Here is a 55864-nt window from a genome sequence, read left to right on the forward strand (position 1 = left end):
GGTTCTACGCCGGCCGCGGCCCGCGACCCGTGACGCCGAATTCGCGGGCTCAGATTTCCGGTGCCGAGGGGTCGCCGACCTCCACGGGATTGGACGGATCCGCACTCCACTGCGACCAGGAACCGGGGAACAGGCTCGCCTCCCGCCCCGCCGCGGTGAGCGCGGCGACGGCGATCGCGGCCGTCACACCGGAACCGCAGTAGATGGCCGGGGGCCGCGACGGGTCGGCGTCCGGGTACCGGGCGAGGATCTCCTCGTCCGGGAGGAACCGGCCGGACTCGTCGAGCAGGGACGTCGCGGGAACATTGCGTGCGCCCGGAATGTGGCCGGCCACGGGGTCGACCGGTTCGTTCTCCCCCCGGTATCGCTCCGCGGCGCGTACGTCGACGAGTGATCCCTGTGCGGCGATATCGGCCAGTTCCTCCGCCGTCACGACATCGCGCGCACCGGTGTAGAGGTCCGGTCGGGTCACGGTGGCGTCGCCGGGCGCCGCGATCACCTGGCCGCTCTCGAGGCTGCCGCCGTACTCCCGCCATGCCGCCAGGCCGCCGTCGAGAATGCGGACATCGGGCAGCCCCGCGGCGGTGAGCACCCACCAGGCACGCGCCGAACCGGCGCGGTTCCAGTCGTCGTAGACCACGACCGGGACACCGTCGCGGACCCCCCACGCGCGCAGACTCCGTTGCAGTGCGGCACCGTCGGGCAGCGGGTGGCGACCGCGGCCGGTCACCGAGTGGTCGGACAGTTCGCTGTCCAGGTCGACGTAGACGGCGCCGGGCAGATGGCCGGCCCGGTAGTCGGCACGCCCATCGGGACGGTCCAGCCGCCATCGCACATCCAGCAGAGTCACCTCGGTTCCGGACGCGAGCGTCGCCGCCAGTTCGGCGGCGGTGGTGAACACCTCGGCACGAGTAGTCATCGAAAAGTCTCCACCTCTGCGGCCGGCACGGGCTACTTCGTCGCCGTGACCGGTGCGGACCGGCCGACGACGGCACAGCGGATGCTAGCAGCGGTCCGGGAGGGTGTCGGCTGTCCCGTCTCGGCGCCCCGTCGTGAGCATGCTGTCACGATTCGAATCCGGGAGAGGCGAACGCGGCACAGGCCGTGGATCCGCGCCACCAGGGCCCGGTGATCCGCGCCCGGCAGGCCCACGGTCTGCACCGTCACCGCGCGGGCGCCCGCGGTCAGGATGTGGTCGATGCCGACCAGCGGGGGCCACTGTTTGTCGGTCGGATAGGTGACCAGATGCCCGGCTCCCGCCTGCACCGCGGCGTCGGTGTACCGGCCCGATGCCAGCGTGCGAAACTGCGCGTGATCGTAGGTCGCGTTGAAATCACCGCCGACGATCACCGGCCGGTCCGCGGGTGCCCGCTCGAGGATCGAGCCGAGGCGCGTCAGTTCGTCCGCCCACACCGGTGTGCCGTACACCGGCGGCACCGGGTGGAACGCATACACCGTCACCGGCCCGATTTCCGGGAACGTGGCAGTCGCCGAGAGTTGGTTCAGTACGAACCCGTCGTACTCGACGGTGTCTGAAAGCGGGTGGCTGCTCCAGATGCCGGTCCCGGCGGCGGTCCGGCCGGGGGAGAGGTACCGGTGGGGCAGTGCCGCGTCCAGTCCGGCCCGGCCGAGTGCCTCGACCGCCGCGGGGGTGAGTTCGTCGACGGTGAGTATTTCGACGCCGCGGGTGCGCACCTCGTCGACCAGCGCCCGTGGGTCGGCGCCGTCGAAGAGGAGGTTGGCCTGCATGACGGTCACCGTGCGGCCGGCGTCGTCATCGGGACCGGAAGTGTAGAGGGGAGCCTGGGTCCAGACCCCCGCGGCGGCGACCGCTCCCGCCAATCCCGCACCGCCCCAGCGCCGCCCGGCGGCGAACACCGCCGCCCCGACGAGTGCCGAACCCATCAGATAGGGCGCACCCGAGGCGGCGAGCACCAGGAGGCGGGAGCTCGAGCGACTGAAGTGCAGACCCACCCCGGCGGCGCCGGCGAGGGTGGCCGCCCAGGCCACCACCCCGATACCCACTCGAACCGGCTTCCACTCCATATCCGACAGCCAAGCACACCACCCCCGCCGCGAATACGTCCGTGGCGGCCGATGGTTGCGGATGATCGGTCGTTCCCTGGTTCTGCTCGACAACGACGGCAGTGGGGAATATCTGCGCGAAGAGAGTGCGGCAGAGCCGGCCGCGGGCCCGGATCCGCTTACCACGACGGAACTACAGTCGGCACTCGCTACAGGATCACCGACCGGCTCGACGATCTCGGGGGCTGCACGGACAACGGCGAACGACTCCTTATCGCCACCGACCTGTGGCGGCCGCCGCCGACCTGCTTCTCACCGGACACGGCCATTGGGCAGGGGCCGGCAGCGGTACCCCGTGCCGGCTTCGACCACGATGCCGGCACGGGGTACGCGAAAGCATTGGCCCACGGGTGCGCGCTCGGCGGCTCAGAAAACATGGAGCCTATATCGAGACCATCACCCAGGCGCTGATTATCTTCGGTGGCCGATTCTTCGACGGGTTCACCGCCCGGGGACCCGGCTGAGCCGAGCCCCGCCGTGGGACCGCCCTGCCCGCCACAGCCATGACGTGGTACCCGAATACCAGACGTCCACAAAAGGGCGGTTGCTGGACACAGGAGACGGAAAACATGGCCGCCCAGCGATTGATCGAGGATTTACCTGTTCGACAAGGCATCGAATTATGAACATCGGCCCCGGTCGGCGGCGAGGATCTGTTCGACGAGGATGTCGGCATGGCCGGCGTGACGGGCAAGTTCTTCGATCATATGCGCGCAGATCCACGAAAAACTGACCGCTCCGCGCCGGTAGTGAACGAACACATCGCCCTCGAGCGCGGTACGCGCGATCGCTCGTGAGCGCTCGGCAGCCGCTTCATACTCGACGATCGTTTCCTCCAGAGGCTGCTCCGGCGGGACCACCCAACTCTGGTCATCGCCACGGGCATACCCATCGCACTGGGATTCCTCGAGCCCACCGACCGTGCGCTGAAACCAAACACGCTCCGCAGCCGCGCAATGCTTGATCAACGCGATCGGCGTGGTCAGCGACGGCACCAGACGCCGCCGGCTCTGCTCATCGGTAAGGGGCTGCACCGCTCGGACCAAAGCCACGCGGTTGTGGTCGAGGACAGCTTCCCAATCACTGCGTATCACCCAGCCAGCGTATGAGCACCGACCTCTGCCACCGGAAGGTGGCGCCTCTTCCGCCGGCGCCGACCTCACCTGCATCGCATGGACCGGTCATGTGTATCTCGAAACCTGGGTTTCCAGACGGGATTCAGGGCCTGGCCCGGTGGTGACGTGGCCGCCGTGAAGGCTTCGGCCAAGTCCTGCGCATCATCGCCGCCGCCCCCGCATCGCTGGCCGGCCGATACCCCGAAGGGAACACCGGCCGCGCCCACATCAGCCTACGGCTACCGATGCCAGTGCCAGTCGACCTCGCCGAACTTCTGCGCCCATGAGACCGGCATAACCCCGCAGCTGATTTGACTGTCTCAATCGTGGTCTCGTGACCGGGGTTGTTGGGCAACAGACCCTCGCGTCGATACCGTGACGCCGTCATCACCGACCACTACACGCCTCGCGGCGGCTATCAGTCGATCCGCGATGCCGCCCTCGCTCGCATCGAGCAGTACGAATGCGAAGCAGCCAAGACCCCATTCGACCCTGAGCAACTCGCAGGCCACGCCCGCATCCTGAGGAAGAGCCCGACGCTCACATCACCGTAGGCGAACCCGTTGGATCGGACTGCGCCAAGTGCGGGGGTGCGGGCGATCGACCCCGGACTGCTGCTGGTCGCGCGTTCGTTCGGCGCCTCCCTCCGGCGCGCGGGCGTTCGCCACGCCACCAGGCGGCTCGGGCCCGGATTCGGTAACAGACGGACCAAGTGATCAGGAATCGAGAAGCGCTGGTCACAGCGCTGCTATTAACGTCATCCGCATCGAAATACGCACGGCAGAGCGCCGGGCGCGCGAATTCTCTCCGAGGAGGACGCAATGTGCTGGAACGGGCCGATCCGGCGGACGCACCGCGTGCTGGTGCCCATTTTCACGGCGACCCTGGTACTCACCGTGGTCGTCCTGGCGTTGCAGGGTCCGGCGTGGGTGTCCTATCTGCCGCTTCCCCCACTGGCCTTTCTGTTCTTCTCCGGCCTCTATCTGCTCGTGCGACCTCTCCTCGCGGCCCGGCGCGGCGGCGCGGCCGCGGACCTCGCACCGAGAGCGGATACCGGAGCGCCGGATCGGCCGGCCGCGCTCCGCGTACGGCAACTGCACCGCTGGTCCGCTGTCGCTTTCATACTGACCGTGCTCGCGACCGTTGTCGCGCTGACGCTGCCGGAGCCCGTGGTCTGGGTTTCCTACTTGCCGCTGATCCCGCTCGCCCTCCTCTTCTTCTCCGGGCTCTACCAGTTCGCGCTGCCGTACCTCGGCGCGCGCCGAGGCGCCGCCCAGATCACCGACGGGCGCACCCCCGCGGCCTGACATGCTCGCATCGGCGCGCCGGGAACGTGCGGTCGCCGCCGGTTCGTTACGCCGCCGGAATACGTCTGCCCCACCGTTCGTGTGACGCCCGCCGCGGCTCGGGCACCGGGCGAGATCGGCGCGTACCGACTCAGCGGTAGAGACCGACCAGCGCGCGTGCGGCCGCGTCGACGATCTCGTCCGGGGACGCCCCGAGTGTGCCGTCGAGCCAGGCGGTGACGAGTTCGGCCATACCACCCACGAAGAGCAGTCCGGCGGTTTCGTCGGCGTTCTCGCTGCGGTCGCGGGGGCCGAAGAATTCCCGCGCCTCCAGCGCCGACTGATGGGCCAGATGGCGCAGGAGCTCGGTCCGGCGCCGGCGCAACTTCGGTATCGCGACCGATTCCACGATGGCGACCCGGCCCTTGCGTGGGTCGTCGAGCAGCAGTTGGACGAATGCGCGAATCGAGGCCTGGGCGCGGTCGGCCGGGTCCGCGCCCGCGTGCTCGGCGGCCCGCCGGCTGATCTCCTCGATCTCCGCCGCGATTCCATCCATCACCGCCTCGAGCAAGGCGTCGAGCCCGGAGAAGCTCTCGTAGAAGTAGCGCTCGCTCAGCCCCGCGGCGGCGCAGACGGCGGTCATCGTGGTCCGCGCGTCCGGGTCCGCCCAGACGGTCAGCCCCGCTTCGAGCAGCCGGGCGCGGCGTTCCGCGGCGCGATCGGCCGCGCTCACACCCCGGTAGACCCCCGATTGCACGGCCACGTCCTCAGCATGCCACAGGAATCGGCGGCCAAAGGTTGACAGGATGTCCTTCCTGAATCAGTCTTGACGTGACCACCGCCACACCAGCACGAGGTGAGCAGATGAAGGCCGAGGCCCTGGAACCACGCGAGGAAGCCGCTACGACGGGGCCGGCGCTCACGCGACCGATCCCGGTCCAGCACCGTGATGACCGCGGACTGCCCCTGCTGGGGCAGGTCCTGGAGTACGCCAAGGACCCGGTCGCGCTGTGCCGCGGGCGCTGGGAGCGCTATGGTCCGGTCGCACCGTTCCGCGCGCTCGGCAAGAACGCGGTGATGCTGTTGGGGCCCGACGCGTGCGGCGCGGCACTGCAGAACAAGGACAAGGCGTTCGCCAACGAGCCGGCCTGGTCCGAACTCGTCGGCCCGTTCTTCCACCGCGGTCTCATGCTCATCGATTTCGAAGAGCACCTGGCGCACCGGCGGATCATGCAGGAAGCGTTCACCAGAACTCGCTTGGAGGCCTACACCCAACGCCTGCACCCCGCCATCGAACAGGGTGTGGCGGCCTGGGAAGCGGGCACCGAGTTCCCGTCGTACTGGAAACTCAAGCAGCTCACCCTCGATATCGCCGCGGATCTGTTCATGGGCGGTGTGCAGGACACCGGGCAGGCCGAGATGGACCGCATCAACAAAGCGTTCATCGCCTGTGTGCAGGCCGCGGCCGGGATCGTCCGGATCAACGCGCCGTTCACCCGCTGGGGCCGGGCCTATCGCGGCCGCAAGGTGCTCGAGGAGTTTCTCCGCCACTACCTGCCCGCCAAACGCGCCCGGCAGACCGACGACATCTTCTCGGTGCTCTGTCACGTCGAGAACGAGGACGGCGAGCGGTTCGGCGACGATGACGTGGTCAACCATATGATCTTCCTGATGATGGCGGCCCACGACACCTCCACCATCACCACCTCCACCATCCTGCAGTACCTCGGGCAATATCCGGACTGGCAGGAGCGCTGCCGCGCCGAGGCGCTCGCCCTCGGACCGGCGCCGTCGATGGCCGAGCTGGACAAGCTGGTCTCGATCGATCTGGTGATGCGCGAGGCACTGCGCCTGCGGGCTCCGGTTCCGGTGCTGGTCCGGTACGCGGTGAAGGACACCGTGGTCGAGGGCGTCCGTATCCCCGCCGGCACCGACGTCATCGTGGGTATCCAATTCACCCACCTCATGGAGGACTACTGGACCGATCCACTGTCCTTCGACCCCGACCGCTTCGGTCCCGAACGCCGCGAGGACAAATCGCACCGCTTCGCGTGGGAACCGTTCGGCGGCGGTGTACACAAATGCATCGGAATGTATTTCGGGGGTCTGGAGGTGAAGGCGATAATGCACAGATTGCTGCGCGAATACCACTGGACCGTCGACCCCGGCTATGTGCCGCCGATGGACTACCACTCGCTGCCGTTCCCGAAGGACGGTCTGCCGATCACCTTGATCCGTAACTGAACCGCCGGCGGCTCGCCGCCCGGCGTCGCTTTCGGAGGAATTCTCCCCGCGTTCCCGCGGGCAGGACCGCGGCTCCGCGCCCTTCACGAATACGGGTCTCCCGGGTGTCGCACGGTGGCACGGATCGGGGCCGGTCGTGTGTGACCACGCGGGCATGCGCCGGCGAAAGGGTCGCTACGGGGTCTCGCCGATTCGCCGCCGTGTTCGTTTCTTGCCCTGTAAGCCTATCGACCATGTGGGTAACCAGGAATACGCTGGATATCGTCCATTGTAACTTGGTCTGTCCCATTTCTGGGGTCTCTGGTCTCGGCCGCTTTCGTCGTGAGGTGTAGCGGTACCCGAGGCGGCGAGGAGTGAGCATGAAAGGCGGAGCAAGAATTGCGTTGGGGGTGGGAATCGGATATTTCCTGGGTCGTACCCGCAAAATGCGCTGGGCTATGGGACTGGCGGGCGCGGCGATGTCCAAACGGTCCACGGGGCTCGCCGGTGAGCTGCTCGAGCGCGGCACATCGACACTGGGTGGTTCCAAGGAGCTGACCAAGATCACCGACACCGTGCGGGGCGAACTGCTGGGGGCGGTGCGGTCGGCGGCCGTGACCGCGGCGAGCAACCGCCTCGACGCGCTCAACGAGCGGCTGCAATCACCCTTGCCGGCCGCGGATGAGGACGAGGACGAGGACCGCCCCGGGCGGGCCGCCGCGACGGAGGAGGACGCCGGGCCCGAGCCGAGCGATGCGGATGGGACGGCCGACGAAGAGCCCGGCGAATCCCCGGACGAAGAAGAAGCCGAAGAACCCGCACCCCGGCCGCGTGCCCGCCGGACGACCGCGACCAAGTCCTCCCGATCCGGTACCCGCACGTCGACCAGGTCGTCCGGCTCCGGCGAGAGCGGTACGACGACGTCGCGTCGACGGCGCGCCGGAGACGATACCGACAAGGCGCCCGTGCGGCGGACGAGGCGGTGATCAGGGATGGCGAAAGTACTGCGGGATACCGTCTCGGGCGTCGGCAAAGCGGCCACCGGTACTGCCGGCCGCGCGACCGGGGCCGCGAAATCGGCCGGTTCGACGGCCAAGAAGACCGCGGAGCAGGGAAGCGCCGGCGATCTGCTCCGGCAGTCGGTGCAGAATCTCGCCGGAACCCTCGCCCAACGTGCCGTCTCCGGTCTGTCCGGCGGGGTCTCGAATGCGGCCGGCCGGCTGAACGACTATGCCGAAGGAGAGGGTGGCGGCAATCTGCTCGCGGCGCTGACCGGAGTCGAGAAGCTGTCCGAGGGCGCTTCCCCGATGCGAGCGGCCATGAGCGCGGGAATGAGCAAAATCGGGAAGTCGGTCAAGGACACGGTGTCCTCCGCCAAGGACGCAATCACCGGCGGCGGCAAGGGCGGCAAGGGCAAGAAACTCAAACTGGCCAATATCGTCGAGCACATCGATATCGGTGCCGACGTCGAGCTCGTCTACGACCAGTGGACACAGTTCGCGGAATTCCCCAAGTTCACGAAGAAGCTCGAACAGGTCGAACAGGTATCCGATGAGAAACTTTCCTGGACCGGACGCGTGTTCTGGTCACGGCGGACCTGGGAGTCCACGATCCTCGAACAGGTGCCGTTCGAACGGATCATCTGGCGATCCAAAGGGGCCAAAGGCTATATCGACGGGGCGGTCACCTTCCACGAACTCGGTCCACATTTCACCCGGGTCCTGGTGGTTCTGGAATACCACCCGCAGGGTTTCTTCGAGAAGACCGCCAATATCTGGCGCGCGGCCGGACGCCGATGCCGCCTGGAACTCAAACATTTCGAACGTTACGTCATGACCGAGGCGGTCTTGAGCCCCGACGACATCGTGGGCTGGCACGGGGAGATCCGCGACGGCGAGGTCGTCGAGGACGACGAGACCGCGCGCCGCCGGGAGCAGGAGGAGGCCGAGGGCGAGGAGGACGAAGGCGAGGGCGCGGAGGACGAAGGCGCCGCGGATGAGGAACTCACGGACGAGGACGAAGAGGACGAAGGCGAAGAGGAAGACGAAGCAGAAGCAGACGAGGACGAAGAGCGCGGAGACGAGGAGGGTGGCCCCGACGACGAGGAGGCCGAGGACAGCGCGGAAGACGAGGGCCGCGAGGCCCGGCCGTCGCGCCGCCCGCGCACCGGCCGTCGTGCCGCCGCACCGCGCCGCTCCCGCGCACAGCGAGGAGCGAGGACATGACCATAGAACCCGCGGGTGGCGGCGGTAGTGGCGCAGTGGCCCGGCCCAATTCATCCGGCCTGGCCGAGGTCGTCGACACCATTCTCGACAAAGGACTGGTCGTCGACGCGTTCGTCAGGGTCTCCCTGGTCGGCATCGAACTGGTGACCATCGACGCCCGCGTGGTGGTCGCCAGCGTCGATACATATCTGCGTTTCGCCGAGGCCGTCAACCGGCTGGAGATCTCCAGTAACGAGCCGAAAGGACTCACCGACCTCGTCGGCGATGTCACCGAGGGCGCGGCCGAGCACAAGACGAAAGGCGCCATCGAAGCGGCGGGGAAAAAGGTGCAGGACTTCCTCGGGGACGTACAGGACCAGCGCCAGACCTCCCGGGCCACCAAACGAGGGGAGCGATGATGTCCACCGCGAGCAGCACAACCGAAAGCGATCGCGACCAGCGGACCGGGATATACGTCTACGGCATCGTGACCGCCGATGTGGAGCCGGAACCGCACGCCCAGGGTATCGGTGACCCACCCGCCGAGGTCGGCGTCGTACGGCACGGCGATATCGCCGCCCTGGTCAGCGAGGTCACCCTCGACCGCCCGCTGGGCATGCCCGACGATCTCACCGCGCACGCGCGCCTGCTGGACGGGACGGCCGCGGTCGCCCCGGTGCTGCCCCTGCAGTTCGGCGGTGTCGTGACCGATACCGAAGCGGTGGAGAAGGAACTGCTCGCACCCAACCACGACCAGTTCCGCAACGCGCTGAACGATCTGGAGGGCCGCGCCCAGTACGTGATCCGCGGCCGCTACACCGAGAACTCCGTGCTCCAGGAGATCCTGGACGAGAACGCCGACGCGGCACGACTGCGCGCGGAGATCCGCGACAAACCCGAAGACGCCACCCGGAACGAACGGATCCGGCTGGGCGAGATCATCAACCAGGAGATCGAGGCCAAACGGGCGGCGGACACCCGCCGGGTGGCGGCCGCGCTGAGCGATCTCGATCCGACCGTGCGGGAGCGTCAGCCCACGCACGAAGAGGACGCGGTCCACCTCGCCCTGCTGCTCGAGCTGTCCCGGGAGGACGAGTTGCTGCAAGCGCTGACCGAACTCGGCGAGGAGTGGGCCGAACGGGTCCGGCTGAACCTGATCGGCCCGATGGCGCCCTACGATTTCGTCACCGCCGGCGAAGTCCCGGAGTGAGGACATGGGACTGCTGTCGTCGATCGTCCTGTTACCGCTGGCCCCCGTCCGCGGGGTGATCTGGCTGGGCGAAGTGATCCAGGAGCAGGTGGATCAGCAGTGGCGTAGCCCCGCCGCGGTCCGGCGCGATATCGAGGAGATCGAGGAGGCCGCCGCGGCGGGCGACATCTCCGAGGAGGAGCGGGACCGGGCATTGCGGGAGGTTCTCTCCCGGATCAGGCGTCCTTCCGGAGGACTTCCGCCTGCCGGGGAGAGGAGACAGTCACCATGAGCCGCAGATCGACCACCGAGGACGCCGCGGACGTGGATCCGGAGCCGGACCACCCTCTCACCGCCAGGGAGGCCGCGGCGGCGGCGATCGAGCACCTGAGAGAACTGACATCGAAATCGGTGGAGGGGGTGACCTCGATGGAGCCGCTCGAAGACGGCCGGCTGGTGGAGATCGAGGTGCTCGAGGACCACCGCATCCCCTCGTCGGCGGATATGCTCGCGCTCTACGAGGTGGAGATCGACTTCGACGGGAATCTGCTGGCCTACCGCAGAACCGCGCGCTATGCCCGCGGCAGCACCGAGATCGGCGGAAGAGGCCGGCGATGACGGTGGTCGGAGGTGGCGGGTCCTACGAGCCGCAGCCCTACGGCGGTGGCCATCAATCGACCAACCTGGCCGATATCCTCGAGCGGGTCCTCGACAAGGGACTGGTCATCGCGGGCGATATCCAGGTGAACCTGCTCGATATCGAATTGCTCACCATCAAACTGCGACTGGTGGTCGCGTCCCTGGAAACCGCCAAGGCGGTGGGTATCGATTGGTGGGAGACCGACCCGTGGCTCAACAGCAAGGCCCGCACGCTCGAGCGGCAGGATCGTGATCTCGAACTGGAGAACCGCGAATTACGTGACCGGATAGCCCGGCTCGAGGCCGGAGGGGACCGGCGCGAAGCCGTCGAGGAGCGCCGCGAATCGCGGGAGAGCGACCGACCGTGACGGGTGGGACCGGTGTCTGGCTGTATGCGGTGACGGCGGCCGCGGACGCCGCCGCGGGTTTCGACGGGCTCACCGGAGTGGCGGGCGAACCGGTCCGAGTCGTTATCTCCGAGCCGCTCGCCGCGCTCGTGGGCTCGGTACCGCTCGACGTGTTCGGGGAGCAGCCGCTGAGCCGGAACCTGGAGGATCTGGATTGGCTGGCCGCCACCGCCCGGGCCCACGATGTGGTGGTATCCGCGGCGGTGCGCCGGGCCCCGTCGGCACCGTTGCGGCTGGCCACCGTTTTCCTCGACGACGAGCGGGTGCGGGAACTGCTGCGCGACCGGCAGGCGGATCTGGAGGCGGCGCTGGTTCTGGTCAGTGGTCGCACCGAATGGGGCGTGAAGGTCTACGGGGATCGTGCCGCACTCACCGCGGCAGTCGCCGAGGCTCGTGCCGAGGACACCGGGAAAGGCGCGGGCGCGGCCTACCTGGCCCGCCGCCGCGCTCAGCTGTCCGCCCAGGAGACCGTGGAACACGATGCGGCACAGCGGGCGGAGGTCATCCATACCCGGTTGAGCCGTCGCGCCGCGGCCGGTCGCCGGCAGCCGACCACCGATCCTGCGCTGAGTGGCCGCAGTGATTGGATGGTGCTCAACGGGACCTATCTGGTCGACGACGACCGCGCCGCGGATTTCGCCGCGACCGTCGACGCCCTGGCTGCCGTATTCTCCGGTATCCGGCTCGAACTCACCGGCCCGTGGCCGCCGTATTCGTTCGCGGGCGTGGAACGCGAGCCGCGGTGAACAGCGTCGACAGCGAGCGCCGCATCGCACTGGTCGATCTGCTGGACCGGGTGCTGGCGGGTGGGGTCGTCGTCACCGGCGATATCAAGCTCGCCATCGCCGATGTCGATCTGGTCCAGATTTCACTACGGGCGCTGATCTCTTCGGTCAGCACCCTGTACGGCCCCGGGCAGGAGCCACCCGGATGACCGAATTCGACGGTCTCTCACCGCGAATCGACACCGATCCCGAGACGGTGGAACGCGGCCTGGTCACGCTGGTTCTCACCTTGGTGGAACTGCTGCGTCAGCTGATGGAACGGCAGGCCCTGCGGCGGGTCGACGCCGGCGATCTGAGCGAGGACCAGGTCGAGCGCATCGGTACCACGTTGATGCTGCTCGAACAGCGGATGGACGAGCTGCGCGAGCATTTCGGCCTCACCCCCGAAGACCTCAATATCGACCTCGGCCCCCTGGGTCCGCTCCTTCCGGAGAACCCTTCCGGCAGGTGACCGGAACCGCTGCACCGGTGTTGTCGCGCGCCCACTCGCCGGTGTACCCGCCGAAGAACACGTGCCCATCCCCGCACGGGGACCACAGCTCGTTTGAGGGCCCGCCGATTCCGTGGCACCGCATCCGCTGTCCGGGCATAGAATTCGCCAATGGTCCCCGCCGCCAATCTGCTCGCCTTCGTGGCCGCCGCCACGCTCATCGTCGTCGTTCCCGGGCCCGGTGTGCTGTTCACCATCGGGCGCGCGCTCACCCTGGGGCGCCGGGCGGCGTTGATCTCGGTGCTGGGCCACGCGCTGGGCGTGCAGATCGCCCTGCTGTTCGTCGCGATGGGGCTGGGTGCGGTACTGGCGGCCTCGGCCACCGCCATGGCGGTCGTCAAGGTGGCCGGCGCGCTGTACCTGATCCATCTCGGTGTACAGGCCATCCGCGAGCGGAAGGCGTTGCGCGAGGTACTGGGCGCGTCCGTGGCGCCGGTGAGCGGGCATCGGGTGTTCCGGCAGAGCATGATCGTCGGTGTCACCAACCCGAAGGCGATCGTGTTCTTCGCCGCGGTGCTACCCCATTTCGCCGACCGGTCCGCCGGATCGCTGCCCCTGCAGCTGCTGGCGTTGGGCTCGGTGTTCCTGGTGATCGCGCTCATATGCGACAGCACCTGGGCAGTGCTCGCCTCCGCGGCCCGCAACTGGTTCGCGCGGTCGCCGAAGCGGCTGGAGGCGGTCGGGGGAGTCGGCGGGGCGCTGATCGTCGGGCTCGGCGCGTCGGTGGCGGTGGAGCAGGGCGTCTCCGGCCGCTGAACACTCGGCGTGGTCCCGTGCTCATCCCGGACACATTCCCTTCGGCGGCCGGACGCCGGGCTCTCCCGCTCGGCCCGCCACTTCAGCGCTCCGGGAGCACACCGGGACCGCTGCCGGCGCCGGTGACCTGCATCGCCATCGGAGGTGTCCGTCGGCGCGTACCGTCCCCGGGCCCGGCGCCGACAGCGGGTGACCGCACCGGAGAAGCGGCGCCCTGACTGCACCGGCGGCTGTCCCGGCGAACCGAGCGCGCGGCTCAGGAATGGTGGGGGAGCGCGGCATTCATCACCCGGCTCGCGGTGGCCTTGACCGAATCGGGCAGCACATGCGCGACCGTGGCCAGCGCCCGGGTGCCCAGTGATCCGCCGACGACCTTCTGTTCGTCCCGGAGCAGCGCGTCCACACCCTGCCGCGCCACCCGCGCCGGATCCTCCTTGGGGCCACGCCCCATCGGTGTGTCGAGGAGACCGGCGCGGCGGAAGAAGTCGGTATCGGTCGGTCCAGGCATCAGCGAGGTCACCGTCACCCCGGTATCGCGCACTTCCTCCCGCAGCGCCTCGGCGAAGGACTGGATGAACGATTTCGACGCGTGGTACACCGCCTGGCCCGCGCCGGGCATCATCGCCGCGACCGAGGAGGTGAACAGCAGGCCACCCGTATCGCGGCGCACCATATCGCCGAGCGTCAATTTGGCCAGGTGCACGGTCGAACGCACATTGAGCGCGATGAGGTCGAGTTCGTCGTCGAGGTCGGTGTCGGCGAAGTTGCCCCCGCGACCGACCCCGGCATTGAGCGCGACCGCGTCGAGCGGCCGTTCGTCCTGGGTCGCCGCGGAGTACACCTGTTCGACGCCTTCGGGCGTGCGCAGATCGGCCTGGACGGCCCGCACCTCGATCCCGGGTCGGCGGACCGTCTCGGCGGCGGTCTCGATGTCCGCGTCCTCCGCGGCCATGACCACGTCATAGCCGCGCTCGGCGAACACGGTCGCGAGTTCCAGGCCGATACCGCTCGAGGCGCCGGTGACGAGAGCAAGAGGATGTGTCGTGGTCATCTGCGGCGGCTACCCACATCGCCGCGGATCATGCGGTCGTGCCACGCCGGCCTCGGTCAGCCGCCGCGGTTGTATCCGAGTTCCTCGGCGATCGGGTTGGGCGGAACCTCGATCTCCTGCTCCGCCAGGCCGGGATGGCTGTGGGTGCGGTGCTGGGCGGCGCGGTCCGCCGGTGACCGTCGCGGTTCCAGGTTCACCGATTGCAGTACCTCCCGCAGATTGCCGTAGGTCTCCGGTGGAATCGCTTTCAGCGCGCGCACCGTATCGGCGTCGGCGTGCGCCCTGGTCGCGCAGTGCACCAGGTCCTGTTTCTCGGCGGGAAAATCCGCGTCGGACAGTGCGGCCCGGACTCGATCGGCATCGGTTGCGACCATCGTCGTCCTCCTTGTTCGCCTCGGCGGTCGGGTGTGTGCGATGGCGCGGTACCCATCCGGCTCGCGGCTAACCCGAAACGCCGGAGCGCGTCAGCAGGTCACGTGGACATCGGCAGTCCCGTCGAACGACACATGGACGTGGTCGTAGTGATTGGCGGTCGGGTCGCCGCGATCCTCCATATACGACCAGCCGCTGCCGTCGTTGTACCGCTGCTGCCAGATCACGTATGTCACGCCGAAGCGCTCTTTGTTCGCCAGGACGAAGTCGGCGATCGCGTCGCCGCGGGCGGGATCGGAGGTCATGAAGTCCAGTGCCAGCCCGGCGCCGTGGTCGCCGTCGTAGCGGCCGACGGCGCCGCCGATATCGCCGACCCCGAACGTCTGATCGATCAGGTGGCCCACCTGCGCGACCTGCGGACGCGCTCCGGCGAGGTCGGTCGAGCACAGGACGACCGGAGGCGGGGGAGGCGCATGGCGTTTCGCATAGCGGGCAGGCTCGGGCGGGCGTGCGTCCGCGGCCGCGACGGGGACAGGGGCCGCGGGCGCCTCCGGTGCCCGGACGATTCCGGCCACCGGTACCGGTGCATCGGATGCGTTCGTCGTCGGCTCCGCGGCCTTGCCGATGCCGGCGGCGGGTTCGGCGGCCGCATCGACCGCTGCCGCGGCGGGCCGGGTATCGGGACCGGGACGCGCCGTCACGGACAGCGCGATCACCGCCGTTGCCGCGATCGCGCTTCCGGCCAGCGGGGCGATCTTTCTGGCGCGGGCCGGTTTGCGGTGTTGACCAGGCATAATGGTGACTCGTAACGCTCGACGACAAGATCACTGTTAGATTACGAAATGGTCGCGGGAATGTCACGGTTGCTGGCGCACATAGGTCACGCCGCGGCGGCGTTCGTGCACGTCCACGCGATCCACCGGTCGATCGGCCCGCTCCGCGAGCCGATCGGGGTACGACCTACCCGCCCACCGCCCGCCGCTCGGCTGTTATGGTCGGTTTCGTTCTGACACGGGGTGCTCCGCGCATGCGGGGCTGAGAACATACCCGAGAACCTGTCCAGGTAATGCTGACGAAGGAATGTCTTGGCTTCACGCGCGCACACCACCGGATCCGGCAGATTCACCGAATACCTCTGGGATCGGACGAAGGATCTGCGCGGTGCCATCGATGAACTCGAATTCCTGCGTCGGCTCGGCGACGGCACCCTGCCGCTCGAGGTGTTCCGTACCTATGTGGAGCAGGATTCGCTGTACCTCGCCGGTTACTCGAAGGTGCTGGCCCTCCTGTCGGCCAAATCTCCCGACGCGCAGGCCGCGCAGTTCTGGGCGGGTTCGGCGGCCACTGCGGTCGCCGTCGAGGCGGAGCTACACAGCGACCTGCTCAGCGACAGCCGGCTCCCCGCCCGGGAGGGCGAGCCGGAACCGTCGACGGCGTGTCTGGGCTATGTCTCCTACTTGATCGCCACCGCCGCGACCGAGTCCTACGCAGTGGGGGCGGCGGCCGCGCTGCCGTGTTTCTGGATATACGCCGAGGTCGGCCGGGGTCTGGCCGCGAGCGCCGCGGAGGTGCTCGCGGCCGACCCCGGTCACCCGTACGCCCAGTGGGTCTCCACCTACGGCGCCGCGGAGTTCCAGGAATCCGCGACCGCGGCGCGGTCGTACGTCGACGCGGCGGCCGCGGCCGCGAGCGAGCGGGAGCGTGCGGCGATGGCGACCGCGTTCACCGTGGCCACCCGCTACGAGCTGATGTTCTGGGACACCGCCCTGTATCCGCAGCCCTGGCCCGCCGCATGAGCGGCCGCCTGCGCCGCGCCCTCGCGGCCGCGGTCGCGACCGTGGCCGCGCTGTCCGCGCTCACCGCCTGCACCGCGGGTCCGGGCGCCGGCGAGACCATTCGTTTCGCCCTGGACTGGACGCCGAACACCAACCACACCGGGCTCTTCGTCGCGCAGCAGCGCGGTTACTTCGCCGAGGCCGGTCTGGATGTGCAGATCCTGCCGTACAACAACACCGCGGTCGATACGGTCGTCGACGCCGGGAATGCCGAATTCGGTATCAGCACCCACAACTCGTCGACCTTCGCGCGGGCGTCGGGAGCGCATACCGTGTCCGTGCTCGCACCGCTGCAACACTGGGCGACCGGGATCGGCGTGAAGGCCGATCGCGCCGACATCACGCGCCCGAAGGACCTGGACGGCAAGACCTATGCCGGATTCGGCGACCCCGGCGAGGTGGAAGCGCTCCAGCAGGTGATCCGCAACGACGGCGGCCGCGGCGAATTCACGACCGTCACCCTGGGTACGTCGGCCTACGAGGCCGTCTACTCGGGCAGAGCCGACTTCACCGTCTCCTACCTCGGCTGGGAGGGTATCGAAGCCGAGCACCACGGCACGCCGATGCGGTACTTCCGCTATACCGACTTCGGTTTCCCCGACGCGTACGCCATCGTGGTCGACGCCAACCAGGACTGGCTGGCCGCGAACCCCGATCGGGCGCGCAAGTTCGTGCAGGCATTGCAGCGGGGTTACCAGTTCGCCGCGGACGATCCCGACGCCGCCGCCCGGGACCTTCTCGCCGCCAATCCCGGCGCGTTCAACGACGAGGGCCTGGTCTTCGAGAGCCAGCGGATGCTGGCCGAGCAATTCATGAAGGGGCCGGACGGCCGGGTGGGCGGCCAGACCCGTGAGCAGTGGGCGGCGAATTCCGGCTTCCTGTACGAGAAGGGTCTGCTGACCGGTCCCGACGGTGCCCCGCTCACCGAGGAACCGGACTGGTCGAGCTACTTCACCAATGACTACCTCGCCGCCCCCTGACCACACCGCGCCCGAAACCGACCCGGTCGCCCGGACCGCGCCGGGCCGATCGGCCGGGATCCGCTGGGCGCTCCCGTCCGTCGTGACCGTGGCACTACTCGTCGCGCTGTGGCAGATCTATGTCGAGATCAGCGGTATCCGTCCGCAACTGTTGCCGTCCCCGGGCCGAGTCGTGGCACAGGGGTGGGCACACCGCGACGAGATCGGGACGCATGCCGCCGCAACCCTCCAGGTGACACTGGCCGGTTTCGCGGTATCGCTGATCCTGGCCTGGCTGCTGGCCGTCGTGGTCGACTTCTCGCCCTGGCTGCGGCGCGCGTTCGTACCGCTGTTCGTCGCCTCCCAGACGCTGCCGATCATCGCGATAGCACCGTTGATGATCATCTGGTTCGGTTTCGGACTGCTTCCCAAAGTGCTGGTCGTCGCACTCGTCACCTTCTTCCCGATGGCAATCGGGCTGATCGAGGGATTCGCCGCGGCCGACCGCGAGGCGGGTGCGCTACTGCGCAGTATGGGGGCGTCCCGGATCCAGGTGTTCCGGTACGTGCGGTTGCCGTCCGCGGTGCCGCGCTTCTTCACGGCATTGCGGATCGGGATCACCTATGCCGTCGTCGGTGCGGTCTTCGCCGAATACGTGGGTGCCAGCGAAGGTCTCGGCATCTATATGAGCCTGCAGAAGAACTCCTTCCGTACCGATCTGGTGCTCGCGGCGGTTCTCGTCACCGCGCTGCTCAGTATCGCGCTGTACCTGCTGACCTTCGTGGTCGAACGAATCGTCGCACCGTGGTCGCGCGCGGAGAACAGGAGCCGGCGTGACTGACGCGCGAGGGCACCGGATCGTCGTCGACGCCCTCACCAAATCGTTTCCGCGGACCGGCCGGCACCGCCCCGACCGGCAGGTGCTCGGCGGTGTGTCGTTCACCGCGCAGCCGGGCGAGTTCGTCTCCGTCATCGGCCCGAGCGGCTGCGGCAAGAGCACCGTCTTCAATATGCTGGCCGGTCTGCAGACCCCCGACTCGGGCAGTATCCGTTTCGGCACGAGCGACGGCGAGCCGACGGCACCGCACTGCGCCTATATGCCGCAGAAAGATCTGCTGTTCCCGTGGCGCACCGTCCTCGACAACACCGTCCTGGGATTACAGGTGCAGGGCGTCCCGAAGCCGGAGGCCCGGCGCCGGGCCCGCGAACTGTTCCCGGTCTTCGGGCTGTCCGGATTCGAGGACGCCCGGCCGTCCCAGCTCTCCGGCGGTATGCGGCAGCGGGCCGCATTGCTGCGGACCGTGGTCCAGGAACGCGAACTGCTGCTGCTGGACGAGCCGTTCGGCGCGCTGGACTCGCTGACCCGCACCGAGATGCAGGCGTGGCTGCAGGAGGTCTGGCAGCGCTACCGATGGATGGTGCTGATGATCACCCACGACATCCGGGAAGCGGTGTACCTGTCGGACCGGGTGATCGTGCTGTCGGCGCGACCGGCTACCGTGCGCCGCGACGTGCGTGTCGAGCTGCCGCGGCCACGGGAGTTGTCGATGATCGCGACCCCCGAGTTCGTGGCCCTGGAGCAGGACCTGCTCGACGTACTCCACGAGGAAGCACGTCACGCGCTCGCCCGGCGAGACCATTGAGGCACTCGGAAAATCGGTCGGCCGGCGGTCCAGGATGCCGGCTCGCGGTACGGGAACCGGCTGATTGCCGACGTGTGGCTGACCGCCGTAAGAATTCCGGCCCGCCGCGGCCGGTTCGGCGAGACAATCGTCGGACCGCGCCGGAGGTCCGCAGATTCGCCTCCCGGGGCACGCGAGATCCGTAGGAGGGCCATGTTCGTCCCGTTCAGTGTCTCCGATTTCCTCGATCGCGCCGAAGTCGTCTACGGCGACCGGATCGGGATCGTCGACGAGCCTGCCCAGCCCGCGCCCGGCCAGGGTTCGCTGACCTACTCCGGGGTCGCCGACCTGGCCCGTAGACAGGCCGCCCGCCTCGACGAACTGGGTATCGGGGCCGGGGACCGGGTCGCGCTGGTCAGCCATAACTCGAGTCGCCTGCTGACCTCGTTCTTCGGGGTGAGCGGATGGGGCCGGGTGCTGGTCCCGATCAACTTCCGTCTGCGCCCGGACGAGGTGCGCTACATCGTCGAGAACTCCGGGGCCCGGGCCTTGTACGTGGACCCCGAACTCGCGGACTCGCTCGGCGAGGTCGACTGCGAGCACAAGTTCGTGCTGGGCGACGACACCGACCTCTACGCTGCCCCCGGGGCGGTGCCGCGGCCGTGGGAACCCGACGAATCCGCTACCGCCACCCTCAACTACACCTCCGGGACCACCGCTCGCCCCAAGGGCGTGCAGATCACCCATCGCAGTATCTGGGTCAATGCCGTCACCTTCGGCCTGCACACCACGATCAGCGACCGCGACGTCTATCTGCACACCCTGCCGATGTTCCACGCGAACGGCTGGGGCATGCCGTTCGCGATGACCGGCGTCGGTGCCCGCCACATCGTCCTGCGCAAGATCGACGGGGCCGAGATCCTGCGCCGGGTGCGCGATCACGGCGTCACGGTGCTGTGCGCGGCCCCCGCGGTGGCCGCCGCGGTGCTCGACGCCGCGCAGACCTGGGAGGGCGATATCCCCGGCCGCGACCGGGTGCGGATCATCATGGCCGGGGCGCCGCCGCCGACGAAAACCGTCGCCCGTGTCGAGGAGGAACTCGGCTGGGAGTTCATCCAGATCTACGGCCTGACCGAGACCTCACCGCTGCTGACCGTCAACCGCTCCCGGGCGGAATGGGACGACCTCGATCCGGAGACCAGGGCCGGGAAGCTGACCCGTGCCGGGGCCCCGGCCCTGGGCGTCCGGCTGCGGGCCGAAGAACCCGAGGAGGGCGCGGGCGAGGTGCTGGCCCGGTCCAATGTGGTGATGGAGGGCTACTGGGACCGCCCCGAGGAGAGCGCGGCCGCGCTGGCCGGTGGGTGGTTCCACACCGGCGACGGCGGAACCCTCGGCGCCGACGGCTACCTGACCATCGCCGACCGCAAAAAGGATGTGATCATCACCGGCGGCGAGAACGTGTCCTCGATCGAAGTCGAGGACTGCCTGTTCTCCCATCCCGCCGTCGCGGAGGTGGCGGTGATCGCGGTACCGAGCGAGAAATGGGGCGAGACCATCAAAGCGCTGGTCGTGCTGACCCCGGACGCCGAAGCGAGCAACGCGACCGAAGCCGAACTGATCGCCTGGTGCAAACAGCGGCTGGCCGGGTACAAGGCGCCCACCTCGGTTGAGTTCCGCAGCGAGTTGGCCCGGACCGCGACCGGAAAGCTCCAGAAGTTCAAACTGCGCGCACCGTACTGGAGCGGTCGCGGCCGCCAGGTCAACTGATATCCGGCGGGCTCGCGTGAAGCTCACCGCGTGGCGTAGTCGGCGACCCCCTGCCAGTCGATCATGACGCAGGGTTCGTCGCCGACGGTCCAGGCATCGTGTCCGGGCGGGACGATCATGAAATCGCCCGGGCCGAATTCCTGTTTCTCGCCGTCGTCCATGACCACGGCCAGGTGCCCCGAGACGCAGTAGCCCGTATGGGGCGCCTGGCAACTGTCGGTCCCGGCGATCGGCCGGACATGTTCCGACCAGCGCCAGCCGGGTTCGAAGACCGCCCGGCCCACGGGACCGGCGTCGAGGTTGACCAGGTCGATCTTGCCCTTGCCTGCCTCGAACGGACGGGTCTCCTCGGGCGAATCGAAGTTCTTGCGTACCAAACCGGGCATAATCGTTCTCCTCGGTACTGCGAATCCCCGTTCCTGATGGGTCGAATTGCCTCCTCGGGCGCCTGCGCCGCCGATATGGGTACAGCCCAGAATTTCGTGTGATAGGCATCACATTTTACTGGCGGGCCGGTGGCGGCGGCAAGCCGACGGGCCGCCACAGGCGTGCGAGCCCGATGCGCGGTGACGAGGGACGCCCGCTCGCGACCGGTTCGCGGGCCGGACCGGTCGCGCTTCCGGTCCGGGGCGCGACTACGCGGGCCCGGCACCCACCCGGTCCCCCGAGTCGAGCGGTATCGGCTCGAACATCGGTGGCTCGTCTTCGGGGAACAAGGCCGTCGGACCGTAGATCCAGTCGGTGAACGAGTAGTCGTCGATCGAGCGCTCCCGCAGCAGCACATTGCGCTGCGCGCGCCGGACCCCGTCGAGATGCCAGAGCTCACCCCACGCCCGGGCCGTCAGCACGACCCGCCGGCAATGTTCCGGACGGACCGCCTCGTACGCTGCGAGTGCCCCCGCCCAGTCGACGTCGCCGTCGTCACCCCGCAGACGCCGCACGTGTTCGGCGAGCACCCACCCGTCCTCGATCGCCATGATCGCGCCCTGCGCCATGTACTGCAGCGGTGGGTGGGCGGCGTCGCCGAGCAGCGCGATGCGCCCGTCGACCCATCTGTCGATCGGGTGGCGGTCGTACATCCGCCACCATTTGTCCCGCCACATATGCGGCAGCCGATCCTGGACGAAATCGCAGGTCGCGGCGAAGGCGGTATCGAGTTCGTCGGGAGTGCCCCAATCGTCGAGCCCGGCCACGGCCTTCGGGGATTCGAATACCGCCACCTGGTTGAGCAGATCGCCGCCCCGCAGACCGTAGTGGACGAAATGGCAGCGTGGACCGACATAGACGACCACCTCGGAGAGGTCCACCGGCCGGTCCACCTCCGCGATCGGCACGGTACCGCGGTAGGCGACATAGGCCGAGGACACCGGCCGGTCGTCGGTGAACAGTGTGCGCGCGACGGAATGCAACCCGTCGGCCGCGATCACGATATTCGCCTCGTGCACAGCACCGGCCTGCGTCGTCGCACCGGCCTTCCCATCACCCTGCGTGTAGGAGACGACGCGCTGTTCGGTGAGCAGTTCGACACCCGCGTCCCGGCATGCCTGCAGGAACAGTGCGTGCAGATCACTGCGGTGGATGACCAGATACGGGAATCCGTACTCGCGCTCCAGATCACGCAGGTCGAGCGAGGTCAGTTCGCTTCCGTCCACCGCGTCCCGCATCACCATCCGGTCGGGCACGACCCCGCGGGCCTTCACCTCGTCCAGCAGGCCGTAGTCGTTGAGGATGCGTGTGCAATTGGGTGCGAGCTGGATCCCCGCCCCGACCTCACCGAACTGTTTCGCCTGCTCCAGGACCCGCACCCGCAGACCGAGCCGAGACAGTGCGAAAGCGGTACTCAGCCCGCCGATGCCGCCGCCGACGATGACGACGTCAGGGGTGCTCACGATGAGCCTCCTCTACAACCAGGGGCCGAGGTCGGGGACGCCGGCGAGGGAATGGGGACGACCGGCGAGGTACGCGGTGACCTCGGATAGCGGGCCGTCGGGGATTTCGTCGAGTCCGCGCTTGCCCCGGATATCGGTGACGAGCGCGGAGAGGAACGTGTCGGGGAGGTCGGCGAAGGTGGTGCCCGTGCCGAGATCGACGGCATGGACACACACCTCGCGCGCCCGCAGCCACGGGATCTCCGTGGCCGGGACGGTCCGCCCCTGCGCGGTGACGACCTCGTGGTGCCAGTCGTCCTCGCTCAGTGCCTCCATCGCGACGGACAGTTTGCGTACTGCCTCGTTCAACCAGATGGTCAGCTCGTCCGCGGACAGCGCGGCGCCTGATTCGATATCGGCATTGCGCTGGTCGGGCGAGGAATACATCGGCCTACGTTCGCCGGTACGTGCCCAGTGCGCCAGATTCCCGAGGGCGTCCGCATTGGCCGCGACATGCGCCACCAGATGCTTACGCGTCCACCCGGGCAGGAGGCTCGGCGCAGCCATCGACCGGTCGTCGAGCAAGGCGGCCTGCGTGACGAACAGCCCCGTCCCGTGCTCGGCCCACTTCAGCGCGTCGGCGTGGGTCCGTCCGGTCACGATGCCTTCACGACCTTGTTCGTGCACGCCCCCAGCCCGGCGATCCGGGTCACCACGGTTTCCCCGCCGACCAGATAGACCTTCGGGTCCCGGGCGTGACCGACTCCGGCCGGGGTGCCGGTGGCGATCATGTCCCCCGGATTCAACCGGATGACCGTCGACACGTACCGCACCAGGCGCACCGGGTCGAACAGCAGCGTCCCGGTATCGTCGTGCTGCATGACCTGCCCGTCGACCAGCGTCTCCACCTCGAGCGCCGGTCGCACCCCGCCCACCTCGTCCGGGGTCACGACATAGGGTCCGACCGGGGTGGAGGAATCCCAGATCTTGCCCTGCGTCCATTCGATCGTGCGGAACTGCCAGTCCCGCACCGACACATCGTTCATCACGGTGAACCCCGCGATGGCGTCCGCGGCTTCCGTTTCGGTGGCCCGCCGCACCGGTTTGCCCACGACCACCACCAGCTCGACCTCCCAGTCCAGCGCGTCGGTCTCGGCCGGCTTCACGATCGGATCGTCGGGCCCGATGAGGCTATCCGCGAACTTCGGGAAAAGCGTTGGGTAGCTCGGCAGTTCGCGTCCCATTTCCTTGATGTGGTTGGTGTAGTTGTGCCCGACGCAGATCACCTTCGACGGGTTCGGCACCACGGCCGCGAAGTCCGCGCCGGTCACCGGCCAGGTCCGCCCGGTGGCTTCGGCCGCGATCGTGGCCCAGTCGTCCCGGGCGAACAGCGCGCCGAGATCGTCATAGCCCAGGTCGACGAGTGCGTCACCGTCGAGGCGCACCGCGCGGGTGCCGCCGTCGACGCGCAGGGTGGCGAGTTTCATCGGGTGATCTCCTGACGGTCGAGCCGGAGCGCCTCGAAAACGGGCGCGTCCGAGAAACGGAAAAGGTCCAGGGCGCCGGAATCGGAATCGGTGGATCCGGCCTCCGATCTGGCGGAGAAGGGTTCCCACGAGGGGACGACGAACAGGTCACCGCGGGTGACCGACCAGCTCGTGTCTCCCACGGTCACCGTGCCGGATCCGTCGAACACCTGATACACCGACGACCCGGTCTCGCGGACCGGCGCGGTTTCCGAACCGCGGGCGACCCGGTGGAATTCCGCTCGCATGGTCGGCAGCACATCGGTGCCGTCGTGCGGATTGGAGAACCGCACCGCCGCGTGCCCGGGTTCGACGGTCCCGCCGTACCCTTCCTTCTCCAGCAGCAGCTGATCGTTCAACGCGGCATCCGTGTGCTCCCACTTGTAGGCCAGCAGCGGAGACCCCGGCGCCACCGCACCCACCGACAGCGGCCGTAACCCCGGATGCCCCCACAGTCGCTCCGACCGCGACCGCTTCGGCGTGATCCGCTCCGCGGCGCTGATCTCCGCGCGCCCGAACTGGAAGAACTGCGATTCCACGACGTACTGGAACGGAATATCCAGTCCATCGATCCAGGCCATCGGCTCCGTGGTCGCATTGTGGTGCGCATGCCAGTTCCACCCCGCCTGCGGAAGGAAATCACCGCGCCGCATGGGCACCGCGTCCCCGTTCGCCGTATCCCCGGTGCCGCCGACCACCGTCCACACTCCCGAGCCCTCCACCACGAACCGGAAGGCGTGCTGCGTGTGCCGGTGCTCCGGGGCATCCTCCCCGGGCATCAGATACTGGATCGCCGCCCACAACGTCGGTGTCGCGAATGGCCGCCCACCGAGCGCCGGATTCGCCAGCGCGATCGCCCGCCGTTCACCCCCGCGGCCGACCGGCACGATATCGCCCGCCCGCGCCGCGAGCCGCAGCAGATTCTCCCACCGCCACAGATGCGGCACCGCCCGCGACCGCGGATGCGCCGGCATCAGATCACCGATCTCGGTCCACAGCGGAACCAGCAACTCCTGCTCGAAACCGCGGTACAGCTCCTCCAGGGCAGGAGTGACGTCCGGCTGGTCCGGCGCCGCGACCGCCCGCAGGCGGACGGGGGTGTCCGTGGTGCTCATATCGCCTACAGTGGCCTTTGTCGAGCCAGCGGAACAGATAATTCTGGAGAGCAGAACGGTTACATGGGCAAAACAGCACCGAAGACCCCACCGGCATACGTCGTGACCAGTGCCGATCACGCACTGCGCGCGGCGGTCATGCTCCAGTTGGAGGGTGGGCTGACGGTCAGCCGAGTCGCCGAACGGCTCGGGGTGGCGCGGTCGACGGCGCATCGTCTGCTGCAGACGCTGGTGTACCGGGATTTCGCGGTACAGGACGAGCAGCGGATGTACCACCCGGGCCCGGTGCTCGAACTGGCCACCCATTCCCAGTCGCGCACCTCGCGGCTCCGGGCGGCCGCGCTGCCGCATCTGCAACGACTGGTCGATCTGGTGGGGGAGTCGGCGAACCTGACGATCCGGACGGGAGACACTGCCCGGTTCATCGCCAGTGTCGAATGCCGTCAGGCGCTGCGGGTGGGGTCGCGGGAGGGGATGGTGTTCCCGGCCCATCGCACCACCGCCGGCTTGGTGCTGCTCGCGGAACTGGACCCGGCCGAGTTGGACGAGCTCTACGACGAGGCACGATATACGGAGCGTCCCGACGAACGGCCGGACCTGCCGAGTCTGCGCACCCAGCTCGCCAAGGTCCGCCGGGCGGGGTTCGCGCTGAACGACGGGCTCTCGGAGCGCGGAGTGGTCGCGGTCGGGGTTCCGGTGCGGGAGGCGGACGGGACCGCGCTGGCGGGCCTGTCGGTATCGATGCCCTCGGTCCGCTACACCCCGAATCAGTTGCCGGCGCTGGTCGCCACCCTGCACCGGGCCGCGGGCGGGATCGAAGCGAGCCGGGGCGCCGACCGAGGAACGACGCCGCAGCCCGAGCGGCACGAGTAGAAGAGGCCGGCTCCGCGCTCGTCACCGCGGCGGTGGTCAGAGAATCGGTGTCGATCGCTCCAGTCCGGGGATCTCGCCATTACGGAACGCATCGACGAAAAGCTCGTGGTCGGTGCGCGTGCGACGAGCGTATGACCGGCCGAAATCCACCATATCGCGCACGAATTCGTCCTCGTCGGACCCGATGGCCGCCATGATCGCCCCCTCGCTCTGGAAATCGACCAGTGTCTGATCGGAGTCGGCGTCGGAGAAGCAATGCATACCCGCGGTCGCCTGGCCGAGGTATTCGATCACCGGCTGCATTTCCTCCGGCTCGGTGAGATCGGACCAGTCGAGGTCGTGCACGTACGGTGAGAGTTCGGAGACGATATATCCGTCCCCGCCGATCTCGGTGTAGCCGAGCCAGGGGTCGGCATGGGCCTGGAGGGCGCGCTGGGACACGGCGGTGCGGTGCCCGTGGTGCCGGAAATAGTCTCGGATCCGCTCGTCTTGCACGATCCGGCCGGGCGCGGCGATATTCCCCTGCTTCATGGACAGGATCACATCGTTCTCCAGCGCCTCGGTCTGCCCCTCGACGAGGATGTTGTACGCGGGCAGCCCCGCCGACCCGATCCCGAAGCCTTTTCGGCCGACGATATCCTTCACCTGGTAGGTGATGCTCCGGAACCGCTTGTGTGCCGGAATCGTCTCCAGGTATCCGGTGAAGGCGTCCAGCACCAGGGCGTGCTCTTCTTCGTTCAGAGAGCGGACGTCCTTGCCCGGCCGGAATCGGCGTTCGTAGTTCTCGACCATGGTGGTGCTCGCCAGGAGGGCGGTGCGGGTCTTCATCCGGGCGTCCAGCAACACATCGTGCACGGGGCCCTCGGTATTGCGCAGATGCAGTTTGAAGTCCTGTTCGTTCTGGGTGCCCTCGTGAAAGGCGCGCACCATCCGCATATAGGAGCGCGCGTATGTCGTGGTCAGTGCCTCGATATCGGCATCGGAGACGGCCTTGCGGCGGGCCAGCAGCGCCACGCTGGCGCAGAACCGTTTGATATCCCAGGTGAACGCGCCGAGATACGCTTCGTCGAAATCATTGACGTCGAAGACGAATTGGCCGGCGGAATCCATATAGGTGCCGAAATTCTCCGCATGCAGGTCGCCCTGGATCCAGATCCTTCCGGTGCGCTCATCGGCCCACCGGTCCCCGGTGGCGGCCATATCGTTGTAGAAAAGACAGGCGGACCCGCGGTAGAAGGCGAACGGGTTGTCCGCCATTTTGCGGAACTTCTTGCGGAACGCGTCCGGGTCCGCGGCGATCATCTCCCCGAAGGCGTCGGTGAAAACCTCGACGATCTCGGCCTTGCGGTCGTGCGAACCGTCTTCGCTGGTCCCGTTGTCCGTACTCACGATTCCGGGCCGGTCCTCTCGTCGAGATATCGTGGCCGCCGGGCCGTGGCGGCGATGAATCCGATCGTGCCAGAAGCCCTTCGGCCGCGCTCGTCCCCGCTGATCTGCCGATCGGGGAGATCGGCGACGTCGCACCACGTCGGCCGGAGGCGGCCCGGCACCGTCGCGGGCCGGCCTCGCGACCTCACCTGTCGAGGAAACGCAGTTCAGGCGGCACCCGGTAGCACACCGGCGGAGGGTACGAGGGCCGCCGGCCGCAGCCGCGCGAGGATGCCGTCGAGATCGACGGTGAACATCTCGGGCCGGAAGACGTGACCACCGGATACCTCGTGCCATTCGTGCGGGATGCCGGCGTCGCTCAGGCGCGCACGGAACTCCCGCTGGCCGGCGAGCACCTGGGTCTCGTTCACACTGTCGAACCAGTTGACCGGATCCGGACTCGTACCGGCGACGAGGAAGACCCGTTTGTTCCGGTAGCTTTCGACCCGCTCGACCGGGTTGTCGGCGCTGACCCTGGCCTGGTTCCAGAACGGTGCGCCGTAGATCGTGCCGCCACCCAATTCCACGGTCGCCGAGGAGAGGTTCGCCCAGTGGACGACCAGCCCGAAATCGCGCCGTAGACTCGCCGGGCCGGAATGGCTGCTGACCGAGGCGAAATGGCCGTAGTACTTCGCGGTGTACTTCAACGCGCCGAAGCCACCCATCGAGAACCCGGCGACCGCACGGCCGTCGTACTCGGCATAGGTGCGGAAATTCGCCTCGATCCAGGGGATCAGCTGAGCGATGTGGAATGTCTCCCAGTTGCGCGGGCCGACGAACGAGCTGACCGGATTGGAATACCAGCCCGCGCGCCCGCCGTCGGGCATCACGACGATGATCGGCTTCCCGGCGGTCAGGTCGCGGATACCCAGGAAATCGAACTGACGGAAGTCCTCACCGCCACCGTGCAGGAGGTAGAGGACGGGATAGGTGAGTCCACTGGTCGGGTAGTCGTCGGGAAGCAGGACGTTGACTCCCGGGTTCCAGCCGATCGCACTGGTCTGGAACCGGTAGTACCACATACGAGGGTCGCTCTCGTTGCGGTCCACGATCGTGAGACCGAATCCGTCGCTGCGCCCGACGAATATCACCAGGACATCCCCGGCATCGATGACCTCGGGATCTGCCAGGCCGTTGACGGTGGTGATGAGCGGAGCCAACGAGGCGTCGCCGTAGAACCGCGACGCCAACTCCGAGACCGTATCTCCGGCGAGCACTTTGTATCTCATCAGGTCGGGAATGATCAGCTGTTGCCCCGCTTCGATGGCGTCGGGGTCGGTGATCGCGCTGGCGTCGGCGATCAGTCGGTGCAATCCGGCGTCACCGTAGAAGCGTGATGCCAAGGCCGCCAATGTATCCCCGGCGACGACTTCGTATCTGGTGAAATCGGGGATGATCAAGTGTTGTCCGGCGTCGATGGCGTCGGGGTCGGTGATCGCGCCGGCGGTGGCGATCAGCCGGTGTAGCCCGGCGTCACCGTAGAAGCGCAATGCCAAGGCAGGCAACGTTTCCCCTGCGGCGACCGTATGTGTTCTGACCATTTGAATCACCCCTTCAATAGCAGATTGCTCTAGTGTCCAACGGGGGTAATTCGTTGTCCAGTAGTTCGGAAGAACTGGTTGATCGGCGAAAATGTTGTCCGAAGGCGAGATTCGGCAACGAGTCGGGCGATGATCGAAATCGCGTTCGGTGTGACCGATGGCATCAGGAGTCGGCGTCCGGCCATCTGCGGGACACTGCCCCGGGCGGCGACCCAACGCAATGCGGGGCTCGGGTTCACGACCGGTTTCTGCGGCCCTGTCCGGACCCGACCGCTCGCACAGTGACGCCTGCCGCTGTCACGTCCCGGTCCCCGGCTACCGGTCACCTCGGCCCCGGTAGGCAAAGCTGTCGGAATTCCGAAGTCGTGTCCGCGGAGCGCGAGCCACTCGGCGCGGTGACCGGACGCGCCCGCACCTGGACCGGTTTGCATGCCGGTATGCGGGAGATGCATAGGCCGTCCCGGAGTGGGTACCTCAGCAGGCGCAGTACTTCCTACCAGCGCAAACGACGCAATATGCGGTAATCGCGGCTCCGGCTACCGATATATCGAGGAGGATGCATTGATGTACAGGATCGGTCATCACACCGGCGGAGTGCGCCGACTGTGGGCAGGCGCAGCGCTCGCGGTGGTACTCGTCGGGAGTGGTTCCGCCGCTGCGACCGCGCAGCCGGCGCCCGACGACCAGCAGTCGCTGGAGGCGGCGCGGCAGGCGCTGATGGGGGCGACGGTCGAATCCGTCGAAGTCGACCTGTCCAGCGGTGTCCCCGAGCTGGAGGTCGACCTCCGGACCCGTGACGGCGCCGGCTACGAGGTGACGGTCGATATGAACACCGCCACGGTGCTGTCCGTCGAACCGGACGAGGACTGAGCCGGGCCCCGGCGCCGGCCGACGGTTCCGACAGCGCCGTGGAATCGTCGCGCCGGCCGCCGGGGACTCCACCACGATCGGAAATCCGGTCCCGGCCGGGCTCCGGAGGCATCGACGCGCCCCGGCTGTCGCCGAGCCGGTTCGGGGGCCCGGGAAGCCGACCGTCACCGAGGTGAGCCCGGAACTCGGGCGGCCTGTGGTGGAGAGGGCCGCCGGATCTTCGACATGATGCGGGCGACGAGTTCGTCGAGGCGGTCCTGGTGGGTGCCCGCCCAGTAGACCTGTGCGCAGCCGGTGCATCGGCGGAAGGTGTCGTGATAGTGGCGGGTGAGAGGAGGAAGCAGGTCGATCACGTCGGCCTTCGCCACGTCCGCCAGGTACGCGCCGCAGCGGAGGCAGCGGGTGAGCGGGTGCAGGTGGTTGGCCAGGTCGAGGCGGTCGATCACCTCCACCACCTGATCGATCGGAAGGTCGGCGCGCACGAACAGGCCGTGGGTCACGATGCGGCGGGCGAGCAGACCGCGGTCCCTGGTGAGCAGGATGCGGTGGTCGTCCATGGCGATCTCGGCGAGTCGCGCGTCCTGAGCGTCGAATTCGCAGCGGACATCGAGGCCCATCAGCCGTAACAGTCGAGCGGCGCCTCCGAGGTTGACGTCGACGAGCAGGCGCGGTTCACGCAGGGGGTGTGGGCGCACGCGGGTGAGTGCGGCGATATCGAGGCTCTCGAACACCGGGTAGACGGCGAGCCGATCGCCCGGACCGGGGTGGTGTCCGAAGCCGACGGATTCCCCGTTCACCAGCAGGAGGTCGATTTCGGTGTGCGGGATACCGGCCGCTTCGACGACGTCCTTCACGGTTTGATGGGACCGTACGGGACGCCGCAGCGCCGAGAACCGGGAGCGTGGGGGTAGGAAATCGTTCAGCTCGGCGTAGACGCGTAATTCGATGCCGGCCGGTTCGTCCGCGGTCTCGGCGGCGGGAGTCTGCATGATGGAACTCCGTGCTCTACGTACTGCCTCAGGAACCCTGCGTGACCTCGCAGTTTACCCGGGCGGCAGGCGCGGATCAGCGCGGCAACCATCCGGAGACCGCAGCGGAAGTACTCGATATCGCCCAGGGCCGGTGGAATCGGTGGCGGGTCGGGTGGCCGAATGCCGTGAAGTTCGACGTCGGCGCCGCCGAGGACAGTAGCCGGTTCAGTGGCCGAGTGGCTATGGCCTCCCGTTGTGGCCGGGTCCCGGTCCCGCCGGCCGTCTGCAGCGCTGTGCGACCGAGCTCGGGACCCGCGACAAGTACGTCAGTGGGCCCCGAGTACGTCCAGGATCATCGGGCGGGCGGTGGCCAGCGCACGACCCCAATAGGGCCAGGTGTGGGTGCCGTCGACGATGTCGATACGCGCGGGGATGCCCAGCGCCGCGACCCGGTCGCGGAAGATCTGGGTGCCCACCGCGGCGGTCGCCTCCAATCCCATGGCGTTCACCGTGTTGCCGACCCCGAACGGCACATCGGGCGCGCCTGGGCTGCCGTTGCCGGCCGAAACGTACATCGGCAGGCCGCGCAGGAGTTCGGCCTGCACGGTGGGATCGTTGCGGCTCCAGGCCGGGTCACCGACCGGACCCCACATATCGTCCACATTGAACCGGCCCTCGTCCCACATCGCGGCGCGGACCGCTTCGTTCCACATGGGGAAGGTCGGGTTCAGGAATCCGGAGAACGATCCGGCGAACTTGAACTGGTCGCGGTGGTACGCGGCCAAGGTGAGAGCGGCCCCGCCGCCCATGGAGGCGCCGACAACGGCCTTGTTCGTCCGCGACACCCCGTATCCGGCGAGGAAATCGGGCAGTTCACGGGTGAGAAAGGTTTCCCACTTGTACGTTTCCGTCTGGCCGTTCGTCCCGCTGGGCCGGTACCAATCGGTATAGAAACTGGAGCGGCCGCCGACCGGGAACACCAGGGTGACATTGTCGCCCGCGAACTGCCGCAGGGCGTCGGTGTCACTGGTCCACTGACTGTGGTCGGCCGGTGCGCGGAGGCCGTCGAGAACATAGAGCGCCGCACTGCCACCGCGGGCCGCCCACTGCACCTGGACCTTGATCGGTCCCATGCCGGACGGCACGAAGAGTTCTTGGTACCCACCCGACGGGGCCCGCAGCACCGGAGTGCCGATCGGGGCCGCGCTGACCACTGCCCCGCCCACACAGGTGGTCAGGACCATCGACGCAACCACCGCAGCGACTCTCCGCAGCCGCTTGCGCACCATCCACCGACTCCTCGTTCGCACCCGCTACTCCTCATCGGTCTCGGATACCGGTCGGGTGAGGACGCTACCGAAGCGATCCGGATTCGCCCGCGCGCCGCACAGAGCATCGCCGGATTTTTTCACTCTCGTGAGGCGACGACCTTCCGGTCGGCTCGCCTCGCGATACCGCAGGTCACGGCATCCGGGCCGTTCCTCCCAATCCCACGTCCAGCACCGCTCCGGTGACATAGCGCCCGCTCTCGCCGACGAGATGGCCGACCGCGTCGGCGACCGCTTCCGGCGGGCACCACGGGATCCGCATGGGGCTCATCCGCGCGTAGCGCTCTTCGACGTCGTCGCGGGAAGGGTTGTCGAGATCGGGGGCGAACAGGGAGTACAGGGCCGGATTGTGGAGCATCGGAGTGTCCACATTGGTCGGGCATACGACATTGGCGGTGATACCGCGTTCCGCGTACTCGAGGGCGACGGATTTGACGAGTCCGATCACGCCCCATTTCGATGCCGAATAGTGGGCCAGGTTCGGGGTGCCCTGACGGCCGCTCATCGAGGAGATGGCGACGATGCGACCCCAGCCGGTGGTCATATGGGGGAGTACCGCCCGGAGACAGTGGAAGGTGCCGGTCAGGTTGGTGGCGAGCATATCGGCCCACATGGGGTCGGAGAGTTCGGTGACCGGCGCGAAGCCGACGATGCCCGCTGATGTGACCAGAATGTCGATACTGCCGGTCTGTGCGGCCACGGTCCCGGCGAACGCCGTGACGGCGGCGGAGTCGCGGACATCGAGCACACCGGTGTGGCAGGCGCCGCCGTCGGCTGCGATCAGCCGCGCCGTTTCGGTCAGGTCGTCCGCGGTGGCCAGCGGGTAGGGGGCGGTATCGCCGGGCGCGCAGAGGTCGGTGAGCCATACGGTCGCACCGCGTCGCGCCAGGGCCCGGCCGATCGCGCGACCCTGCCCCCGCGCCGCACCGGTGACGATCGCCGTGCGCCCGCCGAGATCACCGCTGGTTGCGTCGTCCGTCATCGTCATCTCCCGCACTTGTCCCGACCAACTGTCCGACCTCCGCTTTGGCGATCTTCCCGCCCGGAGCCAAGGGCATGCTCTCCAGCACGCGCAGCCGTTCCGGCAGGTACTCCCGGGTGATGCCCTGGGCGCGCAGCCAGGTGTTGAGGTCGGCGAGCGACAGCCGATCCGCACCCGGAGCCAGTGTCACCGCCGCGCACAGCCGCTCCCCGAACAGCGGATCGGGTACGCCGACCGCGGCGACCATTTCCACCGCGGGATGTTCGCGGATGAAATCCTCTACTTCCAGTGCGGAGATGTTCTTGCCGCCCCGGATGATCAGATCCGCCAGGCGGCCGACCACGCGCAGCCGATCGGAGTCGTCGACTTCGACGATATCGCCGAGCCGGATCCAGCCGTCGTCGGTGAAGAGTTCGGCGTTCGCGGCGTCGTCGTTCCAGTAGCCGGGGGACATGAGCGGCCCGCGAACCGCCGGTTGCCCGCGCCGGACCCCCGGACCGGCCGTACCGTCGTCGAGGATGCGGACATTCATCGCCTCGATGAGTCGGCCACCGGTGCCGAGCCGGGTTTCGTCGTCGTCGTGGACGGTGGTCGCGCTCGCCGCGCCGGTTTCGTTGGAGCCGTAGAACTGGAGTACCAGCGCGCCGGTGGCTTCTTCGAAACGCCGGGCCTCCGCGTAGGGCACGGCCTCACCGCCGGTGAACATGACCCGCAGCGCATCGGCGCGGGATACGGCCCGATCCGGGGTCTGCAGCATCATCCGGAACTGGGTGCTCACACAGGCGAGGATCGTGGCGCGGTGCTCGGCCATCAGATCGATCGCGACCGCCGGATCGAAGCGGTGCATCACCAACGCGGGCCGGCCGAGGAGCGCGGGCAGGAAATGTGCGGTCCACAGCCCGAATCCGAAGGGCGCGGGCACGAACGCGGCCACGATCTCCCGAGCACCCATCTCCGCGTTCCGGCAGGCGATCGCGGCGAACGCACTCCATCGTCGCTGAGTCTGCATGACGAGTTTCGGCCGGCCTGTGGTGCCGGATGTGCTGTTGAGCAGGCATACGTCGTCCACCGAGAATTCCCGGGCCGGCGCCGGGCGGCTCGCCCGCTGCACGCTGCCGACCCGGAGCCCGTCGACGATCACCAGGTGCGCCGGGGCGGTGTCGCGTGCCCGCAGTTTTTCCGACAGCTCCGATACCGGCACACCCCGGTTCTCGCGGGCGGTCACGAGCACGGTGGCCCCCGAAGCCGACAGCAGATGCGCCACCTCCGCCGGGCCGGACCGGGCCCCGACGGCGACCGCGAGAACCCCCGCGCGGTAGGCGCCGACGAGCGTGGCGTGGAACTCCACGGTGTCGGGCAGATACACCGCGACCGCGGGTATTTCGCCGAGTGCGAGCAGCGCCGCGCAGACCCGGTCGGCGAGGCGGTCGTAGTCGGCCCAGGTGGTGATCCCGGCCGGACTGATGTAAGCGGGTTCGTCCGCGCGGGTGCGGGCCCAATGGCGGACCAGGTCGCTGACGGCGTAGTCGGTGTAGGCCTCCGGGTCCGCCGCGAATCCGGGGAGGTCGGCCAGGGGCGCGTGTTCCATCACAGAGCTTCCTCGAGCATTCCCATGGCGGCTCGGTAGGCGGTATCGAGTGCGTCGGTGTCGTCCTGGGGCGCGGAGAGCGAACCTCGGATCATGACGTACCCGCGGTCGACGATCCGGGACACCCGGTACAGGGCCGGCTCGGCGACGAGCACAGTGATTCCCGAATCGGCCAGGCCGCGCACATGATCGAGTAGTTCCCCGGCGATCCTGGGGGAGAGTCCGGTGGTCATCTCGTCGAGCAGCAGCGCGCGCGGCCGTACCAGCAGGGCCCGGGCGAGCAGCAGCATCTGTTGTTCGCCGCCGGAGAGGACACCCGCGAGCTGTTTCGACCGCGTCCGCAGGATCGGGAAGCGTTCGAATGCCGTATCGAGGACGTCGTTGCGGGTGCCCAGCAGCCGCGCCCCGATCTCCAGGTTCTCCCGGACCGTCAGACGCGGGAACAGTTGCCGCCCCTGCGGGACGAACGCGATCCCGGCGCGCAGCCTTTTCCGGGCGGGCGCACCACTGAGATCGTCGTCGTCGACGAGGACGGTTCCGGTCGCCGGGGTACTGCCGAACAGCGCGGACAGCAGGCTCGATTTACCGGCGCCGTTAGGCCCGACCACCGCCGTGACCTCCCCGGACCGCGCCTCGAGCGCTGTCTCCCGGACCGCTACGGCCTTGCCGTAGCGGACGCCGACTCCGCGCGCGGTGATCATCGGGCCTCCTGAGTGGTACCGAAGTACACGGAACGCATCTCGGCGCTGCGCATACAGTCCTGAGGGCTACCGGTGAATGCCACGGCGCCGTCGGCCAGCAGCACCACCGAGTCGGCGAGTTCGGCGATCAGGTCGACATTGTGATCCACCAGCACCACCGAATGTCCCGCGTCGCGCACCTGCCGGACCGCGTGGGAGATCGCCGCGATCCCGTCGGTGTCGGATCCGGCGAAGGGCTCGTCGAGCAGCAGCACCCGGGGGCGCGCGGCCATGGCGCGGGCGATTTCCACGAGCCGCTGGGAGCCCAGCCCGAGGCTGCCCGTCGGTACGCGCTCGGTGGTGACGCCGTATTCCGTGGCCACGGCGGCCGCGGTGTCGAGTACCGGGCGGGGCGTACCCGCGAGCCCGCGCAGGAACGCGCGCACCGACGCTCCATAGGAACCGATCGACCGGCCGACGATACCCGGCACGATGTTCTCGACCGGGGTCAGTTCCAGGGCCAGCTGCGGGTGCTGGAACGTGCGGGCCAGTCCTGCTCGCGCACGTGCCGCCGGCCCGGCGGGCAGGTCACGGCCGTCCACCTGCACTGTTCCGCTGTCGGCGGATTGCGTGCCCACGATGCAGTCGACCAGGGTGGTCTTTCCGGCGCCGTTGGGTCCGACCAGGCCGAGGACGCGGCCGGCGGGCAGGTCGAAACTCACCTGGTTCACAGCGGTGACGCCGCCGTAGCGCTTGGTCAAACCCCGCACCGACAGCAGGGGCGCGGGATCCGCGGGTGCCATCACTGTCAACTCCTGTCCTGATTGCGCGACGGTATGAGCCGCTCGAAGGCCTGTCGGGCCCAGCCGATGACACCGCCGGGGGCGAGCAACAGGATGACCAGCACGACCACCGCCAGCAGCAGCTCACCCGAGCCCTGGTAACCGGGCATGTTCAGGCTGACACCGACGACGATCAGCGCCCCTAGCGGAGCGCCCCAGGCCGAACCGCGGCCGCCGATGATCGGCATGAAGATGGCGAGGAACACCAGGTCCAGGCCGAAGGTCTCCGGCGTCACCGCCTGCACCGACGCGGTGAACAGTGCGCCGCCGGTGGAGGCGATCGCCGCGCCGGAGGCCAGGGCGACCACGGTCAGATGGGTGGGGGAGATACCGGTGGACCGCACCGCGGGCGCGTTCTCACGCGCCGCGGACAAGGCCAGACCCCAGGCCGATCGGCGCAGGCGGTCGATGAACACCGCGACCACGCACACGAACGCGATCGCGGCCACCACCTGGGCGTAGCGCGGGGGCTCCCAGCCCAACAGCGAAGGCACCGGAATACCGGAGATACCCGACGCCCCGCCGGTGAGCGTGGTGGCGTCGCCCAGCCAATGCTCGAACGCGATGGCGAACAGCAAGGTCACGGCGGCGAGGTAGAAACCCGAGAGCTTCCTGGTCGCGACCGCCAGTACGAGGGCGACGACGGCGGCGATCACCATACCCACGAGCCAGCCCCACCACGGCGACAATCCCTGTTTCACCGAGAGGTAGGCCACCGCGTACGCGCCGATGGCCGCATAGGCGCTGTACGCCATGGACAGCGACCCGGCGAGCACGAAGGGCAGGTACATCCCCAGCGCCACCAGGGAATAAGTGGCGGCCAGGAAGACGAGGTCCTGCCGGTACAGGCTCGGTCCCATCCACAGCAGTACCACGGCGAGGACGGCGAGGCATTCGCCTAGTTCCCCGAGTACGGTCCGCGCGGCGGGCTTGGTGGTCGCGATCGCGGAAACGGCCATCACACACGCACCTTTCGTTGGAACAGGCCTTCGGGCCGGAACGCGAAGAACACGAGGGCGACGAGGAAGATGGCGATCGAACTGCCGGTGGCGCCGAAATAGAAACTGCCGAAGACCTGGACCCAGCCCAGCGCCAGTCCGCCGACCAGCGGCGCCCACGGTCTCCCGGTGCCGCCGACGACCAGTGCCAGGAATCCGGTGAGCGTCCAGGACAATCCGCTGGTGAACTGGGCGCCCGATTTCGCCGCGAAGACCACTCCCGCGATGCCCGCGATCGCGCCGGACAGCCCGAACGCCCACAACCGGACCCGGGTGACGTTCACGCCGATCATCCGGGCCGCGTCGTGGTTGTCGCCCACCGCGCGGAGCAACCGACCGGTGGTCGTAGCACGTAACCAAAGAACTGTGGCCACCAGGACCGCCACCGTGGCCAGGATGATGGTCGCGGTCGTGCCCTGTACCGAGACGGGACCCAGGTGGAAATCCGGCAGCGGCAACAGGTTCGCGACCGAGACCGGGGTCCGGCCGAAGATCGTGCCCGCCAGTTGCTGGATGGCGAACAGCGTCGCGGTCACCGCGACCAGGGCCGGAAGTTCGGCGCCGCCGGACCGGCGTTGCACCGGCCGGACCACCACGACCTCGGTCACCAGTGATATTCCCACGGCCGCCGCGACGCCCAGCGCGGCGCCGGCGATGATCGGTACACCCCACTGAGCGGACGCGTATCCGGCCAGCAGGCCCGCGGCCATCGCGTACGGTCCCGCGGCGAAGTTGAAGAACGACGCGCCCACCACGACCAAATAGATCGACAACGCGACGAGCGCGAAGAAGCAACCGATCTCGGCGCCGGCCAGCCACAACTGCGGATCGCTCATCGATCGGATCCCTTCGGTGTGCATTCCGGCTGGTACTCGGCCCAGGGGCCGGCCGGGGTATTGTCGGTACCGAATTCGATGAGCACCAGCCCGCAGGCCGAATCCGGGGCGATATGGTCGTCCGGCGCGAACGACAGGGTCAGCGGCGCCTGGCCGAAACTCGCCGGAACGCCACGGACCTGTTGCAGGGCCCGGTTGAGGCGCTGCCGATCGGTATGGGTCCCGGCGAGTTCGATCGCCCGCGCGAGCAACATCACCGAGTCGTGGGCTTGGGCGTCGTACGCGGTGAGGGAGTAATTCGGCCCCTTGACCGTGCGCAGCCAGTTCTGTAATTCGATGGTCCGCGGGTTGTCGTCGCTCAGGCTGCCCATATAGACCAGGCCGTCGAGCGATCCGGGCGCGGCGAGCTTCCACGACCGCGGCTGGTTGCCGATCGATGCCAGCGAGAACCGTTGCAGGCCCGGCGCCAGGCGATGCACCGTGTTCTGCGCCAGCAGTTCGAAGTTTCCGCCGACGCTCGCCACGAGCACGACGTCGGGGTCACTGTCGAGCAGCCGGCTCACTCCGGCGGTGAGATCAGCCGTGTCGACGGCCGCCTTCTGGGTGCCGACGATATCGATGCACCCGCGCAGCTTCGGGGAGAGCGTATCGAGGATGCCCGCGATCGCCGGACTCGAATCGGCGAGCACACCGAGCCGCTTCCGGCCTTGCGCGGCGAAGGCACCGCAGTAGACATCGGCGTACTGGGCCAGCGGATTGGGGACCATATAGGCGAACTCGTTACCGGGCGGCCCGGCGACCGCGTCGGTCAGGGCGGTGGGCGCGATGGTGACGACCTCGGTGGATTGTGAGATCTGTTTGGCCTGTAACGCCGATCCGCTGCCGGTGGCCAGGATGACGGCGGAGGCGCCCCGGTCGACCAGCTTACGGATGATGGACGGGGTGCTGGTCGGACTGCTCTCGTCGTTCTCCACCACCAGCCGGACCTCTTTGCCGGCGATGCCGCCCGTGGCATTGAGCCGATCCACTGTCGCGCGCACGGTATCTCCGGCGATCGTCGAATACGACGCGCCCGGTCCGGTCGAATCCTCGTCCATGCCGATGACGATGTAGTCGTCCACCGGTTCCCGGACCTGAGCGCATCCCACCGGCAGCAGAGCCGCGGCCAGTACCCAGGAAAGTATCCGGGTACGTCTCATGAGACCACCACCAATCAAGCATGTGCTTGGCCATAGCCAAGCAATTGCTTGAGAGTGTGTCCTGCGCCACTGATTCTGTCAACGGTTTGGGATGAGCAGGGCCGCGCGAGAGCGGTTTACGACTCGCCGACCAGGTGTTTCGTCAGATCCTCCAGTCGTCGCTCGATGCGATCGAGCCGCTCGGTGATCGCCGCTGCGTCGTCCACCGCGGCGCCGCGCGGGCGGGTGGCCGGTGCGGCGCCGCCATCGACGAACGCGGCCACCACGGTGTCGGTCACCTCGTCGCGCCGCTGGGACAGCTGCTCCCGGTGGTATCGGATCGACCACCACACGCCCTCGCGGAGCATTCGCGCGAACTCGACCGGGTCGAGCCCGGCGCGCAGTTCACCACACGTACTGGCCCTGGTCGCGGCATCGATCCAGAAAGTATGCGCCTCCCGGACCGCGCTCGCGATGGCCTCGGGGGCGCCGGGGCCGTGGTAGGCCTTCTCGTTCTGATAGATCTCGGTCGCGTACGGATGCGCCTCGGCGATTTCGATCGAGGAATGAACCAGGGCGCGCAACTCTTCCCGCATCCCGCTCACGTGCGGCAGCACGGATCGGTAGCGGGCGTTCAGGTCGGTGAGGAAATCGTCGAGGATCGCGAACGCGATCGCGTCCTTGGACGGGAAGTGATGGTAGAGGCTGCCGGACAGCATCCCGACACCCTCGGCGATATCCCGGACGCTGGTCCCCGCCACGCCGCGCTCCACGAAAAGCCCGGCAGCAACGCGTTTGATCTGATCTCGGCGGCTCACCATCCGCCTATGCTTACCGTCGACGACCACACCTGTCGAGCGGCCTCTTGGAGATGGATGCGCGCCATGTCGGCCCCTACCGCTGCATTCGGAGAACTCGGCTGCCCGTCGGGTCGGGTTCCGGTGGGTGTATCGGACCCGCCATACGTCCGAGCGGCATTCCGCTGCCACCGCGGCGCAGGGCGATGACCTCCGCGAGAATGGAGACGGCGGTCTCCTCCGGTGTCGCGGCGCCCAGATCGAGACCTATCGGGGAGGACAGCCGGCTCAGCTCGGCTTCGGTCACCCCGGCGCCGCGGAGGCGTTCCACTCGGTCGTTATGTGTCCGCCGGCTGCCCATCGCGCCCACGTAGCCCGCGTCGGATCGCAGGGCGATTTCGAGGGCCGGAACGTCGAAGCGCGGATCGTGGGTGAGCACGCAGATGGCGGTGGACGGTGTGATCGCCGTCTGCTTCAGGTAGTCCTGCGGCCACATCACAATCACTTCGTCGGCTTCCGGGAAGCGTTCGGGAGTCGCGAAAACCGGCCGGGCGTCACACAGCGTCACCGAGTACCCCAGGAGTTTCGCCGCACGGACGAGCGCGTGGGCGAAGTCCACCGCGCCGAACACCAGCATGCTCGGTGGGCGTGCGATGGACGAGATCATCACCGAGAGTGCGTTTTCGGCGCAGTCCCCGGTCTCGCCCAGCCGAACCGTCGTCGCTGTGCCGGCGTCGAGGTGGCGGGCGGCCCGGGCCAGGACTGCCTGGTCCAGGAGTGGGTCGCCGCAGGTGCCGGTCCAGGAGGCGCCGGTCGTGACGATCGACCTGCCCAGGTGGGGGCCCGCGGAGACGACGGTCGCCGTCGCGACCGGCCGGCCCGCCGCGACGCTGTCCGCGACCAGCGTGAGGCCGGGGATATCCGTCGGGCCCGCATGGTGGATGAGGACATCCATCGAGCCGCCACACATCAACGCGGCGGATCCGGCGCCGGCATCGTCGACCGCGTACCGGCGGACGGTCGCTTTCCCGGTGTCCATCACCTCGGTGGCGAGATGGAAGATATCGCTCTCGATGCAGCCACCCGAGATGCTGCCGACGACGGTCCCGTCTCGCGCGACGGCCATCACGGTGCCGACGGGCCGCGGAATCGAGCCCTCCGATCCGATGATTGTCGCCAGGGCGCAGTCGATTCCGGCCGCGTGCCATCGGGCCACCGTGTTCAGCACCTCGTGCATCCGGACTATCCTCTGCCTTGTCGTGCCGGTCCGCGTACCGTCGACCGGTACGCGGTTCGCGGCCGGTGGCCGCCGTCGGCGTTCGCGTCGCGTCCGCGACCGAGTTGTCCCGGCGAGACGATCGCCGGAGTCCCGCGCTGGTGGGATGATAGAAAAGATCGTACAGTACCTTTGCGCAAAGGTAAGTCGGTGGGCGACGAGAGATGGGTTGTGGCAGGGGCAGTGACGGAAAACTCGGACGGTGTCGGCGAGATCATCCGGCAATGGGCCCAGTCGCGGCCCGAACTCGATGTCTCCGCATTGGAGATCTTCGGGCGTATGCATCGCAGCTTCCTGCTCTATCGCTCCCGGATCAACGGTGTGTTCGAGCAGTTCGGCACCAATGAGGCGGGGTTCGATGTCCTGGCGTGCCTGCGCCGCGCGGAGCCGGAGTTCCGGCGTACGGCGGGTGAGCTGGCGAAGCAGACGCTCGTCACGACGGGTGGGCTGACGCTGCGGGTCAACAGGCTGGAAGAGGCCGGGCTGGTACTGCGCGAACGCGACCCCGAGGATGCCCGGGTGGTCTATGTGACCCTGTCCGATGCGGGGCGTGATCTCGTGGACCGGGTCGCTGACGCGCATTTCGCCGAACTGGCGCACATGCTGGTGGGCCTGGACTCCGACCAGAGGGCTCAGCTGGCGGGGCTGCTCACGGTGCTGGAAGGCTCGCTGCGGATGGCCGCGGTGCCGGCGGGGGAGGGCTCCGCGGTCGATCGCACCGCCTGAGCGTGTGCTCTGCGCGCTCCCGGATCTCACGATCTGGGAGCGTTCGTCGTTTTCGGGGGCTTCTTCGTGAAACCTTTCCGGCAATTTCTGTGGTCGCCGTCACGCTCGAAACCGGGGTGTGACCTGCATCTCTACGCTCGTGTCGATGGGTTCCAGTGGGGTTAACCCCCTGTTAATCATCGAATTCGCCCCCCGGTGGCCGTTGACCTCTTAGCGGTAAGGAAGTACAAATCTCTTGCAGCCAAGATGTTCGGCAACCGCGGTGGAATCCAGCCCGGTCGCCACCATCGTCCCGACAGGAGACGTTCATGACGACAATCCGCCTCGCGGCCGCGGCCCTGCTGGCCGGCTCCGCCTTGGTTCTGAGCTCGTGCAGCGGTTCGGACGAGCGCGCCGCCGCGGCCACCGACGGCACACTCGAGCAGACCGAGGTCTCGGTGGGCGTGCTGCCGCTGGCCGACTATGCGGCGGTGTACTGGGCGGACGAGAAGGGCTACTTCGAGAAGGAGGGGCTCACGGTGACGCTCGAGCCGATCCAGGGTGGCCCCATCGGCATCCAGAAGGTCGCCTCGGGGGAACTCGACTTCAGCATCGCCAACTCGATCTCCGCGGCGATCGCGCAATCCCGCAAGACGCCCATCACGACCGTCGCGCATACGGCCTCGCTCGGTGACGGCAGCGGGATCCTCTATGTGAAGCCGGATTCGCCGATCCGATCGCTGGCCGATATCGACGGCAAGACCGTCGGTGTGAACACCACCAACAACATCGGCGATGTCACCATCGGCAACCTCGCGGCCGACCAGGGCGTCGATATCGAGCCGCGGTATGTCGAGGTGCCGTTCCCCGAGATGCTGCCCGGTGTGCAGGCCGGCTCGATCGACGTCGGGTACGCCCCCGAGCCGTTCTCGTCGGCCGCGCGCGGCGCCGGGATGCGGGAGATCGCGGACCTCACGACGGGCACCAACAACGCACTGCCGGCCTCGATCTTCGTCGCGGGCGACGATTTCGTGGACGCGAACCCGGACACCACCGCGGCGTTCGCGCGCGCGATCTATGCCGCGGGAGCCGATATCTCGGCCCACGAGGCCGATTTCCGCAGCTGGCTGCCCGGTGTCGCGAAGGTCCCCGCGCAGGTGGCCCAGTCGATGTCGCTGCCGATCTTCGCGTCGAGTATGGATCCGGCGAAGATGCAGTCGGTTGCCGAGATGCTCGCCGCCCAGGGGCGGATCCCCGAGGGCTTCGACGTCACCCCACACCTCATCACACTCGAGGACTGAGATGAATCTCCTCAGTGAGCCGCTCGGCCGCAAGCAGCAGATCGCCTACGGGATCGCAGGCGTGCTCGGGACGGCGGCGCTGACCGAAGTGGTCATCCGGACCGGGATGATCTCCACGCCCGGGTTGCCCGTTCCGAGCCGGGTGCTGGCGGAGGCCGGTGCCCTGTTCGGCGACCAGACCTTCTGGCAGGAGGTGGGATTCACCCTCCGCGAATGGATGCTCGGCCTGCTGATCGCGACCGTTGCCGGGATGGTACTCGGCGGTCTGATGGGCGCCTTCGCGAAGGTGTTCCTCGCCTTCGAACTTCCGGTCGAGGTCTTCCGGGTGCTGCCCTCGGTCGCGTTGGGCCCGGTCCTGGTGCTGCTGCTCGGTTCGGGAATGTTGCCGCTCTCGATCACGGTGGCGCTGGCCTGTATGTGGCCGATCCTGCTGAACACCCTGTACGGCGTCCGCGCCACCGACGCCACCGCCGTGCAGACGGCCCGGACCTTCGGGCTCTCGGGTATCGAGATCCTGCGCCGCATCAAGATTCCCAGCGCGCTTCCCTTCGCGTTCACCGGAATCCGGATCGCCGCGTCGATCGGGCTCATCGTCGCCGTCAGCGCGGAACTGCTGATCGGCAACGGGCAGGGGATCGGCGGTTACATCCTGCTCAACAGCGCCAACGCCACCAATCTCGACACGGTCTACGCCGCGACGCTGGTGGCCGGGATCCTCGGCCTGACGGTGAGCACCGTCTTCACCGCCCTCGACAACAAGGTGTTCGCATGGAAGAAAGGGCTGGCCCAGTGATGGTCGCATCGACCGACGACGCGGGACTCGCCGCGCCGGCCGTCCGGACGGGTCCGAAGTCCGCCGCGCTCGCCTCGGCCGCGCGTACCCGTGGATCCTTGCCGGCGCTGCTGGGCAACACGGGCATCCGGCTGCTGGTTCCGCTACTGATCCTCCTCGCGTGGTGGGGGCTGTCGCAGTCGGAGGTCGGCTCGCTGATCGTGGCGCCGCCGTTCGAGGCGTTCGAACGGGTCTTCACCGACTTCTTCAGCGCCGATGCCGGCCGGCTCTTCCTCGGCGACGCGACCTTCGACCATTCCTTCCCCAGTGTCTACCGTGCGATGGCGGGACTGTTGCTGGCCGTCGTGATCGGGGTCGCGCTGGGCGTCGCGCTGGGTATCGTGCCGGTGCTCACGGCCCTGTTCCAGCCGCTCATCCACCTCGGGCGGTCGCTGCCCAGCCCGGCCCTGCTGGGGGTGTTCTTCTTCCTGTTCGGCACGGGAGACAGTCCGAAGGTCTTCCTCATCGCGTTCTCCGTGGTCTGGCCCATCCTGTTCAACACGATCGACGGTGTGCAGAGCGTGGGGACCGGACGGATGCAGGCGGCCGCGGTGTTCAAGATCTCGCGCTGGAAAGTCCTGACGCAGATCATCCTGCCCGGCGCGGGACCGAAGGTATTCGCCGGTGTGCGGACCGCGATGTCGCTGTCGCTCATCATCATGATCATCTCCGAATTGCAGAAGGCCGAGAACGGTCTCGGATATCTCCTGATCCGGTCGCAGCGCGACTTCGACTACACCGGATTCTGGTCGGTCCTGATCGTGCTGGCCGCCCTGGGCGTCGCCCTCAATTTCATCTTCGTGTTCGCCGAACGGCGGGCGTTGGCCTGGCACCGAGGAGTGACTCAGCAAAATGACTAGTACAGATGTGACGACCACGTCCGCGGAGCTGGTCCTCACCGGCATCTCGAAGTCCTACGGAACCAATCTCGCGGTCCGGGATATCACCGCCGACGCCCCGGCCGGAAAGGTCAGCGTGATCGTCGGGCCCTCCGGCTGCGGCAAGTCGACCCTGCTGCGGATCATCAGCGGACTCGATGTACCGACGACGGGTGCGGTCACCTTCGACGGGCGGCAGGTGTCCGGCGTACCCGACGGCCTGGCCATGGTGTTCCAGGACTACGCGCGCTCGCTGTTCCCGTGGATGCGGGTGGACAAGAACATCGCGTTCCCGCTCGACCATCTACCGCGGACCGAGCGTGCCGCCCGGGTCCAGGAAGCCATCGACGCGGTCGGTCTCTCCGGCAAGGAGAAGCTCTACCCCTGGCAGATGTCGGGCGGTATGCAGCAGCGCGTCGCCATCGCCCGCGCGCTGGCCAGCCATCCGAAGCTGCTGCTCATGGACGAGCCCTACGCCTCGGTCGACGCCCAGACCCGCGCCGAACTCGAGGACCTGCTCCTGATGATCCAGGCCAGGCTCGGGATCACCGTCCTGGTCGTCACCCACGATATCGACGAAAGTGTCTACCTCGCCGATCACATCATCGTGCTGTCGAAACCGCCGAGCGTCGTGGCCGAGACGATCGAGGTCGATCTGCCGCGGCCGCGCGATCACATCACCACCAAGACGGACCCGCGATTCGTCGAGATCCGTTCGCACGTGACGAGGCTGCTGCGCGGTGAGGGCGTGGCAGCCGAGGGCGCGCGCGAATCGGTTGTGAGCAGGTCGCGCTGATGCGGGCCACGGTCGACGGATCCGGAATCGTCGCGCAGAGTCAATCGGCTCTCGCGCCGTTCCGGCTCTACCGCCCCGAATCGGTCGCCGAGGTGACGGCGGTGCTCGCCGCCGACCCGGAGGCGGTGATCGGTGCCGGGTGCAGCGATCTCGTCGCCGCCATCCGGGAGGGCTGTGCTCCCGCGGCGCTGGTATCGCTCCGGAAAGTGGCGGGACTGAAAGGGATCACTCATCACGGTGATGTACTGCGCCTCGGTCCGATGGTCACTCATCACGAGGGCGCGACCAGCGCGACCGTGGCCGCGGCGATCCCCGGACTCGCGGCGGCATGGTCGCGGATCGCCACCGTCCGGATCCGCTACACCGGCACGGTCGGCGGGAATCTGATGGCCCGGCGGCATCGCTACGAGATGCCGCTGCTCCTGGGTGCCCTCGATGCCCGGTTGTCGTTCTCCGACGACCGCGCTCTCGCGCCCGGCGAACTGTGGACCGACGAAACCACCGCGCTGCTCACCGGTATCGAGGTGCCCACCGCGGATCTGGTGTGGTTCGGCTACGAGCGCTCGATGCGCCCCACCACGACGGTCGCGCTCGCGATCCGGCGGGGTGCCGGCGCCACCCTGGCGGTCCACGCCACCGCGGGTTCGGAGTACCGCCGCGGTATCTCGCTGCGCCTCGATACCGGGGCCGTCTCGGTGGCCGGTATCGACGCGGTGCCCACCGCCGCGGCCCTCGCCGCGCAACTCCCGGACGATATCGGCGATTACACCGGGTCCGCCGAGTACCGCAGGCACCTCGTCACCGTGCTGACCCGAAGGCTGCTCCACGAGGCAGCCGCTGCCACTCCCCAGCGTGAGGACCGACCGTATGTGTGATTCCGAAGCCGAGACGAAACCGGCCGGCGCACAAGCTCCACCGAGCACACTCGACACCTCGATAGAGTTCAGCCTGAACGGCGAGAAACAGCACTGCAGAATCGATTCCAGCGCGGTCCTGCTCGATATCCTGCGCGACGACTTCGGCTGCCGGGGCGTGCGGCGTTCGTGTGAGCGCGGAGTCTGCGGAGCCTGCACGGTACTCGTCGACGATGTGCCGGTCGCCTCCTGTTCGACATTCGCGTTCGCGGTCGACGGCGCCGCCGTGGAGACGGTCGAAGGACTGACGGACGCGGACGGAACGCTTTCGCCACAGCAGCGGGCGTTCGCGGAATGCGGTGGTTACCAGTGCGGTTTCTGCACCTCCGGGATGCTGATGCTGACCACCGGTCTGCTGCGCCGGGAACCCCGGCCCGACCGCGGCACCATTCGCGAATGGATCAGTTCGAACACCTGCCGCTGCACCGGCTACGAAATGATCATGGAATCCGTCGAACGCGCGGCGGAACTGACGGCCGCGCAGGAGGGGGATCGCGAATGACGGCGGTATCGGATCGGCCGGCGGCCTCCGGCCCGCCGGTGCAGGCGCACACCCACCTGGTCGACGACGGGGAAACGGTCGGCGGGTACCGGATCCACGAGTTGCTCACGGCACCAGCGGGACATCGGGTGGTCGGCCGGGACGGCCCGCGTGCGGACGCGACGGCAAAGGTGACCGGACGGGCCGTGTACGGTGCCGATATCGTGCGCCCGGGCATGCTGCACGCGAAGGTGCTGCGCAGTCCGCACGCGCACGCCCGCATCGTCTCCATCGACACCGCGGCCGCGCGGGCGCTGCCGGGTGTCACCGCGATCGTGACCCAGGACGAGATCGAGGGCCTGCAGTGCTACGGGACGATGGTCAAGGACCAGCCGGTGGTCGCGACCGGTGTCGTCCGATATGTCGGTGACGTGGTGGCCGCGGTCGCCGCCGTCGACGAGCGCACCGCCCTTGCGGCACTGGACCTCATCCGGGTCGAGTACGAGGTGCTGCCGGCGGTGTTCACCGTCGACGCGGCGCTCGCGGAATCGGCGCCGGTCATCCATCCGGACGAACCGTTCGGCGTGATCCCGAAGTACGGGCAGGGCGCGTCGGCGTCGTTGCGCAGCGAACCGAACGTGAGCTACGAGTTCCGGTACCGCACCGGCTCGCCCGACGTCTGGCAGACGTGCGACCACATCTTCGAGGACACCTTCGAGTTCTCGCGGATGAACCATATGCATCTCGAACCGTTCGTGACCGTCGCCGAGGCGAGCGCCGACGAGATCGAGGTGTGGACCTCGACGCAGGCGCCGTTCAACCTGCGCAAGGAACTCGCGCGCGTGTTCGGGCTGCCGGAGAACCGGATCCGCGTCCACGTCCCCTTGATCGGCGGTGGTTTCGGCGCGAAGAACGGGCCCAAGGCCGATCCGGTCGCGATCCGGCTGTCCCAGCTCAGCGGCGGGCGTCCGGTCCGGTTCTGTATGACCACCGAGGAGGTGTTCCTCACGGTCTCGCAGCACGCGGCGACGCTCATCGTGAAATCGGGTGTGCGGGCCGACGGTACGTTCGTGGCACGGCAGTCGACGGTGCTGCTCAACGGCGGTGCCTATGCCGAGCACAGTCCGGCGGTCGCGGAGAAGGCCGGCTACCGGATGCCCGGCGCGTACCGCTGGCAGCATATCGATTCGGTGTGCAAGGTCGTCACCACCAATACCGTGCCGGCCGGGGCCTACCGGGGATTCGGCGGCACCCAGGCCACCTGGGCCAGTGAGCGCCAAGTGGATCTGATCGCGGATCGCCTCGGACTGGATCCCTACGAACTGCGGGTGCGCAACCTCAAGGCGCTCGGTGAGGAGTTCGTGCCGGGCGAGTCCGGGATCGACTCCGACCTCGCGGAAGGGATGCGGCTGGTGGCCGAGGCGATCGGTTACCACGGGCGTGCTCGCACCGGGAACCGAGGGATGGGCGTGTCGGTCGGCGTCAAGGACGGCGGCGGTATCAACAAACCGGCGATGGCCAGGATCAAGGTCACCACGCGGGGCGACGTCCTGCTCAACTGCGCGCTCACCGAGATGGGGCAGGGCGGGCACTCCGCGATGGCGCAACTGGTCGCCGAGGTATTGCGCTGTGACCCCGCCCGGGTGGCCTACGCGCGCATCGACACCGACAACACCCCGTTCGATCAGGGGACCAACGCGTCCTCGGGAGTCGCGGTGATGGGACAGGCGGTGCGTACGGCGGCCGAGAAGCTCCGGGACGAGGTACTCGACTGGGCCGGTGCGCAACTCGCCGTCGATCCCGCGGTGCTCGAGCTCGTCAACTGGCATGTGCACACACCCGATGGGACCGCGCACGATCTTTTCCCGATGATCATGGACGTCTTCGGGAACACCGGCTTCGAGTTCTCCGCCGACGGTTTCCACAAGGCGCGCAACGATCACCGGGCACCGCTCGAGGCACCGTGTGTGTTCTGGGAGATCGGCTGGGCGGCCGCCGAAGTGGAGGTCGACCCCGAAACGGGCCGGATCACCGTGCTGCAACTGGCGGTCAGCGGTGACGCCGGAAAGGTCATCAACAAGATCGCGTGCCGCGGTCAGGACGAAGGAGCAGCGGTGTTCGGGCTGGGACAGGCATTGTTCGAGGAACTCCGGTACGACCCGGAGGGCGAACTGCTCAATGCCGAGGCACTGCTCTACCGGGTGCCGCTCGCCGAGGACGTTCCCGAGCGGTTCGTCTCGATCACGCAGGAGCAGGGCCACGGCGCGGGACCGTTCGGCAGCAAAGGAATGGGGGAGGGCGGGATGCTACCTGTCGCCAGTGCCATCGCCCAGGCCGTCGCCGACGCGGTGGGCGTACAGCTCACCGAGCTCCCGCTGTCACCGCAGCGGGTCTACGAGGCGATCGCCGCGCGTGGAGCGGAGGGGGCGCGATGAGGCGGGCCCCCTCCGGCGCCGCGGCCTCCGCTGTCCGCGTACAACCGTTTCCGAAGGGGCATGATGAGGGGATACCTCCGCGTATACTGCGGTTTCTGCCGACCGCGGCCGTTCGACTCCGAGAGGGCGCGATGAGGCGAGACCTCCGCCCACGCCGCAGTATCCACCGATCAGCGGTAACTCTTTCCAAGGGGGCACCATGACTTCGGGTTACCACGGCGCGCGCCGGGTCGCCGCGGTGCTCGAAGGCCGGGGACCGGTGCGGGTATGCGTGCTCGGTTACGGGAGTATCGGCGCGGTCGTGGCCGATCGGCTCATCCGCGGCGATGTGCCCGGCGCCGAGCTGGCCGGGATCGTCAATCGGTCTCCGGTCGACAATCCCCCGGCGCCCGTGCTCTCGCTCGCGGACGCGCTCGAGATCGCGGATGTGGTGGTCGAATGCGCCTCACAGGAGGCGGTCCGGGAAGTCGGCCGGCAAGTGGTCGACGCGGGGTGCGATCTGCTGGTGTCGTCGGTCGGGGCGCTGTCGGATCCCGCTTTCGCGCAACAGGTCGCGGGTAGCGGACCGGGCCGGGTGGTGTGTACCCACGGTGCGGTCGGCGGTCTCGATCTGCTCGCCGCCGCACGCGACGCGGCGCCGTTCGACCACGTGCTCGTCCGGTCGACGAAATCGCCGGGATCACTGGTGCAACCGTGGATGGACGCGGCGGAGCGGCGCCGGGTCGGTACCACGACGACGCGGCTGCGTGTGTTCGCGGGCAGTTCGGCCGAGGCGGCGCGGCTGTTCCCGAAATCGCTCAATGTCGCGGCCGCGGTGAGTTTCGCGGTGAGCGACTGGGAGACGGTCTCGGTCGAGTTGTACGCCGATCCGGACGCGGAGCTGACCTGTCACGAGATCGAGGCCTCGGGACCGATCGGCCGGTACTCGATAAAGATCGAGAATCTGCCGAGCGTGGACAATCCGCGTACCAGCGCTGTGGTGCCGTACTCGATCCTGCGGACGCTGGCGCATCTGACAGGCTCCCCGAATCTCATCGCCTGACCGGCCCGTCGACGCGACGACGAGCGCCGGAAGCGGCCTGGACCGGGCCGTTACGACAAATTCACGCAGACATCTTGACGCAAAGTATCTTTTAGCTCAGACTCTTTTACCGGAGGGATTCGGAGCGGTGATTGCCCCGGACAAGTGCTGCGACAGAGGGAACGGATGAAGACTCCGATGGACTTACAGAGCAGCACGAGTACTCGTTCGCCGCAGGCGGCGAGCGGGATCTCCGCCTTCGGGCCGGAAGTCCCGGCGGTGCCCGCCGACGCCGCGGACCTGGGCCGTTCATGGGCGGCCGGACCGGTCCCCGACACGACCGACGAGATCGTCGTGGCGGGCCGGTGGGTGCGCGGCTCGGGCAAGGTCATCGAATCGGTCGATCCGGCCACCGGCCGGGTCTTCGCCCGCCTGCACGGCGCCGTGGCAGCCGATGTCGACCTGGCCGTCGACGGCGGCCTGCGGGCCGTCGCGGGTTCCGGCTGGGCCCGACTGCTACCGCATGAGCGCGCGGCCGTCCTGTACCGCATCGGCACCGCGATCGAGGCCAATGCCGACCGCATCGCCGCCCTGCAAACCATCGACACCGGAAAGACGCTGGCCGAGACCGGCGCACTCGCGCGCAGCGCCGCCGGCACCTTCCGGTTCATGGCGGCTGCGCTCGAGACGATGGAGGAGGCGATCACGCCCCGGCGGGGTCCGTTCCTCACCTTCGCGACCCACGAACCGATGGGCGTCGTCGGAGCCATCACCCCGTGGAACTCGCCGATCGCCTCGGACGCGCAGAAGATCGCCCCGGCCCTCGCCGCGGGTAACGCGGTCGTCGCCAAACCGCCGGTATGGGCGCCGTGGGTGACCCTGCTGCTGGCCCGGCTCGCGGAGGAGGCAGGTCTGCCGCCCGGCCTGTTGTCGGTACTGCCCGGACCGGGCCGGACCGTCGGCGACGCGCTCGCCCGGCATCCGGGTATCGGCAAGATCTCCTTCACCGGTGGCACCGGGACCGGTCGCGCGCTGGCACATATCGCCGCGGAGAAGCTGATGCCGATCACGCTCGAACTCGGCGGGAAATCGCCCACCATAGTCTTCGCCGACGCCGATCTGGATCAGGCGCTCGCCGGGGTCCTGTACGGCATCTTCTCCTCGTCGGGCCAGAGCTGTATCGCTGGGTCCCGCGTCTTTGTCCAGCGCGCGATATACGACGAGTTCGTCGACCGGCTCGTCGCGGCGACCACGGCACTGCGGGTGGGACCGGGTACCGATCCGCGCACCCAGGTGGCGCCCATGGTCACCCGCGAACACCGGGACGGGGTCGCGGCGATGGTCGACGACGCGGTGCGCGCGGGCGCGACGGTGTTGTGCGGCGGCGCCGCGCCCGCGGATCCCGCACTCGCCGAAGGCGCGTACTACCTGCCCACCGTGCTCACCGGCGTCCCGAACAGCGCGACGATCTGCCAGGAGGAGATCTTCGGGCCGGTCGCCGTCGTGCTCCCGTTCGAGGACGAGGCCGATGTCGTCGCCCAGGCCGACGACACGGTGTTCGGCCTGGCCTGCGGGATCTGGACCTCGGACTACCGGCGTGCCTGGCGCACGGCCCGCGCCGTCCAGGCCGGAACGGTGTGGATCAACACCTACAAGCAGTTCAGCATCTCGACCCCCTTCAGCGGGCTGAAGGACAGCGGTATCGGGACCGAGAAGGGCCGCGACGGAATCCGGTCCTACATGAACCAGAAGAGCATCTACCTCGACGTGTCCGGGCAGCCGCTGCCCTGGGCAGGTCTGTGAGAAGGGAGCACCATGAGCGCTCATCCCTACAGCCCGGCCTTCGGTATCGCCGGCTTCGGATTCGTCTCCGGCGCACTGTCGGTCGACGAGGACGGGGTCGCGGTCCCCGGCCGCCGGGAAGCTCTCGAAGCCGCGATGGCGCGGCTGAGCGAGCGGCTCTCGACCATCGATATGACGCTCGAGCACGTCGTGAAGACCACCTATTTCGTCACCGACGTCGCTCTGCGGGACGAGGCGAACCGGCACTACGAGGCGGTATTCGCCGAACCGCGCCCGGCGCGGTCGTTCGTCGAGGTCGCCGCGCTGCCCTATGGCGCGACGGTCGAGATCGAGGCCATCGCCCACCGCGGGTAGCGCACCCGAGCGTCCCCACGGATCACCCATAGAGGAAGGCACACATCATGTCCAGCACCGAAAAGACCGGCGTCGATCTCGAGGCCCTGATCGACTCCTGCATCGCCGCCGCCGACACCCGCTACGAGGACTGGGACACGCTCGGCTTCCAGGCGGCCAAGGGCGGCGACCGGTTCAAGCGGGCACAGATCCGCTACATCGGCTCGGGTGCCACCGGCAACCACGACACCGACAACAACATCATCCAGGCCGACCACTTCACCTTCTCCAATATGCGCCTGCCCGCGGGCGCGGTCGGCCCCGAGCACACCCATCACGACGTCGAAGAGGTCTTCTACGTGCTCGAGGGCGAAATCGAGGTCGCCGTCCACGATGTCGAGGACGGGACGAAGAAGGCGGTGCGCACGCTCGGCTACCGCGACCTGATCCGCGTCCCCGCCGGGGTGCCGCGCAGCCTCGCGAACGTCTCCGACTCCGACGCGCTGTTCTGCGTCATCATCGGCACCCCCAAGCCGCAGCTGCCCACCTACCCGCCCAGCTCCGAAATGTACGGCGTCACACGCTGATTCGAGTCCCGGAAGAAGTACGAGGAGAGCCCGATGGACGAGCCGACGAGGCGGACGCTGCGCGTCCAGCAGAAGACCTGGGAAGCCGACGGTGTCATCAGCGTGACGTTCGCCGACCCGTCCGGTGCGCAGTTGCCCGCCTGGGAACCCGGCGCGCATCTCGCGCTGCATCTGCCGAACGGGCTCGTCCGGGAGTATTCGCTCTGCTCGGACCCGGCGGACCGGTCGCGCTGGACGGTCGCGGTGCTGCGCACCCCGGATTCGCGGGGCGGCAGCTCCCATATCCACGACCTCCTGCCGGTCGGTGGGCTGCTACAGGTCGAGGGACCCCGCCAGAACTTCGCGCTCGACACCGCGGCCCGCCACCTCCTGGTCGCGGGCGGGATCGGTATCACCCCGATCCTGTCGATGGTGCGCACCCTGCACCGCGACGACGCGGACTGGACGCTGCTCTACACCGGACGATCCCGGTCGACGATGGCGTTTCTCGACGAGATCGGCTCGCTGCCCGCCGACCGCGTGACGATCCACGCGGACGACGAGGCATCGGGCCGATTCCCCGACCTCGCCGGGCTGCTCGGGGATATCGACGCCGATACCGTCGCCTACTGTTGCGGTCCCGAGTCGTTGATGTCGGCGTGCCGGGACGCGCTCCCGGATCCCGGGCAGTTGCGGATCGAACGATTCAAGGCACCGGAACCGGTCGCCACCGGGCAGGACACGGCATTCGACGTGATCCTCGCCGGCAGCGGGCGCCGGATCCCGGTCGGCCCGGATGTCTCGGTCCTGAGCGCACTGCAGGACGCCGGTGTGCCGGTGGAGAGCTCGTGCACCGAAGGTATCTGCGGAACCTGCGAGGTCGGCGTCGTCAAGGGCGATGTCGAGCACCGCGACTTCCTGCTCTCGCCCGAGGAACAGCAGACCGGCGGCACCATGTTCGTCTGCGTTTCCCGGTGCCGCTCCGCCGAACTCGTCCTCGACCTGTAACCGGTCACCCTCGACAGAAAGGTCGATCATGCGATTCTCCGGAACACCGGTCTGTACTCTGCGCGCGTTACGGTCGGTATCGGTTACGGTGCCCGATCCGGCCCGCTCGCGCGACTTCTATCACGAGGCCTGGGGGCTGAGCACCGTCGACGAAGACGGTGACACCTTCTGGCTGCGTGCCACGGGCAGCGAGCACCACGTACTGCAACTGTGCGCCGGCGCCGGTAACGCGCTGGACCGGATCTCGTTCGCGCTCGGCACTCCGCGTGAGGTCGACGAGGCGGCCCGCGCGCTGCAGAAGCTGGGCGTCCCGCTCCTGCGCGAACCCGGTCCGCTCGACGACGCGGGCGGCGGCTACGGCCTGCAACTCGTCGATCCGGAGGGCCGCTGCCTGGAGCTGTCCGCCGATACGTTCGCCGTCTCGGCGCAGGAGCCGGCCGGGCGCCGGGCGATCCCCCGCAAGCTCGCGCATGTCGTGCTCAACACCAGCGATATCGATCGCACCGCCGATTTCTACACCCAGGTGCTCGGTATGCGGATCTCGGACTGGTCCGAACACCAGATGACCTTTCTGCGCTGTAATTCCGACCATCACGTCATCGCACTGAACCAGGCCGAGTTCCCGTCGATCAACCACGTGGCCTACGAGATGGAGAGCCTCGACCATTTCATGCGGGGGCTCGGCAGTCTCAAACGCAGCGGTATCGTCCCGCAGTGGGGTCCCGGCCGGCACGGCCCGGGTGACAACACCTTCTCGTACTTCACCGATCCGGCCGGGCTGGTATGCGAGTACACCTCCGAGGTGGCCCAGATCGACGAGGACCGCTGGCTGTGCCGGACCTGGAAGCGTACGCCCGAACTCTCCGACCAATGGGGGACGGCGGGTCCGCCGACGACCACGGTCCGCGCGGCGATGGCCGGCATACCCGATCTCGGGCATCGCCACCTGGTCACCCCGGGGATCGACGACTACTTCTACGGGGGCCAGTGATGCGGCGGGTGCAGCCGTGACCGGCACGGCCGCGCCGGACCGGACGACCCGGTGGGTTTCGACGCGGGGGATCTCGCTCGAGGTCCGCGGCGCGGGCGATCCGGTGCTGCTCCTGCACGGTATCGGCGGCAGTGCCGCGGCCTGCGGGGCGCTCGCCGAGGTGCTGAGCGCGCACGGCTACCGCACGTACTGCTGGGACGCGCCGGGTTACGGGCGGTCCGCCGATCCGGCGCCGGGTGCGGACGAATCCACCGCGGGCTACGACCACGCGCTGGTGGTCGCGGAACTGATCGACGAACTCGGTGGCGGGCCGGTACA

Annotated in this window: 60 protein-coding genes and 1 pseudogene (1 of these 61 running past the window's edge); 36 read left to right on the forward strand and 25 right to left on the reverse strand. The window is 68.3% G+C overall.

Annotation, left to right across the window (positions count from 1 at the left end; translation table 11 throughout):
• Positions 1 to 49 precede the first annotated feature (49 nt).
• From ON38_RS32420 to ON38_RS32430, 3 genes are all read right to left on the reverse strand, one after another.
• Positions 50 to 919: a sulfurtransferase gene (locus ON38_RS32420; RefSeq protein WP_039829094.1), complete on the reverse strand. Its 870-nt coding sequence runs from the start codon at positions 917 to 919 to the stop codon at positions 50 to 52.
• 32 nt (positions 920 to 951) lie between these two features.
• On the reverse strand, positions 952 to 2046 hold the full coding sequence (locus ON38_RS32425) for an endonuclease/exonuclease/phosphatase family protein (RefSeq protein WP_169333320.1): 1095 nt from the start codon (positions 2044 to 2046) through the stop codon (positions 952 to 954).
• Between the two features lie 659 nt (positions 2047 to 2705).
• Positions 2706 to 3179, reverse strand: coding sequence for a DinB family protein (locus tag ON38_RS32430; RefSeq protein WP_039829096.1), 474 nt, complete (start codon positions 3177 to 3179; stop codon positions 2706 to 2708).
• A 146-nt stretch (positions 3180 to 3325) separates the two neighbouring features.
• Between ON38_RS32430 and ON38_RS35740 the strand changes: the two are divergent.
• Both ON38_RS35740 and ON38_RS37255 read left to right on the forward strand, forming a co-directional pair.
• Positions 3326 to 3487 (forward strand): annotated as a pseudogene (locus tag ON38_RS35740) (DUF3703 domain-containing protein); the annotation flags it as partial.
• A gap of 534 nt (positions 3488 to 4021) precedes the next feature.
• Complete coding sequence (locus ON38_RS37255; protein ID WP_039829097.1) at positions 4022 to 4507, forward strand: hypothetical protein; 486 nt, start codon at positions 4022 to 4024, stop codon at positions 4505 to 4507.
• 130 nt (positions 4508 to 4637) lie between these two features.
• Here ON38_RS37255 and ON38_RS32440 read toward each other — a convergent pair whose 3' ends face one another.
• Complete coding sequence (locus ON38_RS32440; protein ID WP_039829098.1) at positions 4638 to 5249, reverse strand: TetR/AcrR family transcriptional regulator; 612 nt, start codon at positions 5247 to 5249, stop codon at positions 4638 to 4640.
• A gap of 101 nt (positions 5250 to 5350) precedes the next feature.
• On the opposite strand from ON38_RS32440, the gene ON38_RS32445 reads away from it, so the two are divergent.
• From ON38_RS32445 to ON38_RS32500, 12 genes are all read left to right on the forward strand, one after another.
• Positions 5351 to 6730, forward strand: a complete 1380-nt coding sequence (locus ON38_RS32445; protein WP_083873286.1) for a cytochrome P450 — start codon at positions 5351 to 5353, stop codon at positions 6728 to 6730.
• Positions 6731 to 7089: 359 nt separating this feature from the next.
• The gene (locus tag ON38_RS32450; RefSeq protein WP_039829224.1) at positions 7090 to 7695 is read left to right on the forward strand and encodes a hypothetical protein; all 606 of its coding nucleotides are present in this window, start codon (positions 7090 to 7092) and stop codon (positions 7693 to 7695) included.
• Positions 7696 to 7701: 6 nt separating this feature from the next.
• Positions 7702 to 8934 (forward strand): SRPBCC family protein, encoded by a 1233-nt coding sequence (locus tag ON38_RS32455; protein ID WP_051165567.1) that lies wholly within the window; start codon positions 7702 to 7704, stop codon positions 8932 to 8934.
• Entirely contained in the window at positions 8931 to 9332 is a 402-nt protein-coding gene (gene gvpJ / locus ON38_RS32460; protein ID WP_039829099.1) for a gas vesicle protein GvpJ, read from the forward strand. Before ON38_RS32455 ends, gvpJ (ON38_RS32460) begins: the two co-directional genes overlap by 4 nt.
• Positions 9332 to 10123, forward strand: a complete 792-nt coding sequence (locus ON38_RS32465; protein ID WP_039829100.1) for a GvpL/GvpF family gas vesicle protein — start codon at positions 9332 to 9334, stop codon at positions 10121 to 10123. Before gvpJ (ON38_RS32460) ends, ON38_RS32465 begins: the two co-directional genes overlap by 1 nt.
• Positions 10124 to 10127: 4 nt before the next feature.
• Positions 10128 to 10394: a gas vesicle protein GvpG gene (locus tag ON38_RS32470; protein WP_039829101.1), complete on the forward strand. Its 267-nt coding sequence runs from the start codon at positions 10128 to 10130 to the stop codon at positions 10392 to 10394.
• Positions 10391 to 10720: a gas vesicle protein GvpO gene (gvpO, locus tag ON38_RS32475; RefSeq protein WP_039829102.1), complete on the forward strand. Its 330-nt coding sequence runs from the start codon at positions 10391 to 10393 to the stop codon at positions 10718 to 10720. Before ON38_RS32470 ends, gvpO begins: the two co-directional genes overlap by 4 nt.
• Positions 10717 to 11109 (forward strand): gas vesicle protein GvpJ, encoded by a 393-nt coding sequence (gene gvpJ / locus ON38_RS32480; RefSeq protein WP_039829103.1) that lies wholly within the window; start codon positions 10717 to 10719, stop codon positions 11107 to 11109. Before gvpO ends, gvpJ (ON38_RS32480) begins: the two co-directional genes overlap by 4 nt.
• Positions 11106 to 11894, forward strand: coding sequence for a GvpL/GvpF family gas vesicle protein (locus tag ON38_RS32485; protein ID WP_039829104.1), 789 nt, complete (start codon positions 11106 to 11108; stop codon positions 11892 to 11894). Before gvpJ (ON38_RS32480) ends, ON38_RS32485 begins: the two co-directional genes overlap by 4 nt.
• Complete coding sequence (locus ON38_RS32490; protein ID WP_039829105.1) at positions 11891 to 12082, forward strand: gas vesicle protein; 192 nt, start codon at positions 11891 to 11893, stop codon at positions 12080 to 12082. The genes ON38_RS32485 and ON38_RS32490 overlap by 4 nt, the downstream gene beginning before the upstream one ends.
• Positions 12079 to 12384: a gas vesicle protein K gene (locus tag ON38_RS32495; RefSeq protein ID WP_039829106.1), complete on the forward strand. Its 306-nt coding sequence runs from the start codon at positions 12079 to 12081 to the stop codon at positions 12382 to 12384. The genes ON38_RS32490 and ON38_RS32495 overlap by 4 nt, the downstream gene beginning before the upstream one ends.
• Before the next feature lie 150 nt (positions 12385 to 12534).
• The gene (locus tag ON38_RS32500) at positions 12535 to 13179 is read left to right on the forward strand and encodes a LysE family translocator (protein WP_039829108.1); all 645 of its coding nucleotides are present in this window, start codon (positions 12535 to 12537) and stop codon (positions 13177 to 13179) included.
• A gap of 256 nt (positions 13180 to 13435) precedes the next feature.
• On the opposite strand, the gene ON38_RS32505 is transcribed toward ON38_RS32500, so the two are convergent.
• The 3 genes from ON38_RS32505 to ON38_RS38125 form a co-directional block, all read right to left on the reverse strand.
• The gene (locus ON38_RS32505) at positions 13436 to 14230 is read right to left on the reverse strand and encodes an SDR family NAD(P)-dependent oxidoreductase (protein ID WP_039829109.1); all 795 of its coding nucleotides are present in this window, start codon (positions 14228 to 14230) and stop codon (positions 13436 to 13438) included.
• A 56-nt stretch (positions 14231 to 14286) separates the two neighbouring features.
• Positions 14287 to 14604, reverse strand: coding sequence for a DUF2795 domain-containing protein (locus tag ON38_RS32510; RefSeq protein ID WP_039829110.1), 318 nt, complete (start codon positions 14602 to 14604; stop codon positions 14287 to 14289).
• 90 nt (positions 14605 to 14694) lie between these two features.
• Entirely contained in the window at positions 14695 to 15396 is a 702-nt protein-coding gene (locus ON38_RS38125) for a VldE C-terminal domain-containing protein (protein WP_039829111.1), read from the reverse strand.
• Between the two features lie 291 nt (positions 15397 to 15687).
• Between ON38_RS38125 and ON38_RS32520 the strand changes: the two genes are divergently transcribed.
• From ON38_RS32520 to ON38_RS32540, 5 genes are all read left to right on the forward strand, one after another.
• On the forward strand, positions 15688 to 16398 hold the full coding sequence (locus tag ON38_RS32520; RefSeq protein ID WP_039829112.1) for a TenA family protein: 711 nt from the start codon (positions 15688 to 15690) through the stop codon (positions 16396 to 16398).
• The gene (locus ON38_RS32525; RefSeq protein WP_039829113.1) at positions 16395 to 17417 is read left to right on the forward strand and encodes an ABC transporter substrate-binding protein; all 1023 of its coding nucleotides are present in this window, start codon (positions 16395 to 16397) and stop codon (positions 17415 to 17417) included. The genes ON38_RS32520 and ON38_RS32525 overlap by 4 nt, the downstream gene beginning before the upstream one ends.
• Positions 17395 to 18237 carry an ABC transporter permease gene (locus ON38_RS32530; RefSeq protein WP_039829114.1) on the forward strand — a complete coding sequence of 281 codons (843 nt, stop codon included), beginning with the start codon at positions 17395 to 17397 and terminating at the stop codon, positions 18235 to 18237. Before ON38_RS32525 ends, ON38_RS32530 begins: the two co-directional genes overlap by 23 nt.
• A complete protein-coding gene (locus ON38_RS32535; protein ID WP_039829116.1) occupies positions 18230 to 19039 on the forward strand; it encodes an ABC transporter ATP-binding protein in 810 nt (269 codons plus the stop codon). The genes ON38_RS32530 and ON38_RS32535 overlap by 8 nt, the downstream gene beginning before the upstream one ends.
• Before the next feature lie 192 nt (positions 19040 to 19231).
• Positions 19232 to 20785 (forward strand): AMP-binding protein, encoded by a 1554-nt coding sequence (locus ON38_RS32540; protein WP_039829118.1) that lies wholly within the window; start codon positions 19232 to 19234, stop codon positions 20783 to 20785.
• 23 nt (positions 20786 to 20808) lie between these two features.
• Here ON38_RS32540 and ON38_RS32545 read toward each other — a convergent pair whose 3' ends face one another.
• The 5 genes from ON38_RS32545 to ON38_RS32565 form a co-directional block, all read right to left on the reverse strand.
• The gene (locus tag ON38_RS32545) at positions 20809 to 21171 is read right to left on the reverse strand and encodes a cupin domain-containing protein (protein ID WP_039829119.1); all 363 of its coding nucleotides are present in this window, start codon (positions 21169 to 21171) and stop codon (positions 20809 to 20811) included.
• A 249-nt stretch (positions 21172 to 21420) separates the two neighbouring features.
• Positions 21421 to 22674 carry an FAD-dependent oxidoreductase gene (locus tag ON38_RS32550; RefSeq protein ID WP_039829120.1) on the reverse strand — a complete coding sequence of 418 codons (1254 nt, stop codon included), beginning with the start codon at positions 22672 to 22674 and terminating at the stop codon, positions 21421 to 21423.
• A gap of 12 nt (positions 22675 to 22686) precedes the next feature.
• Positions 22687 to 23313 (reverse strand): maleylpyruvate isomerase family mycothiol-dependent enzyme, encoded by a 627-nt coding sequence (locus ON38_RS37260; protein WP_039829121.1) that lies wholly within the window; start codon positions 23311 to 23313, stop codon positions 22687 to 22689.
• On the reverse strand, positions 23310 to 24140 hold the full coding sequence (locus tag ON38_RS37265) for a fumarylacetoacetate hydrolase family protein (protein ID WP_039829122.1): 831 nt from the start codon (positions 24138 to 24140) through the stop codon (positions 23310 to 23312). Before ON38_RS37265 ends, ON38_RS37260 begins: the two co-directional genes overlap by 4 nt.
• Entirely contained in the window at positions 24137 to 25294 is a 1158-nt protein-coding gene (locus tag ON38_RS32565) for a cupin domain-containing protein (protein ID WP_039829123.1), read from the reverse strand. Before ON38_RS32565 ends, ON38_RS37265 begins: the two co-directional genes overlap by 4 nt.
• Before the next feature lie 63 nt (positions 25295 to 25357).
• Here ON38_RS32565 and ON38_RS32570 point away from each other — a divergent pair, with 63 nt between their 5' ends.
• A complete protein-coding gene (locus tag ON38_RS32570) occupies positions 25358 to 26167 on the forward strand; it encodes an IclR family transcriptional regulator (RefSeq protein ID WP_051165569.1) in 810 nt (269 codons plus the stop codon).
• 36 nt (positions 26168 to 26203) lie between these two features.
• Here ON38_RS32570 and ON38_RS32575 read toward each other — a convergent pair whose 3' ends face one another.
• Entirely contained in the window at positions 26204 to 27469 is a 1266-nt protein-coding gene (locus ON38_RS32575) for a DUF2252 domain-containing protein (protein WP_085995544.1), read from the reverse strand.
• A 293-nt stretch (positions 27470 to 27762) separates the two neighbouring features.
• Positions 27763 to 29136 (reverse strand): alpha/beta hydrolase-fold protein, encoded by a 1374-nt coding sequence (locus tag ON38_RS32580; RefSeq protein WP_039829124.1) that lies wholly within the window; start codon positions 29134 to 29136, stop codon positions 27763 to 27765.
• 561 nt (positions 29137 to 29697) lie between these two features.
• Here ON38_RS32580 and ON38_RS32585 point away from each other — a divergent pair.
• Positions 29698 to 30006: a PepSY domain-containing protein gene (locus ON38_RS32585; protein ID WP_157182035.1), complete on the forward strand. Its 309-nt coding sequence runs from the start codon at positions 29698 to 29700 to the stop codon at positions 30004 to 30006.
• A gap of 164 nt (positions 30007 to 30170) precedes the next feature.
• Here ON38_RS32585 and ON38_RS32590 read toward each other — a convergent pair whose 3' ends face one another.
• The 11 genes from ON38_RS32590 to ON38_RS32640 form a co-directional block, all read right to left on the reverse strand.
• A complete protein-coding gene (locus tag ON38_RS32590; protein ID WP_051165571.1) occupies positions 30171 to 30995 on the reverse strand; it encodes a Mut7-C RNAse domain-containing protein in 825 nt (274 codons plus the stop codon).
• A gap of 308 nt (positions 30996 to 31303) precedes the next feature.
• Positions 31304 to 32266 (reverse strand): alpha/beta hydrolase, encoded by a 963-nt coding sequence (locus tag ON38_RS32595; protein ID WP_083873289.1) that lies wholly within the window; start codon positions 32264 to 32266, stop codon positions 31304 to 31306.
• A gap of 172 nt (positions 32267 to 32438) precedes the next feature.
• Positions 32439 to 33287 (reverse strand): mycofactocin-coupled SDR family oxidoreductase, encoded by an 849-nt coding sequence (locus tag ON38_RS32600; protein ID WP_039829128.1) that lies wholly within the window; start codon positions 33285 to 33287, stop codon positions 32439 to 32441.
• Positions 33262 to 34875 (reverse strand): class I adenylate-forming enzyme family protein, encoded by a 1614-nt coding sequence (locus tag ON38_RS32605; RefSeq protein ID WP_051165572.1) that lies wholly within the window; start codon positions 34873 to 34875, stop codon positions 33262 to 33264. The genes ON38_RS32600 and ON38_RS32605 overlap by 26 nt, the downstream gene beginning before the upstream one ends.
• On the reverse strand, positions 34875 to 35576 hold the full coding sequence (locus ON38_RS32610; RefSeq protein WP_039829129.1) for an ABC transporter ATP-binding protein: 702 nt from the start codon (positions 35574 to 35576) through the stop codon (positions 34875 to 34877). Before ON38_RS32610 ends, ON38_RS32605 begins: the two co-directional genes overlap by 1 nt.
• Entirely contained in the window at positions 35573 to 36358 is a 786-nt protein-coding gene (locus ON38_RS32615) for an ABC transporter ATP-binding protein (protein ID WP_039829233.1), read from the reverse strand. The genes ON38_RS32610 and ON38_RS32615 overlap by 4 nt, the downstream gene beginning before the upstream one ends.
• Positions 36359 to 36363: 5 nt before the next feature.
• On the reverse strand, positions 36364 to 37356 hold the full coding sequence (locus ON38_RS32620; RefSeq protein ID WP_039829130.1) for a branched-chain amino acid ABC transporter permease: 993 nt from the start codon (positions 37354 to 37356) through the stop codon (positions 36364 to 36366).
• On the reverse strand, positions 37356 to 38231 hold the full coding sequence (locus tag ON38_RS32625) for a branched-chain amino acid ABC transporter permease (RefSeq protein ID WP_039829132.1): 876 nt from the start codon (positions 38229 to 38231) through the stop codon (positions 37356 to 37358). The genes ON38_RS32620 and ON38_RS32625 overlap by 1 nt, the downstream gene beginning before the upstream one ends.
• On the reverse strand, positions 38228 to 39430 hold the full coding sequence (locus ON38_RS32630) for an ABC transporter substrate-binding protein (protein ID WP_039829133.1): 1203 nt from the start codon (positions 39428 to 39430) through the stop codon (positions 38228 to 38230). The genes ON38_RS32625 and ON38_RS32630 overlap by 4 nt, the downstream gene beginning before the upstream one ends.
• A gap of 116 nt (positions 39431 to 39546) precedes the next feature.
• The gene (locus ON38_RS32635; RefSeq protein ID WP_051165573.1) at positions 39547 to 40230 is read right to left on the reverse strand and encodes a TetR/AcrR family transcriptional regulator; all 684 of its coding nucleotides are present in this window, start codon (positions 40228 to 40230) and stop codon (positions 39547 to 39549) included.
• Positions 40231 to 40303: 73 nt separating this feature from the next.
• Positions 40304 to 41443, reverse strand: a complete 1140-nt coding sequence (locus tag ON38_RS32640) for an XdhC family protein (protein WP_051165574.1) — start codon at positions 41441 to 41443, stop codon at positions 40304 to 40306.
• Between the two features lie 222 nt (positions 41444 to 41665).
• On the opposite strand from ON38_RS32640, the gene ON38_RS32645 reads away from it, so the two are divergent.
• From ON38_RS32645 to ON38_RS32715, 15 genes are all read left to right on the forward strand, one after another.
• Positions 41666 to 42208: a MarR family winged helix-turn-helix transcriptional regulator gene (locus tag ON38_RS32645; protein ID WP_039829135.1), complete on the forward strand. Its 543-nt coding sequence runs from the start codon at positions 41666 to 41668 to the stop codon at positions 42206 to 42208.
• Between the two features lie 308 nt (positions 42209 to 42516).
• Positions 42517 to 43488 (forward strand): ABC transporter substrate-binding protein, encoded by a 972-nt coding sequence (locus tag ON38_RS32650; RefSeq protein WP_039829136.1) that lies wholly within the window; start codon positions 42517 to 42519, stop codon positions 43486 to 43488.
• A gap of 1 nt (position 43489) precedes the next feature.
• Positions 43490 to 44281: an ABC transporter permease gene (locus tag ON38_RS32655; RefSeq protein ID WP_039829137.1), complete on the forward strand. Its 792-nt coding sequence runs from the start codon at positions 43490 to 43492 to the stop codon at positions 44279 to 44281.
• Entirely contained in the window at positions 44257 to 45180 is a 924-nt protein-coding gene (locus ON38_RS32660) for an ABC transporter permease (protein ID WP_245564492.1), read from the forward strand. The genes ON38_RS32655 and ON38_RS32660 overlap by 25 nt, the downstream gene beginning before the upstream one ends.
• The gene (locus tag ON38_RS32665) at positions 45173 to 45994 is read left to right on the forward strand and encodes an ABC transporter ATP-binding protein (RefSeq protein WP_051165576.1); all 822 of its coding nucleotides are present in this window, start codon (positions 45173 to 45175) and stop codon (positions 45992 to 45994) included. The genes ON38_RS32660 and ON38_RS32665 overlap by 8 nt, the downstream gene beginning before the upstream one ends.
• Complete coding sequence (locus tag ON38_RS32670; protein WP_039829138.1) at positions 45994 to 46869, forward strand: FAD binding domain-containing protein; 876 nt, start codon at positions 45994 to 45996, stop codon at positions 46867 to 46869. Before ON38_RS32665 ends, ON38_RS32670 begins: the two co-directional genes overlap by 1 nt.
• The gene (locus ON38_RS32675) at positions 46862 to 47410 is read left to right on the forward strand and encodes a (2Fe-2S)-binding protein (protein WP_051165577.1); all 549 of its coding nucleotides are present in this window, start codon (positions 46862 to 46864) and stop codon (positions 47408 to 47410) included. The genes ON38_RS32670 and ON38_RS32675 overlap by 8 nt, the downstream gene beginning before the upstream one ends.
• A complete protein-coding gene (locus ON38_RS32680; protein WP_083873290.1) occupies positions 47407 to 49824 on the forward strand; it encodes a xanthine dehydrogenase family protein molybdopterin-binding subunit in 2418 nt (805 codons plus the stop codon). The genes ON38_RS32675 and ON38_RS32680 overlap by 4 nt, the downstream gene beginning before the upstream one ends.
• Before the next feature lie 199 nt (positions 49825 to 50023).
• A complete protein-coding gene (locus tag ON38_RS32685; protein ID WP_039829139.1) occupies positions 50024 to 50866 on the forward strand; it encodes an aspartate dehydrogenase domain-containing protein in 843 nt (280 codons plus the stop codon).
• 177 nt (positions 50867 to 51043) lie between these two features.
• Entirely contained in the window at positions 51044 to 52648 is a 1605-nt protein-coding gene (locus ON38_RS32690; protein WP_083873300.1) for an aldehyde dehydrogenase, read from the forward strand.
• A gap of 12 nt (positions 52649 to 52660) precedes the next feature.
• Positions 52661 to 53002, forward strand: coding sequence for a RidA family protein (locus ON38_RS32695; RefSeq protein WP_039829140.1), 342 nt, complete (start codon positions 52661 to 52663; stop codon positions 53000 to 53002).
• A gap of 47 nt (positions 53003 to 53049) precedes the next feature.
• Positions 53050 to 53568, forward strand: a complete 519-nt coding sequence (locus ON38_RS32700) for a cupin domain-containing protein (RefSeq protein WP_039829141.1) — start codon at positions 53050 to 53052, stop codon at positions 53566 to 53568.
• A 33-nt stretch (positions 53569 to 53601) separates the two neighbouring features.
• On the forward strand, positions 53602 to 54555 hold the full coding sequence (locus ON38_RS32705; RefSeq protein WP_051165578.1) for a PDR/VanB family oxidoreductase: 954 nt from the start codon (positions 53602 to 53604) through the stop codon (positions 54553 to 54555).
• Positions 54556 to 54583: 28 nt separating this feature from the next.
• Positions 54584 to 55546 (forward strand): VOC family protein, encoded by a 963-nt coding sequence (locus ON38_RS32710; RefSeq protein WP_039829142.1) that lies wholly within the window; start codon positions 54584 to 54586, stop codon positions 55544 to 55546.
• A gap of 16 nt (positions 55547 to 55562) precedes the next feature.
• Positions 55563 to 55864, forward strand: the start of a protein-coding gene (locus tag ON38_RS32715; RefSeq protein ID WP_051165579.1) for an alpha/beta fold hydrolase. 526 nt of this gene lie beyond the right edge of the window; 302 of the gene's 828 nt are visible here — the first part of the coding sequence; it begins with the start codon at positions 55563 to 55565; its stop codon lies off the right edge, out of view.

It is taken from the genome of Nocardia testacea NBRC 100365 (assembly GCF_000308775.1).
Lineage (GTDB): Bacteria > Actinomycetota > Actinomycetes > Mycobacteriales > Mycobacteriaceae > Nocardia > Nocardia testacea.

Bases quoted from the DNA above. Each gene is read 5' to 3' on its own strand.
- ON38_RS32420 (WP_039829094.1), bottom strand. From the start codon at position 919: ATGACTACTCGTGCCGAGGTGTTCACCACCGCCGCCGAACTGGCGGCG.
- ON38_RS32425 (WP_169333320.1), bottom strand. From the start codon at position 2,046: ATGGAGTGGAAGCCGGTTCGAGTGGGTATCGGGGTGGTGGCCTGGGCG.
- ON38_RS37255 (WP_039829097.1), top strand. From the start codon at position 4,022: ATGTGCTGGAACGGGCCGATCCGGCGGACGCACCGCGTGCTGGTGCCC.
- ON38_RS32445 (WP_083873286.1), top strand. From the start codon at position 5,351: ATGAAGGCCGAGGCCCTGGAACCACGCGAGGAAGCCGCTACGACGGGG.
- ON38_RS32450 (WP_039829224.1), top strand. From the start codon at position 7,090: ATGAAAGGCGGAGCAAGAATTGCGTTGGGGGTGGGAATCGGATATTTC.
- ON38_RS32455 (WP_051165567.1), top strand. From the start codon at position 7,702: ATGGCGAAAGTACTGCGGGATACCGTCTCGGGCGTCGGCAAAGCGGCC.
- gvpJ (WP_039829099.1), top strand. From the start codon at position 8,931: ATGACCATAGAACCCGCGGGTGGCGGCGGTAGTGGCGCAGTGGCCCGG.
- ON38_RS32465 (WP_039829100.1), top strand. From the start codon at position 9,332: ATGTCCACCGCGAGCAGCACAACCGAAAGCGATCGCGACCAGCGGACC.
- ON38_RS32470 (WP_039829101.1), top strand. From the start codon at position 10,128: ATGGGACTGCTGTCGTCGATCGTCCTGTTACCGCTGGCCCCCGTCCGC.
- gvpO (WP_039829102.1), top strand. From the start codon at position 10,391: ATGAGCCGCAGATCGACCACCGAGGACGCCGCGGACGTGGATCCGGAG.
- gvpJ (WP_039829103.1), top strand. From the start codon at position 10,717: ATGACGGTGGTCGGAGGTGGCGGGTCCTACGAGCCGCAGCCCTACGGC.
- ON38_RS32495 (WP_039829106.1), top strand. From the start codon at position 12,079: ATGACCGAATTCGACGGTCTCTCACCGCGAATCGACACCGATCCCGAG.
- ON38_RS32500 (WP_039829108.1), top strand. From the start codon at position 12,535: ATGGTCCCCGCCGCCAATCTGCTCGCCTTCGTGGCCGCCGCCACGCTC.
- ON38_RS32505 (WP_039829109.1), bottom strand. From the start codon at position 14,230: ATGACCACGACACATCCTCTTGCTCTCGTCACCGGCGCCTCGAGCGGT.
- ON38_RS32510 (WP_039829110.1), bottom strand. From the start codon at position 14,604: ATGGTCGCAACCGATGCCGATCGAGTCCGGGCCGCACTGTCCGACGCG.
- ON38_RS38125 (WP_039829111.1), bottom strand. From the start codon at position 15,396: ATGCCTGGTCAACACCGCAAACCGGCCCGCGCCAGAAAGATCGCCCCG.
- ON38_RS32525 (WP_039829113.1), top strand. From the start codon at position 16,395: ATGAGCGGCCGCCTGCGCCGCGCCCTCGCGGCCGCGGTCGCGACCGTG.
- ON38_RS32530 (WP_039829114.1), top strand. From the start codon at position 17,395: ATGACTACCTCGCCGCCCCCTGACCACACCGCGCCCGAAACCGACCCG.
- ON38_RS32540 (WP_039829118.1), top strand. From the start codon at position 19,232: ATGTTCGTCCCGTTCAGTGTCTCCGATTTCCTCGATCGCGCCGAAGTC.
- ON38_RS32545 (WP_039829119.1), bottom strand. From the start codon at position 21,171: ATGCCCGGTTTGGTACGCAAGAACTTCGATTCGCCCGAGGAGACCCGT.
- ON38_RS37265 (WP_039829122.1), bottom strand. From the start codon at position 24,140: ATGAAACTCGCCACCCTGCGCGTCGACGGCGGCACCCGCGCGGTGCGC.
- ON38_RS32565 (WP_039829123.1), bottom strand. From the start codon at position 25,294: ATGAGCACCACGGACACCCCCGTCCGCCTGCGGGCGGTCGCGGCGCCG.
- ON38_RS32570 (WP_051165569.1), top strand. From the start codon at position 25,358: ATGGGCAAAACAGCACCGAAGACCCCACCGGCATACGTCGTGACCAGT.
- ON38_RS32575 (WP_085995544.1), bottom strand. From the start codon at position 27,469: ATGATCGCCGCGGACCCGGACGCGTTCCGCAAGAAGTTCCGCAAAATG.
- ON38_RS32580 (WP_039829124.1), bottom strand. From the start codon at position 29,136: ATGGTCAGAACACATACGGTCGCCGCAGGGGAAACGTTGCCTGCCTTG.
- ON38_RS32590 (WP_051165571.1), bottom strand. From the start codon at position 30,995: ATGCAGACTCCCGCCGCCGAGACCGCGGACGAACCGGCCGGCATCGAA.
- ON38_RS32595 (WP_083873289.1), bottom strand. From the start codon at position 32,266: ATGGTGCGCAAGCGGCTGCGGAGAGTCGCTGCGGTGGTTGCGTCGATG.
- ON38_RS32600 (WP_039829128.1), bottom strand. From the start codon at position 33,287: ATGACGGACGACGCAACCAGCGGTGATCTCGGCGGGCGCACGGCGATC.
- ON38_RS32605 (WP_051165572.1), bottom strand. From the start codon at position 34,875: ATGGAACACGCGCCCCTGGCCGACCTCCCCGGATTCGCGGCGGACCCG.
- ON38_RS32610 (WP_039829129.1), bottom strand. From the start codon at position 35,576: ATGATCACCGCGCGCGGAGTCGGCGTCCGCTACGGCAAGGCCGTAGCG.
- ON38_RS32615 (WP_039829233.1), bottom strand. From the start codon at position 36,358: ATGGCACCCGCGGATCCCGCGCCCCTGCTGTCGGTGCGGGGTTTGACC.
- ON38_RS32620 (WP_039829130.1), bottom strand. From the start codon at position 37,356: ATGGCCGTTTCCGCGATCGCGACCACCAAGCCCGCCGCGCGGACCGTA.
- ON38_RS32625 (WP_039829132.1), bottom strand. From the start codon at position 38,231: ATGAGCGATCCGCAGTTGTGGCTGGCCGGCGCCGAGATCGGTTGCTTC.
- ON38_RS32630 (WP_039829133.1), bottom strand. From the start codon at position 39,430: ATGAGACGTACCCGGATACTTTCCTGGGTACTGGCCGCGGCTCTGCTG.
- ON38_RS32635 (WP_051165573.1), bottom strand. From the start codon at position 40,230: ATGGTGAGCCGCCGAGATCAGATCAAACGCGTTGCTGCCGGGCTTTTC.
- ON38_RS32640 (WP_051165574.1), bottom strand. From the start codon at position 41,443: ATGCACGAGGTGCTGAACACGGTGGCCCGATGGCACGCGGCCGGAATC.
- ON38_RS32650 (WP_039829136.1), top strand. From the start codon at position 42,517: ATGACGACAATCCGCCTCGCGGCCGCGGCCCTGCTGGCCGGCTCCGCC.
- ON38_RS32655 (WP_039829137.1), top strand. From the start codon at position 43,490: ATGAATCTCCTCAGTGAGCCGCTCGGCCGCAAGCAGCAGATCGCCTAC.
- ON38_RS32660 (WP_245564492.1), top strand. From the start codon at position 44,257: ATGGAAGAAAGGGCTGGCCCAGTGATGGTCGCATCGACCGACGACGCG.
- ON38_RS32665 (WP_051165576.1), top strand. From the start codon at position 45,173: ATGACTAGTACAGATGTGACGACCACGTCCGCGGAGCTGGTCCTCACC.
- ON38_RS32670 (WP_039829138.1), top strand. From the start codon at position 45,994: ATGCGGGCCACGGTCGACGGATCCGGAATCGTCGCGCAGAGTCAATCG.
- ON38_RS32675 (WP_051165577.1), top strand. From the start codon at position 46,862: ATGTGTGATTCCGAAGCCGAGACGAAACCGGCCGGCGCACAAGCTCCA.
- ON38_RS32680 (WP_083873290.1), top strand. From the start codon at position 47,407: ATGACGGCGGTATCGGATCGGCCGGCGGCCTCCGGCCCGCCGGTGCAG.
- ON38_RS32685 (WP_039829139.1), top strand. From the start codon at position 50,024: ATGACTTCGGGTTACCACGGCGCGCGCCGGGTCGCCGCGGTGCTCGAA.
- ON38_RS32690 (WP_083873300.1), top strand. From the start codon at position 51,044: ATGGACTTACAGAGCAGCACGAGTACTCGTTCGCCGCAGGCGGCGAGC.
- ON38_RS32695 (WP_039829140.1), top strand. From the start codon at position 52,661: ATGAGCGCTCATCCCTACAGCCCGGCCTTCGGTATCGCCGGCTTCGGA.
- ON38_RS32700 (WP_039829141.1), top strand. From the start codon at position 53,050: ATGTCCAGCACCGAAAAGACCGGCGTCGATCTCGAGGCCCTGATCGAC.
- ON38_RS32705 (WP_051165578.1), top strand. From the start codon at position 53,602: ATGGACGAGCCGACGAGGCGGACGCTGCGCGTCCAGCAGAAGACCTGG.
- ON38_RS32710 (WP_039829142.1), top strand. From the start codon at position 54,584: ATGCGATTCTCCGGAACACCGGTCTGTACTCTGCGCGCGTTACGGTCG.